The 55,208-nt window shown below is 63.3% G+C and carries 56 protein-coding genes (1 of these 56 only partly in view); 33 read left to right on the plus strand and 23 right to left on the minus strand.

The features are described from left to right. Positions 1-230: 230 nt before the first annotated feature. The gene (locus HX881_RS08740) at positions 231-1,373 is read left to right on the plus strand and encodes a DUF6515 family protein (protein ID WP_177083974.1); all 1,143 of its coding nucleotides are present in this window, start codon (positions 231-233) and stop codon (positions 1,371-1,373) included. On the opposite strand, the gene HX881_RS08745 is transcribed toward HX881_RS08740, so the two are convergent. Then, on the minus strand, positions 1,374-2,264 hold the full coding sequence (locus HX881_RS08745; protein WP_017123379.1) for a cation diffusion facilitator family transporter: 891 nt from the start codon (positions 2,262-2,264) through the stop codon (positions 1,374-1,376). 60 nt (positions 2,265-2,324) lie between these two features. Next, complete coding sequence (locus tag HX881_RS08750) at positions 2,325-2,744, minus strand: hypothetical protein (protein WP_017123380.1); 420 nt, start codon at positions 2,742-2,744, stop codon at positions 2,325-2,327. A 109-nt stretch (positions 2,745-2,853) separates the two neighbouring features. Here HX881_RS08750 and hrpB point away from each other — a divergent pair, with 109 nt between their 5' ends. Further along, the gene (gene hrpB, locus HX881_RS08755) at positions 2,854-5,385 is read left to right on the plus strand and encodes an ATP-dependent helicase HrpB (RefSeq protein WP_177083976.1); all 2,532 of its coding nucleotides are present in this window, start codon (positions 2,854-2,856) and stop codon (positions 5,383-5,385) included. 153 nt (positions 5,386-5,538) lie between these two features. On the opposite strand, the gene HX881_RS08760 is transcribed toward hrpB, so the two are convergent. Both HX881_RS08760 and HX881_RS08765 read right to left on the minus strand, forming a co-directional pair. Further along, entirely contained in the window at positions 5,539-6,621 is a 1,083-nt protein-coding gene (locus tag HX881_RS08760) for an endonuclease/exonuclease/phosphatase family protein (RefSeq protein WP_042934208.1), read from the minus strand. 87 nt (positions 6,622-6,708) lie between these two features. Beyond that, complete coding sequence (locus tag HX881_RS08765) at positions 6,709-7,371, minus strand: YciC family protein (RefSeq protein ID WP_177083978.1); 663 nt, start codon at positions 7,369-7,371, stop codon at positions 6,709-6,711. Between the two features lie 180 nt (positions 7,372-7,551). On the opposite strand from HX881_RS08765, the gene HX881_RS08770 reads away from it, so the two are divergent. The 3 genes from HX881_RS08770 to HX881_RS08780 all read left to right on the plus strand — a co-directional run bounded on the left by HX881_RS08770 (position 7,552) and on the right by HX881_RS08780 (position 9,680). Next, positions 7,552-8,307, plus strand: a complete 756-nt coding sequence (locus tag HX881_RS08770) for a DUF2076 domain-containing protein (protein WP_177083980.1) — start codon at positions 7,552-7,554, stop codon at positions 8,305-8,307. 153 nt (positions 8,308-8,460) lie between these two features. Further along, complete coding sequence (locus HX881_RS08775) at positions 8,461-8,940, plus strand: LabA-like NYN domain-containing protein (RefSeq protein ID WP_017123385.1); 480 nt, start codon at positions 8,461-8,463, stop codon at positions 8,938-8,940. Between the two features lie 128 nt (positions 8,941-9,068). Continuing rightward, positions 9,069-9,680, plus strand: coding sequence for a 3'-5' exonuclease (locus HX881_RS08780; RefSeq protein ID WP_177083982.1), 612 nt, complete (start codon positions 9,069-9,071; stop codon positions 9,678-9,680). A gap of 480 nt (positions 9,681-10,160) precedes the next feature. Here the strand turns inward: HX881_RS08780 and HX881_RS32740 are convergent, their stop codons facing one another. Continuing rightward, positions 10,161-10,385, minus strand: a complete 225-nt coding sequence (locus HX881_RS32740) for a hypothetical protein (protein WP_017123387.1) — start codon at positions 10,383-10,385, stop codon at positions 10,161-10,163. Between HX881_RS32740 and HX881_RS32745 the strand changes: the two genes are divergently transcribed. From HX881_RS32745 to HX881_RS08795, 3 genes are all read left to right on the plus strand, one after another. Continuing rightward, positions 10,290-10,652 carry a BRO-N domain-containing protein gene (locus HX881_RS32745; RefSeq protein WP_244861918.1) on the plus strand — a complete coding sequence of 121 codons (363 nt, stop codon included), beginning with the start codon at positions 10,290-10,292 and terminating at the stop codon, positions 10,650-10,652. The two genes, HX881_RS32740 and HX881_RS32745, sit on opposite strands and share 96 nt — an antisense overlap. 149 nt (positions 10,653-10,801) lie before the next feature. Further along, positions 10,802-11,089: a type II toxin-antitoxin system Phd/YefM family antitoxin gene (locus HX881_RS08790; protein WP_177084557.1), complete on the plus strand. Its 288-nt coding sequence runs from the start codon at positions 10,802-10,804 to the stop codon at positions 11,087-11,089. After that, on the plus strand, positions 11,079-11,369 hold the full coding sequence (locus HX881_RS08795; RefSeq protein ID WP_177083986.1) for a type II toxin-antitoxin system RelE family toxin: 291 nt from the start codon (positions 11,079-11,081) through the stop codon (positions 11,367-11,369). Before HX881_RS08790 ends, HX881_RS08795 begins: the two co-directional genes overlap by 11 nt. 183 nt (positions 11,370-11,552) lie before the next feature. Here HX881_RS08795 and HX881_RS08800 read toward each other — a convergent pair whose 3' ends face one another. Beyond that, entirely contained in the window at positions 11,553-12,026 is a 474-nt protein-coding gene (locus tag HX881_RS08800) for an Lrp/AsnC family transcriptional regulator (RefSeq protein WP_177083988.1), read from the minus strand. A 158-nt stretch (positions 12,027-12,184) separates the two neighbouring features. On the opposite strand from HX881_RS08800, the gene yedA reads away from it, so the two are divergent. Continuing rightward, positions 12,185-13,075 carry a drug/metabolite exporter YedA gene (gene yedA, locus HX881_RS08805; protein ID WP_177083990.1) on the plus strand — a complete coding sequence of 297 codons (891 nt, stop codon included), beginning with the start codon at positions 12,185-12,187 and terminating at the stop codon, positions 13,073-13,075. Between the two features lie 57 nt (positions 13,076-13,132). Further along, positions 13,133-14,473 (plus strand): RNA helicase RhlE1, encoded by a 1,341-nt coding sequence (gene rhlE1 / locus HX881_RS08810; protein WP_177083992.1) that lies wholly within the window; start codon positions 13,133-13,135, stop codon positions 14,471-14,473. 180 nt (positions 14,474-14,653) lie between these two features. On the opposite strand, the gene HX881_RS08815 is transcribed toward rhlE1, so the two are convergent. Beyond that, positions 14,654-15,892 carry a TIGR03862 family flavoprotein gene (locus HX881_RS08815; RefSeq protein WP_177083994.1) on the minus strand — a complete coding sequence of 413 codons (1,239 nt, stop codon included), beginning with the start codon at positions 15,890-15,892 and terminating at the stop codon, positions 14,654-14,656. A 307-nt stretch (positions 15,893-16,199) separates the two neighbouring features. After that, entirely contained in the window at positions 16,200-17,120 is a 921-nt protein-coding gene (locus tag HX881_RS08820; RefSeq protein ID WP_177083996.1) for a histone deacetylase family protein, read from the minus strand. A gap of 93 nt (positions 17,121-17,213) precedes the next feature. Between HX881_RS08820 and HX881_RS08825 the strand changes: the two genes are divergently transcribed. The 3 genes from HX881_RS08825 to HX881_RS08835 all read left to right on the plus strand — a co-directional run bounded on the left by HX881_RS08825 (position 17,214) and on the right by HX881_RS08835 (position 19,398). After that, positions 17,214-17,783: a GNAT family N-acetyltransferase gene (locus HX881_RS08825; protein ID WP_017123394.1), complete on the plus strand. Its 570-nt coding sequence runs from the start codon at positions 17,214-17,216 to the stop codon at positions 17,781-17,783. 155 nt (positions 17,784-17,938) lie between these two features. Further along, positions 17,939-18,808: an acyl-CoA thioesterase II gene (gene tesB / locus HX881_RS08830; RefSeq protein WP_177083998.1), complete on the plus strand. Its 870-nt coding sequence runs from the start codon at positions 17,939-17,941 to the stop codon at positions 18,806-18,808. Further along, on the plus strand, positions 18,805-19,398 hold the full coding sequence (locus tag HX881_RS08835; protein WP_017123396.1) for an HAD family hydrolase: 594 nt from the start codon (positions 18,805-18,807) through the stop codon (positions 19,396-19,398). Before tesB ends, HX881_RS08835 begins: the two co-directional genes overlap by 4 nt. 135 nt (positions 19,399-19,533) lie before the next feature. On the opposite strand, the gene HX881_RS08840 is transcribed toward HX881_RS08835, so the two are convergent. After that, a complete protein-coding gene (locus tag HX881_RS08840; RefSeq protein ID WP_017123397.1) occupies positions 19,534-20,523 on the minus strand; it encodes an alpha/beta hydrolase in 990 nt (329 codons plus the stop codon). Further along, positions 20,524-21,417 carry a KPN_02809 family neutral zinc metallopeptidase gene (gene ypfJ, locus HX881_RS08845; RefSeq protein ID WP_042934211.1) on the minus strand — a complete coding sequence of 298 codons (894 nt, stop codon included), beginning with the start codon at positions 21,415-21,417 and terminating at the stop codon, positions 20,524-20,526. Between the two features lie 192 nt (positions 21,418-21,609). On the opposite strand from ypfJ, the gene pcaQ reads away from it, so the two are divergent. The 3 genes from pcaQ (at position 21,610) to pcaG (ending at position 24,005) form a co-directional block, all read left to right on the plus strand. Beyond that, positions 21,610-22,539 (plus strand): pca operon transcription factor PcaQ, encoded by a 930-nt coding sequence (gene pcaQ, locus HX881_RS08850; RefSeq protein WP_017123399.1) that lies wholly within the window; start codon positions 21,610-21,612, stop codon positions 22,537-22,539. 129 nt (positions 22,540-22,668) lie between these two features. Then, the gene (gene pcaH, locus HX881_RS08855; protein ID WP_177084000.1) at positions 22,669-23,388 is read left to right on the plus strand and encodes a protocatechuate 3,4-dioxygenase subunit beta; all 720 of its coding nucleotides are present in this window, start codon (positions 22,669-22,671) and stop codon (positions 23,386-23,388) included. A gap of 11 nt (positions 23,389-23,399) precedes the next feature. Continuing rightward, the gene (gene pcaG / locus HX881_RS08860) at positions 23,400-24,005 is read left to right on the plus strand and encodes a protocatechuate 3,4-dioxygenase subunit alpha (protein ID WP_177084002.1); all 606 of its coding nucleotides are present in this window, start codon (positions 23,400-23,402) and stop codon (positions 24,003-24,005) included. A gap of 174 nt (positions 24,006-24,179) precedes the next feature. Here pcaG and HX881_RS08865 read toward each other — a convergent pair whose 3' ends face one another. After that, complete coding sequence (locus tag HX881_RS08865; RefSeq protein WP_246356488.1) at positions 24,180-25,436, minus strand: MFS transporter; 1,257 nt, start codon at positions 25,434-25,436, stop codon at positions 24,180-24,182. 443 nt (positions 25,437-25,879) lie between these two features. On the opposite strand from HX881_RS08865, the gene quiC reads away from it, so the two are divergent. Continuing rightward, positions 25,880-27,790 (plus strand): 3-dehydroshikimate dehydratase QuiC, encoded by a 1,911-nt coding sequence (gene quiC, locus HX881_RS08870; RefSeq protein ID WP_177084006.1) that lies wholly within the window; start codon positions 25,880-25,882, stop codon positions 27,788-27,790. Between the two features lie 105 nt (positions 27,791-27,895). Then, on the plus strand, positions 27,896-28,579 hold the full coding sequence (locus HX881_RS08875; protein ID WP_017123404.1) for a TetR/AcrR family transcriptional regulator: 684 nt from the start codon (positions 27,896-27,898) through the stop codon (positions 28,577-28,579). Between the two features lie 31 nt (positions 28,580-28,610). Here the strand turns inward: HX881_RS08875 and HX881_RS08880 are convergent, their stop codons facing one another. The 4 genes from HX881_RS08880 to aroQ form a co-directional block, all read right to left on the minus strand. Next, complete coding sequence (locus HX881_RS08880) at positions 28,611-29,816, minus strand: type II toxin-antitoxin system HipA family toxin (RefSeq protein WP_017123405.1); 1,206 nt, start codon at positions 29,814-29,816, stop codon at positions 28,611-28,613. Further along, positions 29,816-30,160, minus strand: coding sequence for a helix-turn-helix domain-containing protein (locus HX881_RS08885; protein ID WP_017123406.1), 345 nt, complete (start codon positions 30,158-30,160; stop codon positions 29,816-29,818). Before HX881_RS08885 ends, HX881_RS08880 begins: the two co-directional genes overlap by 1 nt. A 125-nt stretch (positions 30,161-30,285) precedes the next feature. Next, positions 30,286-31,140, minus strand: coding sequence for a shikimate dehydrogenase (locus HX881_RS08890; protein WP_177084008.1), 855 nt, complete (start codon positions 31,138-31,140; stop codon positions 30,286-30,288). A gap of 5 nt (positions 31,141-31,145) precedes the next feature. Then, entirely contained in the window at positions 31,146-31,586 is a 441-nt protein-coding gene (aroQ, locus tag HX881_RS08895; RefSeq protein ID WP_177084010.1) for a type II 3-dehydroquinate dehydratase, read from the minus strand. A 272-nt stretch (positions 31,587-31,858) separates the two neighbouring features. Between aroQ and HX881_RS08900 the strand changes: the two genes are divergently transcribed. The 3 genes from HX881_RS08900 (at position 31,859) to HX881_RS08910 (ending at position 34,878) form a co-directional block, all read left to right on the plus strand. Continuing rightward, entirely contained in the window at positions 31,859-32,590 is a 732-nt protein-coding gene (locus HX881_RS08900; RefSeq protein WP_017123409.1) for a GntR family transcriptional regulator, read from the plus strand. A gap of 41 nt (positions 32,591-32,631) precedes the next feature. After that, positions 32,632-33,915, plus strand: a complete 1,284-nt coding sequence (locus HX881_RS08905; protein WP_177084012.1) for an MFS transporter — start codon at positions 32,632-32,634, stop codon at positions 33,913-33,915. A 123-nt stretch (positions 33,916-34,038) separates the two neighbouring features. Next, positions 34,039-34,878, plus strand: a complete 840-nt coding sequence (locus tag HX881_RS08910; RefSeq protein ID WP_177084014.1) for an amidohydrolase family protein — start codon at positions 34,039-34,041, stop codon at positions 34,876-34,878. 107 nt (positions 34,879-34,985) lie between these two features. Here the strand turns inward: HX881_RS08910 and trmA are convergent, their stop codons facing one another. Continuing rightward, the gene (gene trmA / locus HX881_RS08915) at positions 34,986-36,065 is read right to left on the minus strand and encodes a tRNA (uridine(54)-C5)-methyltransferase TrmA (RefSeq protein ID WP_177084016.1); all 1,080 of its coding nucleotides are present in this window, start codon (positions 36,063-36,065) and stop codon (positions 34,986-34,988) included. Continuing rightward, on the minus strand, positions 36,062-37,357 hold the full coding sequence (locus HX881_RS08920) for an NCS2 family permease (RefSeq protein ID WP_017123413.1): 1,296 nt from the start codon (positions 37,355-37,357) through the stop codon (positions 36,062-36,064). Before HX881_RS08920 ends, trmA begins: the two co-directional genes overlap by 4 nt. 226 nt (positions 37,358-37,583) lie before the next feature. Between HX881_RS08920 and HX881_RS08925 the strand changes: the two genes are divergently transcribed. Continuing rightward, on the plus strand, positions 37,584-38,039 hold the full coding sequence (locus HX881_RS08925) for a DUF4879 domain-containing protein (RefSeq protein ID WP_244861785.1): 456 nt from the start codon (positions 37,584-37,586) through the stop codon (positions 38,037-38,039). Positions 38,040-38,046: 7 nt separating this feature from the next. Here the strand turns inward: HX881_RS08925 and HX881_RS08930 are convergent, their stop codons facing one another. Then, positions 38,047-39,294 (minus strand): MFS transporter, encoded by a 1,248-nt coding sequence (locus tag HX881_RS08930; RefSeq protein ID WP_017123415.1) that lies wholly within the window; start codon positions 39,292-39,294, stop codon positions 38,047-38,049. 352 nt (positions 39,295-39,646) lie between these two features. Between HX881_RS08930 and HX881_RS08935 the strand changes: the two genes are divergently transcribed. The 3 genes from HX881_RS08935 to HX881_RS08945 all read left to right on the plus strand — a co-directional run bounded on the left by HX881_RS08935 (position 39,647) and on the right by HX881_RS08945 (position 42,331). Beyond that, positions 39,647-41,086 (plus strand): cytochrome ubiquinol oxidase subunit I, encoded by a 1,440-nt coding sequence (locus HX881_RS08935; protein ID WP_017123416.1) that lies wholly within the window; start codon positions 39,647-39,649, stop codon positions 41,084-41,086. 3 nt (positions 41,087-41,089) lie between these two features. After that, complete coding sequence (cydB, locus tag HX881_RS08940) at positions 41,090-42,097, plus strand: cytochrome d ubiquinol oxidase subunit II (RefSeq protein ID WP_017123417.1); 1,008 nt, start codon at positions 41,090-41,092, stop codon at positions 42,095-42,097. A gap of 66 nt (positions 42,098-42,163) precedes the next feature. Further along, positions 42,164-42,331 (plus strand): DUF2474 domain-containing protein, encoded by a 168-nt coding sequence (locus HX881_RS08945; RefSeq protein ID WP_017123418.1) that lies wholly within the window; start codon positions 42,164-42,166, stop codon positions 42,329-42,331. A gap of 25 nt (positions 42,332-42,356) precedes the next feature. On the opposite strand, the gene HX881_RS08950 is transcribed toward HX881_RS08945, so the two are convergent. Next, positions 42,357-43,481: a methyltransferase gene (locus HX881_RS08950; RefSeq protein ID WP_177084018.1), complete on the minus strand. Its 1,125-nt coding sequence runs from the start codon at positions 43,479-43,481 to the stop codon at positions 42,357-42,359. A 167-nt stretch (positions 43,482-43,648) separates the two neighbouring features. Further along, positions 43,649-44,362, minus strand: a complete 714-nt coding sequence (locus HX881_RS08955; RefSeq protein WP_177084020.1) for an autoinducer binding domain-containing protein — start codon at positions 44,360-44,362, stop codon at positions 43,649-43,651. 393 nt (positions 44,363-44,755) lie between these two features. On the opposite strand from HX881_RS08955, the gene HX881_RS08960 reads away from it, so the two are divergent. Then, positions 44,756-45,532 carry a ferredoxin--NADP reductase gene (locus tag HX881_RS08960; RefSeq protein ID WP_177084022.1) on the plus strand — a complete coding sequence of 259 codons (777 nt, stop codon included), beginning with the start codon at positions 44,756-44,758 and terminating at the stop codon, positions 45,530-45,532. A 131-nt stretch (positions 45,533-45,663) separates the two neighbouring features. Here the strand turns inward: HX881_RS08960 and mscL are convergent, their stop codons facing one another. Beyond that, the gene (gene mscL / locus HX881_RS08965) at positions 45,664-46,077 is read right to left on the minus strand and encodes a large-conductance mechanosensitive channel protein MscL (RefSeq protein WP_017123422.1); all 414 of its coding nucleotides are present in this window, start codon (positions 46,075-46,077) and stop codon (positions 45,664-45,666) included. A 285-nt stretch (positions 46,078-46,362) separates the two neighbouring features. Between mscL and katB the strand changes: the two genes are divergently transcribed. The 4 genes from katB (at position 46,363) to HX881_RS08985 (ending at position 50,819) form a co-directional block, all read left to right on the plus strand. Then, positions 46,363-47,904, plus strand: coding sequence for a catalase KatB (gene katB, locus HX881_RS08970; protein ID WP_017123423.1), 1,542 nt, complete (start codon positions 46,363-46,365; stop codon positions 47,902-47,904). Between the two features lie 198 nt (positions 47,905-48,102). Then, positions 48,103-48,654, plus strand: a complete 552-nt coding sequence (locus HX881_RS08975; protein ID WP_177084024.1) for an ankyrin repeat domain-containing protein — start codon at positions 48,103-48,105, stop codon at positions 48,652-48,654. A 46-nt stretch (positions 48,655-48,700) separates the two neighbouring features. Beyond that, the gene (radA, locus tag HX881_RS08980; protein ID WP_017123424.1) at positions 48,701-50,068 is read left to right on the plus strand and encodes a DNA repair protein RadA; all 1,368 of its coding nucleotides are present in this window, start codon (positions 48,701-48,703) and stop codon (positions 50,066-50,068) included. A 22-nt stretch (positions 50,069-50,090) separates the two neighbouring features. Next, positions 50,091-50,819 carry a hypothetical protein gene (locus HX881_RS08985; protein WP_017123425.1) on the plus strand — a complete coding sequence of 243 codons (729 nt, stop codon included), beginning with the start codon at positions 50,091-50,093 and terminating at the stop codon, positions 50,817-50,819. A gap of 44 nt (positions 50,820-50,863) precedes the next feature. On the opposite strand, the gene HX881_RS08990 is transcribed toward HX881_RS08985, so the two are convergent. Beyond that, on the minus strand, positions 50,864-51,232 hold the full coding sequence (locus tag HX881_RS08990; RefSeq protein WP_177084026.1) for a PilZ domain-containing protein: 369 nt from the start codon (positions 51,230-51,232) through the stop codon (positions 50,864-50,866). A 219-nt stretch (positions 51,233-51,451) separates the two neighbouring features. Between HX881_RS08990 and HX881_RS08995 the strand changes: the two genes are divergently transcribed. From HX881_RS08995 to yjiA, 3 genes are all read left to right on the plus strand, one after another. Further along, complete coding sequence (locus tag HX881_RS08995; RefSeq protein ID WP_103032777.1) at positions 51,452-53,518, plus strand: carbon starvation CstA family protein; 2,067 nt, start codon at positions 51,452-51,454, stop codon at positions 53,516-53,518. A 15-nt stretch (positions 53,519-53,533) separates the two neighbouring features. Continuing rightward, the gene (locus HX881_RS09000; RefSeq protein WP_017123431.1) at positions 53,534-53,731 is read left to right on the plus strand and encodes a YbdD/YjiX family protein; all 198 of its coding nucleotides are present in this window, start codon (positions 53,534-53,536) and stop codon (positions 53,729-53,731) included. Positions 53,732-53,864: 133 nt separating this feature from the next. Next, positions 53,865-54,836, plus strand: coding sequence for a GTPase (gene yjiA, locus HX881_RS09005; RefSeq protein WP_177084028.1), 972 nt, complete (start codon positions 53,865-53,867; stop codon positions 54,834-54,836). A 97-nt stretch (positions 54,837-54,933) separates the two neighbouring features. Here the strand turns inward: yjiA and HX881_RS09010 are convergent, their stop codons facing one another. Beyond that, positions 54,934-55,208: the 3' portion of a GntR family transcriptional regulator gene (locus HX881_RS09010; RefSeq protein ID WP_177084030.1), read on the minus strand. It continues 388 nt past the right edge of the window; 275 of the gene's 663 nt are visible here — the last part of the coding sequence; its start codon lies off the right edge, out of view — the gene reads right to left on this strand; its stop codon occupies positions 54,934-54,936.

The raw sequence follows: 55,208 nt of genomic DNA on the forward strand, positions 1-55,208 counted from the left end.
CGACAATCCTACAGGGTTGCCCCGGCCCCCGGGCTGCACACGGTCCAGAAGACGGTGTGAGGTGAGCCGGCGTCAAAAGCGCCGAGCACGGACGAAATTCTCCAAAGGGAGGCCGACGGGCCTCCCTTTTTTATTGCGCGAAATAAGTTGCGCGACTGATAAAGTGTTGCAGAACCGGAATCCGCTTTCCCAGTCTTATGGGTATGCCCTGAACCGCAGTGAGGAACCGCATGAAATCGCGCATCTGGCGTTTGGCAGGTGTTGGCTTGCTCTGTATGAGTGTCGGTGCGCAAGCGCTGGCTGAAGACCGGGGTGACGATAATCAGCAACATCCACATCCCAACGGCGGCCAGCGGGGCCCCGAAGGACGACCTGGCGGTAACGAGGGACGTCCGGCGAACAATCAGCCACGGCCGGAAAACAATCAGCCACGTCCACAGGCTCCGCAACCACGGCCGCAAGCGCCGGAAGTTCGCCCGCAGCCACAGGTGCGACCGGAGGTGAATCAGGTTCGTCCGGAAAACAACCCGCGTTTCGAACGCCACGAACAAAACCCCGGCGGCCAGTGGCAGGCCCGCCCGCCACAGAACGACCCGAACCAGCAGGCGCGCCCGGCACCACCACCGCCGCAGAACAACCTGCCGATCCAGGGCCGGCCCGACACCGTGCGCCAGACCCAGGAACCGCTGCGCGGCAACTACTCGGACATTCCCCGGCGCAATGGCTATAACCCCAATCCGGGGTGGCAGCCGGGCAACAACAACGGCCGCCCCGGCGGTAGCTTCGATCATCCCAACGATCATCGCTGGGCCGGGCGTCCGTCCGGTCATGGCAATGGCTGGGGCCCGGGGCCGCAATATCGTCCGGGTTATGTGGTCGACCGCTTCCCCGACCGCAACTGGCGTGTGCCGTACCGTGGCCAGGACTACTTCTTCTCCGGCGGCTACTGGTACCGCCCGCAGGGGCCGCGCTATGTCGTGGTCGCGCCGCCGCGGGGGATCCGGGTCAGCTACCTGCCCGATTACGCGCGGGAAGTCTGGGTCGGCAGTTCGCTGTTTTTCCTCGCGGCGGGCGCCTACTACCTCTATCAGGAAGACACCCAGGACTACGTGGTCGTCGATCCACCCACCGCCGCGCCGCAGGTGGCTCCCGCGCCGTCGGGCAATGGTTATGACGTGGTGGCGTATCCGGCCAACGGCCAGAGCCCGCAGCAGGTGCAGCAGGACGGCGAGGACTGTTATCGCTGGGCCGTACAGCAAAGCGGTTTCGATCCGGCCAATGTCACCTATGCACCGGATCCGGCGGTGGTGCAGACCTACCGCCAGGCCCAGGGCAACTGCCTGAGCAGTCGCGGCTACCAGGTCAATTACTGATCAGTCGCGGCGTTTCACCACTTCCCTGGGGTCGGCGTGCACCAGCACCTCTGCCTTCGGGTAGGCGGCATGGATCGCGTCGGCCGCCTGGTCGCTGAGGCCGTGGGCCACCGACAAGGTCAACTCTCCCGGCAATTCCAGGTGCAACTGCACGAACCAGTGGTTGCCGGAAACCCGCGTGCGCAAGTCATGGGCACCGAGCACCCCCGGCACGCCCTTGGCGAGTTCGAGCATGTGCTGGCTGATCTGCGGTGACAGCTCTTCATCCATCAGCACGGCAAAGCTTTCGCGGCCGATCTGGATCGCGCTCCACAGGATATAGACCGAGATCCCCAGGCCGAACCAGGCGTCGACCTGGGCGAAGCCGAAGCTGGCCAGGACCAGGGCCAGCAGGATGCTGCCGTTGAGCATCATGTCCGAACGGTAGTGCAGCGAGTCGGCGCGCACGGCGGTGGAACCGGTTTCGCGAATGACCCGGTGCTGCAGCACCAGCAGGGCGGCGGTGAGCGCCAGTGACAGCACGATCACACCGATGCTGATCCACGGCGCGCCCACCGGTTCCGGATGCTTGATCCGCTCCACCGCCTGCACCGCGATCAACACCGCACTACCGGCAATGAACAGCGCCTGGGCCATGCCCGACAGCGACTCGGCCTTGCCGTGGCCGTAACGGTGGTCGTCGTCCGCCGGGCGCAGGGCATAGTGCACCGCCAGCAGGTTGAGGAATGACGTCACGCCATCGAGCAGCGAGTCGGTCAATCCGGCGAGCATGCTCACCGAGCCGCTCAACCACCAGGCGATGGCCTTGGTCACGATCAGGATACAGGCGACCGACACCGAGGCCCGGGTGGCCAGGCGTAACAGGCGTGCGTGTTCCGGGCTGCTGCTCATGGGTGAGGCGATCCTTCTTCTCGGGTATCGGGGCGGTCAGGCATCAGGGGGGGGCAGGGCTCAGGCGGACGGCCGCAGACCGTACATGGCCAGCTGTTGCAGGCTGCCCTTGTGCTGGATCAGGCGGGGGTCGTTGAGCGGCAGGGTCTGGCCCAGCTCGGCCTGGATGATGGCCTGCAGCTTGGTGTTGTCGACCTGGCCGTCGGCGCCGATGGCTTCGTGGAGTTTCTGCGGGGCGATCTGCGCGGTGGTGCCGCCAGGCAGGTAGATGGCGCCGGTGGCGAAGTCGATGCCGAAGGCGATCAGGCCGGGCAGTACATAGAACAGGATACCGATGGCGTCGAGCCCGGCCACCAGCGGGTCGATCTTGCCTTCGATCTGGCCGCGGCGATCCGGGAAGAAAATCGAGCCACAGGCGGTCAACTGGGTCAGCAAGGTGGCGACCAGCACACCACCGATAACGCGTGAAGGAATACGCATGCAAAGATCTCCTGGAGGAAAGCCGAAACTATACAAGGGTCAACGCTTGAGACCCTGATTAATGCCGTGCAGTTCGCCGTTATACTCGGCAGTCAGTTTTGGAGCCACCATGATTTCCTTGCCGATTGATGAAGTTTTGCCTGCATTGCGCCAGGCCCTGGGCGAACGCCACGAAACCGTGCTCGAAGCCCCGCCCGGCGCGGGCAAGACCACCCGGGTGCCGCTGGCCCTGTTGCACGAGCCATGGCTGGCCGGGCAGACCATCCTGATGCTCGAGCCACGTCGCCTGGCGGCCCGCGCGGCGGCCGAGCGGCTGGCCAGCGAGTTGGGGGAAAAGGTCGGTGAAACCGTCGGCTATCGCATCCGCCTGGACAGCAAGGTCGGTCCGAACACGCGGATCGAAGTGGTCACCGAAGGTATTCTCACCCGCCGGTTGCAGGACGATCCAGCGCTGGAGGGCGTCGGGCTGCTGATCTTCGATGAATTTCATGAGCGCAGCCTGGATGCCGACCTGGCGCTGGCCCTGAGCCTCAATGGTCGCGAAATGTTTCGCGATGAGCAGCCGCTGAAGATCCTGCTGATGTCCGCGACCCTGGAAGGCGAACGCCTGGCCAGCCTGCTGGACGAAGCGCCGGTGGTGCGCAGCGAGGGCCGCATGTTCCCGGTGACGACCCGCTGGGGGCGGGCCTTCCAGCCCGGCGAATTCATCGAGCCACGGGTGGTGCAGACGGTACTCGAAGCGATCGATGATGAGAGTGGCAGCCTGCTGGTGTTCCTCCCCGGGCAGGCGGAGATTCGTCGCGTCCACCAGCAACTGGAAGAATCCCTGGGCGGGCGCGCGGATATCCTCTTGTGCCCGTTGCATGGCGAGTTGGACCTGTCGGCCCAGCGTGCCGCCATCGAGCCGGCTCCGGTGGGCAAACGCAAGGTGGTGCTGGCGACCAATATCGCCGAGACCAGCCTGACCATCGATGGCGTGCGGGTGGTGATCGACGCGGGGCTGGCGCGGGTGCCGCGTTTCGATCCGGGCAGCGGCATGACCCGCCTCGACACCCAGCGGATTTCCCGCGCCAGTGCCACCCAGCGTGCCGGCCGGGCCGGGCGCCTCGAGCCCGGTGTGTGTTATCGGCTGTGGTCCGAGGCCCAGCACGAGCAACTGGCGGCCTACGGCAGTGCCGAGATCCTCCAGGCCGACCTCGCCGGACTGGCCTTGCAACTGGCGCGCTGGGGCGTGACCCCGACCCAACTGGTCTGGCTGGATATACCACCGGCCGCTGCGTACGCCCAGGCCCAGGACCTGCTCCAGCGCCTCGGGGCGTTGACGGCCAAGCCGGGCGAAGACTGGACCCTCACCCGCCACGGGCAGGCCATGGCCGAACTGCCGGCCCACCCGCGTATCGCCCACCTGCTGCTGCGCGGGCAGGCGCTGGGCCTGGCGCACATGGCCTGCGATGTCGCCGCGCTGCTGGGCGAACGGGATATCCAGCGCGGTGGCGGCGCCGACTTGCACACCCGTCTGGCCTTGCTGGCCGGCGAGGAGCGGGTGGCGCGTGGCGGCCAGGGCGGCGTGCAGCGCGCCCGGCAGCTGGCGCGACAATACCGTGGCTATCTGCGTGGCAAGGCCAGCGAGCCGGTGGCCGATCCCGAGCATCCACGCTGGTTGGGCGCGCTGCTGGCACTGGCCTATCCGGACCGGGTCGCCCAGCAACGCCGGGCGGGTGGCGCCGAGTATCGCCTGGCCAACGGCCGTGCGGCGCTGTTCAGCGAAACCGACAGCCTGATGAAACAGCCCTGGCTGGTGATCGCCGACCTGGGCAGTCGCCAGGGCCAGCGCGAAGAGCGGATCTACCTGGCCGCGGAATTCGATCCGGCCCTGTTCGACACGGTGCTGGCCGAACAGGTGAGCAACGTCGATCAACTGGATTGGGACGAGCGCGAGGGCGTATTGCGGGCCGAACGCCAGCGCAAGGTCGGCGAACTGGTCCTCAGTCGCGAACCCCTGACCGGCCTGGATGAGGCGGCGCGCAGCCAGGCGCTGGTCAACCTGGTGCGGCGCAAGGGCCTGGAACTGCTGCCCTGGACGCCGGAACTGCGCCAATGGCAGGCGCGGGTGGCGTTGTTGCGCCAGCTGGACCTGGCGGACAAGGGCCAGAGCGAATGGCCGGATGTCAGCGACAAGGCGTTGCTGGCGACCCTGGAACACTGGCTGCTGCCGTACCTGGGCCGGGTTTCGCGGCTCAGCCATTTCGCCAACCTGGAGCTGGCCAATATCGTCCACAACCTGTTGCCCTGGCCGTTGCCCCAGCGTCTCGACGAGCTGGCGCCGCATCATCTGAGCGTGCCGTCGGGGTCGTCGATCCGCCTGGACTACAGCGAACAGCCGCCGATCCTGGCGGTGCGCCTGCAAGAGTTGTTCGGGCTGGCCGAGACGCCGCGGGTGGCCGGCGGCCGCCAGGTGGTGAAGCTGCATCTGTTGTCACCGGCACGGCGCCCGGTGCAGGTGACCCAGGACCTGGCGAACTTCTGGCGCAGCACCTACGCCGAAGTGAAGAAGGACCTCAAGGGCCGTTACCCCAAGCACTACTGGCCGGACGACCCGCTGGTGGCGGAGGCGACGGCGCGGATCAAGCCGCGCAAGTAAGGGTCGTGTGGGAGCGGGCTTGCCCGCGAATGAGGCGGCGCGGTGTTTCAGGGGCTGCGCGTTATCGTTCTTCGCGGGCAAGCCCGCTCCCACAAGGCAGTCCGCACAAACTCCCGTCCACACAGGCCTGCACTCGCAGCGCCCCGGGGGTGTTTATCGCGCTGGCGGCAGCAGGAAGCGCGCAATCACCGGCAGGTGGTCGGAGATCTTCAGGGTGTCGTCCTGGCGGACCTGCGCCTCGACCCGCCTCATCTTGGCGCTGTAGAAGAAGTAGTCCAGGGTGCGGTCCGGGCCACTGACCCCGGGATCGTTGGGGTAATGGGTCAGCCATTGCTCGCGGTCGATGCCGCTGGCTTCGCTGTTGCTCGGGATCATCGGGTACTTGTCCCACAGGACATGCAGCTCGCTGTCCGCCGAGTAGCCGCCGCGCAGCCTTGGTGGCAGGCGCAGGTACTGGCCCAGGGGTAGCAGGTTGAAATCGCCACCGATCAGCCATGGCGTGCCCTGGCCTTCGAGTTTATCCAGCAGGCGGGTGGTCGCCTGCACCTGGCGCAACTGGGTGTCGTTTTGGGCAAAGGGCGCCAGCTGGGTGTTGATCACCGCCAGTTGCCCGCCATCGCTCAGCGGCAGGTAATTGAGCAGCAGTGCCTGGCGGTGCTGGAACTGGCGCTGGATCAGGTTGGCCGGGGCCAGGGGCAGTTGCAGGCGCTCGGCATGCTCGATCTGGTAGCGGCTCAGGGTCGCCAGCTTGCGCCCGACGCTGCCGAAGATATGCCAGTCGGGCACGAAGTCGGCCTTCCAGTCGAAGGCTTGCGAGCTGCACGGGTACAGGTCGGCGACACGCTCCTGGAGCAGCTTGAGCTGGTCCTGGTAGGCGCTGGCCTTGGCGTTCTCATCGACCTCCTGCAGCAGCACGATATCCGGTTGCTCGTCGCGGATGACCCGCGACACTTCGTCGAGGCTGAAGGCCATGTCTTCGCTGGTCGGGCGCTCGTCCTTGCCGCTGCCGTCGGCCATGTCGTACCAGAACACATAGCGCTTGCCCGCCAGGTACTGGATGTTCCAGGTCATCACCTTGAGGGCCTGGCCGGCGACCAGAACGGGCGCCTGGGCGGTACAACTGACCGGCAGCGTTTCCTTGCTGTCGGGATGCCAGCTCAGGGTGTAGATGAAAAGGCCCAGCAGGCCGGCGACCAGGGCCATGCTCAAGAGCGTGTAACGTAATAGACGGGTCATGGGCTCGGCTTATGACGTTGCAATATGGAGGGAGCATAACCGACCGCCTTGTCACCGCCTAACCCTCTATTGTGAGGGATTGTCCCGTTAGCCCCTGTCAGATTTTTCGCTGATCAGCATGTACAGCCGGAAGAGTACGACGCTGGTGAACAGTTGCAGGAAGCTGTGGGCGCTGTCGATGACCAGTGTCAGCAGCGGATTCTGTGGCTCGGGATAGGCACTGGCGCTCAGGCCCTTGAGCAGCCACAGCGGTCCCATGACACAGAGGATGCAGGTGAAGGTCCGCCAGAAATGCCCGCGGCTGAGGTTGAAACTCTCCTTCATCGCCCGTAGCGGTTCCCGGCCGCGCAATACCAGCTGGTATTCGGCAAAGGCCAGCACCACGGTCAGCCAGATGCCGGGAATGAAGTACAACGACAGCCCGAGCACGATGGCCACGGTATTCACCGCCGACAGCAGCGCCATGCGCGGCCACAGGCGCAGGGACATGGCCAGCAGGTCGCGATTGAGCGGGGTTTCGCCGCGGGTCCGGGCATCGAGAAACAGGATCAGCGCCGCGGTGTACAGCGGGTACACCAGCAGTCCGGCCAGCAGGTCGTAGGCGGGCGAGGCATCGGGGCCGATGGCGTTGTCCAGCAGTTGCTGGAGGACGGCCTCGAAGATCACCAGCGGCAGGCAGAGGCGGGCGATCTGGCCCAGGTTGCGCCGGAAGAAATACAGGGAGTCGCGCAATATGGTGAGCGGGTTCATGGGCTCGCTATCGAAGGTCAAAGCAAAGCGACACTTTAACCGATGAGGCGGGCCGACACTCAAATGTAAACGTTACGTAAGGATCATTGAAACTTCCTGTAACAGCCCCATAACTGATGTACGCCCGGGCCGTATCGGCCAGGGCGACCGATTTCTACCCGGCAATCTGATGAGGTCGCCATGAACAGCGAAGAGCAAACCCTGATCGATGGACTGTTTTCACGGTTGCAACAAGCCGAAAAGGATTCAGCCCCGCGTGACGCCCTGGCCGAGGCGCGGATCAAGGAGCATCTGGCGCGCCAACCGGCTGCGGCGTACTACATGACTCAGTCGATCCTGGTGCAAGAGCACGCGATCAAGAGTCTCGACGAGCAGAACAAGCAACTCCAGGCCCAATTGCAGCAGGCCCAGGCCGACCTGCAACAGGCTCGCGCCCAGAGCGCCGCGCCGGCGCCGAGCAGCGGTGGTTTCCTGTCGAGCATCTTTGGCGGTGGCAGTCGCGATCCGGCACCGGCTCCGGCTCCCGGCAACTCCGGTGGCGGCTGGCGTGAGCCGGCGCGCCCGGCATTCAATGCCCCGCCACAGCAGAACTACAACCCGCAGCCCGCCTACGCCCCGCAACAGGCGGCCCCGGCTGCCCCTATCGGCAGCGGTTTCCTCGGTGGCGCGCTGAAAACCGCGGCCGGCGTTGCCGGTGGCGTGATGCTGGCCGAAGGTATCAGCAGCCTGTTCCATCACAACCAGCAGCAGCCGCAGATCATCGAGGAAATCATCGAGCCGAGCCCGATGAGCAACAACAACGGCGGCGGTTGGGGCGATGACCAGCGCATGGCCAACAACGACTCCTGGGGCAACAACGACCAGGGCGGCTTCCTCGACAGCGACTACAGCGACGACAGTTCCTCTTCTTTCTCTGACGACGATTCCTACGTCTGATCTTCTCCAGTCCGGGGCGCCTTGGCGCTCCGGACTGCGTTTGCATGGCTGATTGTTCGCTGAATCTTGCCTCGGGCTGGCATACTGCGCGTCTACTCGCTTTCGAGTGTCCGTCACCCCCGCCAGTGCGCGTCTGCGCCATGAGGATTCACGGTGAAGAAAATCGCAGTGTTCGCCGACGTTCAGAACCTCTATTACACCGTGCGCCAGGCTTACGGTTGTCACTTCAACTACGCCGCCCTGTGGGCTGATATCAGCCAGCGCGGGCAGATCGTCGAAGCCTATGCCTATGCGATCGACCGTGGCGACAGCAAGCAGCAGCAGTTCCAGCAGATCCTGCGCAACCTGGGTTTCACGGTGAAACTCAAGCCGTACATCCAGCGCAGCGACGGTTCGGCCAAGGGTGACTGGGACGTGGGGATCACCATCGATATCATGGATGCCGCGCCGAACGTCGACGAGGTGGTGCTGGCGTCCGGTGATGGCGATTTCGACCTGCTGCTCGAGCGCATCATCGGCAAGCATGGGGTCGAGGCGGTGGCCTATGGTGTGCCGGGGTTGACTGCCAACTCGCTGATCCGCGCGGCGAGCCGCTACGTGCCCATCGAAGGTGCACTGTTGTTGAAAAACTGATGGACCTGATCGTTCCCACGCTCCGCGTGGTAACGCAGTCCTGGACGCTCCGCGTCCATTTCTGAAGCAACGCGTATTCCCTGTCGCGCCGGGGGAGCGATCAACGGACTATTTGAAAGGGTTGGATTTTGGAACGTATTGCCGTCATCGACTTTGAAACCACCGGGATCTCGCCGAGCAGTGCCTGCCGGGCGACGGAAATCGCCGTGGTCATCCTGGAAGAGGGGCGCATCGTCGACCGTTACCAGAGCCTGATGAATGCCGGAGTGCGGGTGCCGGCCTTTATCGAACAACTGACCGGCATCAGCAACGCCATGTTGCGCACGGCGCCCTCGGCGGAGCGGGTGATGAACGAGGTCAACGAATTCGTCGGCATCACGCCGCTGCTGGCCCACAACGCCGCGTTCGACCAGAAGTTCTGGGACTTCGAGATGGGTCGCATCAAGCGCACGCGCCTGCAGAATTTCGCCTGCTCGCTGTTGCTGGCGCGACGCCTGATGCCGGCGGCGCCGAACCACAAGCTGGGCACCCTGACCGCCTACGCGCGGCTGCCGCATACCGGCCAGGCGCACCGGGCCATGGCCGACGCCGAGATGGCCGCGAACCTGCTGGCGCACCTGGCCGGCGAGCTGCGCGAAAAGCACGGGCTGCGCGAGCTGTCTCACGACCTGCTGTGCAAATTGCAGAAAGCACCGGCGGCGAAGGTGGGGGAGCATTTGAGGCGGTATCGGGGGGCCTGAGGCAAGCCCGCCCGCCACAAGACTGTGCTCTGCTTCAGGCTCCCTGGCTGGCCGGAGCTACCTCTCAAGTAGCGCTTTTGTCCCGCATTTTTTAGGAAATGTCGTACTTCCTGTGGCGATCCGTGCTGTCTTTCCGGGATGAGCTGGCAACGCTAGCCTTTTCCGGTCATCGCCAAATCGGTGACAGGGCGTAGGAACCCTTGCAATTGACTCTTTCGATACTGAGCATCCACCATACTCGCTGGTTTTTTAGCCAGCGTGCCCCTTATGGTGGCCGTGCGCGGGCACGTTGATTCGTGGCCGAGTGTCCGAGAGAGCTCGGTTCCTACCCCGCGTACGGCTGCCACCCAAGTCCGTAGGAAGGCTTTATATGGCAGCTCCTTGAATCTCTCGGAGTATTCCAAAATGGGAAAAGTCATTCTCGAAAGTCTCGCTGAAACCATACAAAACCTTCTTGATAACGGTAGTGCTTATGACGTGTCAGAGCAGCTTGGTCTTGCCGTTAACGTTGCTTTCGAACCGCAAATATTTACTCGTCACCACCGCAAACTCCGCGCCTTGCTCCTGCATGACGAAGCCTGGTTCTGCGCCCGTGATATCGGGCACCTGATGGGCATCGAGTGGCATGAGCGCAAAGCGATCAAGCTTGATTCGGATCAGCGTCGACTGCTGAGCTTGCAGGGGAATGGCGGAGCAGAAGAACACCTGATGCTCAGCGAGTCGGGTGTCTACGCCATGCTGGTCTATCACTACCTGCCGGAGAACCGGCATCTGCGCCAGTGGCTGACGCACCAGGTATTACCCATGCTGCGCGACCAGCCACAACTGGCCCTGACCCAGGCCCCGAGCCTGGGCTTGCTGGAATGGAACGGTGGTGCGCTGAGCCTGCTGCATTGGCGCAAGGAGCCCTGGATCCGCCTGCGTGATATGCCGCAGGTGGTGCCCGTCAGCGGTTGTGGCAGTGTCTGGTAAGTGATTGGCTGATCGTTCCCATGCAGAGCGTGGGAGCGATCTTCGGTGACCTGTTCAGAATGTTTCTTCAGGCGACCGACGGCCAAGTTGTTGCGTTGCTTGGTAGCGAAAATAAGACCAAAATAAAGACCTATTCAGGAGTCTTTATTATGCAAAGTGTTTTGAGCAACAGGGTCGTGAGCGTCTCCGAGCTCAAGAAAAACCCCTCTGCCGTATTGAGTGAAGCAGGAGGCGAACCCGTGGCGGTACTGAACCATAATCGCGTAATGGGCTATATGGTGCCTGCTGACGTATTCGAGATGATGATGGAGCGTCTGGACGATCTGGAACTCGCGCAGTTGGCCAGAGAACGCATCGAAGCCAATGAACCCCCTGTACGTGTTTCTCTGGACGACTTGATTGCCGAAGCCCAGGCCGATATCGAACATGGGCGCTGAATACAGTATTGAATGGGACCCAAAGGCCCTGAAGGAACTGCGCAATCTCGATGCGGTTCTTCGAGTGCAATTGCTACGCAAGCTTGAAGAGCGTCGACATGCGCCGCGTGTTTCAGGTGATGCGCTTCACGGTCTCAAGGATTGCTACAAGATCAAGCTGCGCGGGTCAGGATATCGACTCGTCTATCGTGTCGAGGACGAGCGAATTGTTGTTGTCGTGCTGGCGATAGGCAAGCGAGAGCGTAGCGCCGTGTATGAACAGGCCAGGAAGCGTACCTGACTTTTACGATATTGCTTCATCTGCGCGTCTTGTGACGCAGAGCGTCACGGGCTGCATGCCCACGCAGAGCGTGGGAACGATCAACTTGTGCTTGTCCCCGGCCCGTGCACGACGCGGTCCTGTAGGAGCAAGCTTGCTCGCGAGGGGGTGCGAAGCGCCCCCAAAACCGGCAAACACGCACGTTCAGACGCAATGCAGGCTCTTCACCTTGCCATTCGTGTCCAGATGCCCCAACGGCACCCGTGGCTCGACGGCGCTCGACAGCACGATCGAGGTCTTGCTGAAACCGAACTGGGCAATCCGGTTGATCAATTCTTCCAGCTCTCCCATCGAGCCCACCGCCGCCTGCATGATCACGCAGGGATCGCCGGTCACCCGATGGCATTCGGTGATCTGCGGGATCTGCGCCAGGTCGTCATAGACCTGTTGCCTGCCGTGCTGGTTGAGCCGCAACTCGATCACGCACTGGATCGGCAGGCCGATCTTGGCCATGTCCACCTTGGCCTGGTAGCCGGTGATCACACCGCTGCTCTCCAGCTTGGCCACCCGCTCGGCCACCGCCGGGGCGGAAAGGTTGACCTTGCGCGCCAGTTCGGCGAAGGAGGCGCGGCCGTTTTCCAGCAGGGCACCGAGGATCAAACGGTCGTACTTGTCCATCTACAAGACCTCTGGATCGCGAGCTTTCGAAAGCACGGTTTATACCCGTGATATCCATGTTTTAGAAAGTGTACCGGCCTGATAACGCGGTTTTGTAACTTATTATTTGTCGATGGCCTTTCTAGAATAACGCTCCCTTGTCCTGCCCTGAGCCGTCCATGCCTGCCCCACGCCGTTTTCCGTTACCGCTGATCGGTGCCTTCTTCGCGTTGTATTTCATCTGGGGTTCGACCTACCTGGGCATTCGTATCGGCGTGGAGTCCTGGCCGCCGCTGATGATGGGCGGCATTCGCTTCGTGATCGCCGGCAGTCTGCTGTACGCCTATCAGCGCTGGCGCGGCGTGCCGGCGCCGACCTGGCGGCAATGGAAAGCCGCGGGTGCCATCGGCGTGCTGCTGCTCAGTTTTGGCAACGGCGCGGTGACCCTGGCCGAACACACAGGCGTGGCTTCCGGTGTCGCCGCGCTGACGGTGGCCACGGTGCCGCTGTTCACCCTGCTCTGCGGCTATTTCTGGGGCGCGCGCAATACCGGCCTGGAATGGGCGGGGATTGTGCTGGGCCTGATCGGCATCGCCCTGCTGAACATGGGCTCCAACCTGCAAAGCAGTCCGTTTGGCGCTGTCCTGTTGTTGCTGGCCGCGGCGACCTGGGCCTTCGGTTCGGTGTGGAGCAAGCATCTGCCGCTGCCCCCCGGCGGCATGGCCAGTGCGGCGGAAATGCTGGTGGGTGGCGTGGTCCTGCTGCTGGCCAGCTTGGTCAGGGGCGAGCGCATGACCCAGATGCCCTCGACCGAAGGCTGGCTCGCGCTGCTCTACCTGATCGTCTTCGGCTCCATCATCGCCTTCAACGCCTACATGTACCTGTTGAAGCATGTGCGCCCGGCGGCGGCCACCAGCTATGCCTACGTCAACCCGGCCGTGGCGGTGTTGCTGGGCATCCTGTTCGCCGACGAACACATCGGCTGGCACGAGTGCATCGCCATGGGCGTGATCATCAGCGCCGTGGTGCTGATCGGTTTGCCGCAGTGGCGCAAGCCGAAAGAGGCCTGACAGGGTAAACTGCCGCGCATTGCTTCACTGCGCTGACACTTTCCCTATGGTACCTGCATGACATTCGCTACTCTCGGCCTGATCGAACCCCTGACCCGGGCCCTGGACACCCTCGGCTACAAGACGCCGACGCCGGTCCAGGCCCAGGCCATTCCCGCCGTGCTGGCCGGCCGCGACCTGATGGCCGCGGCCCAGACCGGCACCGGCAAGACCGCCGGTTTCGCCCTGCCGCTGTTGCAGTTGCTGACCATGGAAGGACCGAAGGTCGCCGCCAACTCGGTCCGCTCGCTGATCCTGGTCCCGACCCGCGAACTGGCCGAGCAGGTGCATGAAAGCGTGCGCCAGTACGCCGAGCACCTGCCGCTGAGTACCTATGCGGTGTATGGCGGGGTCAGCATCAACCCGCAGATGATGAAGCTGCGCAAGGGCGTCGACCTGCTGGTGGCCACGCCGGGGCGCCTGCTCGACCTGTTCCGCCAGAACGCGCTCAAGTTCAACCAGTTGCAGACCCTGGTGCTCGACGAAGCCGACCGTATGCTCGACCTCGGTTTCCAGGAAGAGCTGGGCAATATCTACAAGGCCCTGCCGAAAAAACGCCAGACCCTGTTGTTCTCCGCGACGTTCTCCGATGCGATCCGCCTGCTGGCCGGGCAGATGCTCAACGATCCGCTGAGTATCGAAGTCAGCCCCCGCAACGTGGCGGCCAACACCGTCAAGCAGTGGGTGGTGACGGTCGACAAGAAGCGCAAGCCGGAACTCTTCGTGCACCTGTTGCGCAAGCACAAGTGGAAGCAGGTGCTGGTGTTCGCCAAGACCCGCAACGGTGTCGACCAGTTGGTGGAAAAACTCCAGGGCCTGAGTGTGAACGCCGACGGTATCCATGGCGACAAGCCCCAGGCAACCCGTCAACGGGCGCTGGACCGCTTCAAGGCCAGCGAGATCCAGATCCTCGTGGCCACCGATGTCGCGGCCCGTGGCCTGGATATCGAAGACCTGCCGCTGGTGGTCAACTTCGATCTGCCGATCGTCGCCGAGGACTACATTCACCGTATCGGTCGTACCGGCCGGGCCGGTGCCACCGGTGAGGCGATTTCCCTGGTGTGTGCCGATGAGGTGAACCTGCTGTCGGCCATCGAGACCCTGACGCGCCAGACGCTGAGCCGCCGTGAAGAACAGGATTTCGAGCCTGAGCACCGTGTGCCGGAAACCGATGCGTCCGGGCAGGTGGTCAAGAAGCCGAAGAAACCGAAAAAGCCCAAGGCTGCCGGTGGTGGTGGCAAGCGCAACCTGGGCAAGTGGGTGGACAGCGGCGAGAAACCGGAAGACGTGGCGCCACCGGTCAAGCCGGTGCGCAAGGTGCCGGTATTCAACACCGGGCCGCGTAAACGCAAGCCTTGAGGCGAGCCCCCTTGTGGGAGCCGGCTTGCCGGCGATTGTGATCTGAAGGTTGATCGTTCCCACGCTCCGCGTGGGAATGCCTCCCCGGACGCTCTGCGTCCGCTGCGAATCTGTGACGCGGAGCGTCACGAGCTGCATTCCCACGTGGAGCATGGGAACGATCGGTGAATGGCCGCTACTTCAGGCCTGCCGCCGCAACCACTCCAGCATCCCTTTCCCCGCCACCCGTCCGCTGGCAAAGCAGGCGGTCAGCAGGTAGCCGCCGGTCGGCGCTTCCCAATCCAGCATCTCGCCGGCACAGAACACGCCCGGCAACGCCTTGAGCATCAACTGTTCGTCCATGGCTTCGAAAGGAACGCCGCCGGCGCTGCTGATGGCTTCATCCAGCGGGCGGGTGGCGACCAGTTTCAGCGGCAGGGCCTTGATCGCAGCGGCCAGTCGAGCGGCGTCGGCGAAGCAGGCGGCATCCGTCAGCTCACGCAGCAACGCCGCCTTGACCCCGTCGATGCCGACCTGGCTGTGCAGGTGCTTGGCCATGGAGCGTGAACCCCGCGGTTTCGACAGGGCGGCCTGGATCTGTCCCTGGGTCTTGCCCGGCAGCAGGTCGATTTCGATGATCGCCGAGCCGCTCTGGTTGATCTGCTCGCGAATCGGCGCGGACAAGGCGTAGATCAGGCTGCCCTCGATGCCGCTGGCGGTGATCACGCATTCGCCCAGGCGTGGCACGCTATGTTGCAGGCCGATGGCGACGTTTTTCAGCGGGGCTCCGGCAAATTTGTCGCGCAGCAGCTCGCTCCAGGCCTCGACTTCAAATCCACAATTGCTCGGCTGCAGCGGGGCGACGGACACGCCTTGTTGTGCCAGCAACGGCAACCAGGCGCCATCGGAGCCCAGGCGCGCCCAACTGCCACCGCCCAGGGCCAGCAGGGTGGCGTCGGCCTGGACCATGGTTTCACCGTCCGGGCTGTGGATAACCAGCTTGCCATCCTGCCAGCCCGTCCAGCGATGGCGGGTGTGGATAACTACCCCGGCATCGCGCAGGCGCTTGAGCCAGGCGCGCAGCAGCGGGGCGGCCTTCATGTCGCTGGGAAAGACCCGGCCGGAACTGCCGACAAACGTAGTTATCCCCAGGCCGTGAATCCACTCGCACAGCTCGTCGGCGCCAAAGGCCCGCAGCATCGGGGCGATCTGCGGGGCGCGCTCGGCATACCGCGAGAGAAACGCCGGGTAGGGCTCGGAATGAGTGATGTTCATGCCGCCGACGCCGGCCAGCAGGAACTTGCGTCCCACCGACGGCATGCCGTCGTAGAGGTCGACCCGGACGCCCGCCTGGCTCAGGACTTCAGCGGCCATCAGGCCGGCGGGGCCGCCACCGATAATGGCGACGCGGGGAGAGGGGGAGGAGGCTGTACGGGTCATGGCGGGCTGCGAAGTGGCGTGATAGGCGGGCATTCTACGTTTTCTTGTGGGAGTGGGCTTGCCCACGAAGAGCGAAAGCGCGGTTGATCGCTACCATGCGTGGTAAGAATCAACACCGTGTCGTGTCATTCGCGGGCAAGCCCGCTCCCACAAAGCCCACTCCCACAGGGGAGCTGCCGGGCTCATCAGGAGGGCTGTACGAAAAACATACAGCCATCTGTAGCCCTTTCTTTATGCGGTCTGTAGCGCATTTCACTCAGGTTATCCACAGGCGGTTCCACAGGCATTGTGGGTAAGCGAGCAGGCTTCAGTGACAACCTGATGACGTCCAGACCCGCTGCGCACTGTGGTGCAGGATGCCGTGGCGCCGCGCCAGGGCCTGGCGGTCCTTGCTGTAGCCGCCGCCGATCACGCCGACCACCGGGATATCCCGGCCCAGGCAATGGCGCAGGACCCGTTCATCGCGGGCCGCCACCCCTTCGTCGGTCAGTTTCAGGTAGCCCAGGGCATCGTCCTTGTGCACATCCACTCCGGCGTCGTACAGCACCAGGTCCGGCTGGTAGAGCGGCAGCAGGTAATTCAGGGCGTCATCCACCACCTTGAGGTAGTCGGCATCGCCCATGCCCATGGGCAGGGGAATGTCCCAATCGCTGCGGGCCTTGCGCGCCGGGAAGTTTTTCTCGCAATGCAGGGAAACCGTGATGGCTTCGGGAGTGTCTTCAAGGATACGGGCAGTGCCGTCGCCCTGGTGCACGTCGCAATCGAAGATCAGCACCCTTTCGACACGCCCACTGGCCAGCAGGTAGTGGCTGATCACTGCCAGGTCGTTGAAGATGCAGAAGCCCGCCGGGTGATCGTAGTGGGCGTGGTGGGTGCCGCCGGCCAGGTGGCAGGCCAGGCCATGTTCCAGGGCCTGTTCGGCGGCCAGCAGCGAACCGCCGACCGCGCGCACGGTACGCCGGGCCAGGGCTTCGTTCCAGGGCAGGCCGAGGCGGCGCTGGTCCTCGCGGGACAGCTCGCCGGCCATGTAGCGCTCGATATAGCCGCGGTCATGGGCCAGGGCGAGGATATCCACGGGACAGATCTGCGGGCGCAGCAGCTCCGGGTCGCGGGTCAGGCCGCTGTCCACCAGGTGATCGCGCAGCAGGCGGAACTTGTCCATGGGGAAACGATGCTCCGGCGGAAACTCCGGGCTGTAGTCATCGTGGTAGATCAAAGGCAACGGCATGGCGAATTCATGTAGGAATGAGTGAAGGATCTTATCAGCGCGATACACTTGCGAGCAGGGAAACAGCTTTACAAGGAATCCTGAGGGGGATTGATGGAGCCGATACTGGAACTCGAGAGCGCACGCCTGTTGCTGCGTCAGTGGCGCGATGACGACCTGCCGGAATTTGCCCGGATGTGCGCCGATCCTCAAGTGATGCGCTATTTCCCGGTCGCGCTGAGTCGCCTGGAGAGTGCCGCGCTGATCGGTCGGATCCGCGGGCATTTCGCCGAACATGGTTTTGGCCTGTGGGCCCTGGAGCGCAAGGACAATGGCGCCTTTATCGGCCTGACCGGACTGGCCCATGTCAACTTCGACGCGGCCTTCACCCCGGCGGTGGAAATGGGCTGGCGCCTGGCGCGCGAGCACTGGGGGCTGGGCTATGCCAGCGAGGCCGCGTGGACTTCCCTGCGCTGCGGTTTCGATCGCCTGGCGCTGGAAGAAGTAGTGGCCTTCACCACCGAGACCAACACCCCTTCGCAGAAGGTCATGCAGGCCATCGGCATGCACCATGACCCCCTGGGTGACTTCGAACACCCCAGGCTGGCCGCCGATCATCCCTTGCGCAAGCACGTGCTGTACCGCATCAGCCGCGACCAGTGGCTGGAAACCCTGCACGGATAACCCCGGGGTTGGCCGATCCGCTGCACCGCCGCTGATGGCAAACGCGGTATCATTCAAGGCCTGTGGCGAGTTGTTCAAGGCTCGGCCATTACAAGCACGGATGGCTTGATATCGTCTTTAAGTGAACTGTATTGCCCTGTGTGAGGAGCGTTTGAATGAGCCAAGTGCTGGAAGACCTGGTCGACTTGCTGACCCTGGAACCCATCGAGGAAAACCTCTTTCGCGGGCGCAGCCAGGACCTGGGGTTTCGCCAGCTGTTTGGCGGCCAGGTGCTGGGCCAGTCGCTGTCGGCGGCGAGCCAGACCGTCGAGGAAGCGCGCCATGTGCATTCGCTGCACGGCTATTTCCTGCGTCCCGGGGATGCCGGCCTGCCGGTGGTGTATTCGGTTGACCGCGTACGCGATGGCGGCAGCTTCAGTACCCGGCGGGTGACGGCGATCCAGAAGGGCCACCCGATCTTTACCTGCAGTGCCTCGTTCCAGTACGACGAAGAGGGTTTCGAGCACCAGAGCAGCATGCCGCAGGTGGTGGGGCCGGAGAACCTGCCGTCGGAGCTGGAAATCACCCAGCAACGTGCCCACCTGATCCCCGAGCACATGCGTGACAAGCTGCTGTGCCCGAAGCCGATCGAAGTGCGCCCGGTGACCGAGAAGGACCCCTACAACCCGCAGCCGTCGGACCCGGTCAAGTACGTCTGGTTCCGCGCCGACGGTGCCCTGGCCGACTCGCCGGCGCTGCACAAGTACCTGCTCGCCTATGCGTCGGACTTCGGCCTGCTGACCACCTCGCTGCTGCCCCATGGCAAGTCGGTGTGGCAGAAGGATATGCAGGTCGCCAGTCTCGACCATGCCCTGTGGTTCCACGCCGACCTGCGCGCCGACGACTGGCTGCTGTATGCGATGGACAGTCCCTGGGCCGGCAATTCCCGTGGTTTCTCCCGCGGCAGTGTGTACAACCGCGCCGGTGTGCTGGTGGCGTCGGTGACCCAGGAAGGTCTGATCCGGCATCGCAAGGATTGGTCATGAGTCTGTCCGAGGTTCGTCACTGGGTGTTCGACATGGATGGCACCCTGACCGTTGCCGTGCATGATTTCGCCGCCATTCGCGTGGCCCTGTCGATTCCTCCGGAAGACGACATCCTGACCCACCTGGCAGCGCTGCCGGCCGATGAGGCGGCGGCCAAGCATGCCTGGTTGCTGGAGCATGAGCGGGATCTGGCCCTGGGCTCGCAAGCGGCGGTCGGTGCGGTGGAGCTGGTACGCGAGCTGGCCGGACGGGGCTATCGCCTGGGGATCCTGACGCGCAATGCCCGCGAACTGGCCCATGTGACGCTGCAGGCCATCGGTCTGGCCGACTGCTTTGCCGAAGCCGATGTGCTGGGCCGCGATGACGCACCGCCCAAGCCGCATCCGGGTGGTTTGCTGAAACTGGCCGAGGCCTGGGACGTCGCGCCGGCCGAGATGGTGATGGTCGGCGATTACCGCTTCGACCTGGACTGCGGACGGGCGGCGGGGGCACGGACGGTGTTGGTCAACCTGCCGGATAACCCGTGGCCGGAGCTCACGGACTGGCATGCCGAGGATTGTGTGGCGTTGCGGGAGATGCTGTCGGCTTGAGGGCCGCATCGCTGGCAAGCCAGCTCCCACATAGGATCGCATTGTGGCGCCTTGCGCGATCCACCGTGGGAGCTGGCTTGTCGGGGCGCCGCATCGCGGCGAAGGGGCCGGTCCAGGCAGCACATCCCCCGCCCTTTAACGCTGGAACAACGCCTTCTGCCCCTGTGGCGAAGTGAACATGCCGTCGCCGTTATGCCCGACCCCGGGCACCTCGACCAGAGTCTGCGCCAGCCCTTGCGGGTGACGTTGCTGCAGGTAGGCGAAATAGTTGTGTCCGCGAATCAGCCGATACGGGCCCTGGGCTTCCGCTCCGCAGCTCTTGTCCAGCGCCGGATGGTTCGGGTCGGTGTCCTGCTGGCCCAACAGGTAGGTGATAGAGCGTTGCACATAAGCCTGTTCCAGCTGCGCCGGCGATTGTCCCATGGCGTAGCTCGGCAGGTTCTGCAGGCCGTACTTCCAGTCGTTGAAGCCCGGGCAGGACGATGGATTGAATCCCGCCACCGGTCGCTGGGCACTGAACCAGGCATAGGACGACGGGTTGGCGATCACATACCGCAGCTTGATGCCGCTCCCGGCCAGTTGCGCGTCGCCGTGTCCCACCAGCGCATAACGCTGCACCACCTGGCCGCCGCCGGAGTGCCCGGCAATCACGACTTCACGCAGGGCCGGAAACTTTTTCCGATTGCCCAGGCGTTGCAGGACTTCATCCAGCGCGGCATAGGAACTCATTGGCGAAGGGCCGGTGGACGCCTCGCCGGCCATCCAGTCATTGCCCTGCCAGCGCAGCAGGTTGTCCGGCAGGTGATTGCGTCGTACATCGCTTTCGTTGAGGAACTGCGGCGCGATGATCAGCGTGTTGCTGTCCTGGCCGGCCTGGCTCGCGGCGGTCTCGGCGCTGTTGAGGTAGGTCATGGCATTGCGCAGCCGCCCGTGGACGATGATCAGCACCCGCTGCACATCGGGCATCGGCCCTTGCCAGTCGCGATTGAGGCCGACGCTCAACTCGCCGGCCGACAGCTTCAGATGATTGGGGCTGACTTCCTTGACCCCGTGTTCAGCGGCCTGGACCTGGCCACCGATGACGCACATACCCCACAACAATGATCCCAGCAGTGTTTTGTTCATTCACAGACTCTTGGCGGCGAAGGTATCGCATTGGTTGAGTTGCCCCTGGGCGAAGCCGGTCTTGAACCAGCGCACCCGTTGAGCAGAGGTGCCGTGAGTGAAGGAGTCCGGCACCACGCGTCCCTGACCCTGCTGCTGGAGGCGATCATCACCGATTGCGTTGGCGGCATTCAAGGCTTCTTCGATATCGCCGGGCTCGAGCCAGTTCAGGCGTTTCTGCGCATGCCAGGCCCAGACCCCAGCCAGGCAGTCGGCCTGCAATTCCTGGCGTACCAGCAGGCCGCCGTCACCTTCCATCTTGCGCCCCTGCTGGCGGGCGGCCTGCATCTTGGCGGAGACTCCGAGCAGGGTCTGCACGTGATGGCCGACTTCATGGGCGATCACGTAGGCCTGGGCAAAGTCCCCGGCGGCCTTGAAGCGCTGGGACATCTCGCGGAAGAAGTCCAGGTCGAGGTAGACCCGCTGGTCCGCCGGGCAATAGAACGGCCCGGTGGCCGAGGAGGCCAGGCCACAGGCGGAACTGACCTGGCCGCGGAACAGCACCAGGGTCGGCTCCTTGTATTGACGTCCGGCCTGCTGGAAGATCTGGCCCCAGGTGTCTTCGGTATCGCCGAGAATGGCCCGGACAAAATCCGCCTGCTCATCGTTGGCCGGCGGTGACTGCCGGGTTTGCGGGCTGACGGGCGCCGATTGCTGCTGGGTCAGTTGTCCGCTGAGTTGTCCGAGAATCTGCATCGGGTCCTGGCCCGTGAGCAAGCCGATGCCGACAATCAGCACCACGGCTGTCAGGCTCAAGCCCTTGCCGCCGCCGAAACGCAGTCCGCCACCTCCAGCATTGTTGTCATCACGAGCATCCACCACGTTGTCGCTGCGCCTTCCTTTTTTCCAAAGCATGTGGGAATCCTCTGTTTGTTGTGCAGATGAGTGTTGCTGCTGGGTGGGATAGCCGCCAGTCCGGTCGTCAGGCCATGCAGATAGAGGTCAGCCAGGGGATTTGGTTCAGAAGCCGCCGCTGACGGCTAATATCGGACACAATTGTGTCTGTCCTGACCTGCATGTCCCGACCGCAGCGGAGCCGCCCCCCTCGTGAATATCGACACCCGTATCAAATTCCGCCACCTCGTGTGTTTTCTCGAAATGGCCCGCCAGGGCAGCCTGGCGCGGGCGGCGGATGTCCTGGCGGTGAGCCAGCCGGCGATGTCGAAGACCCTCAAGGAACTCGAGACGCTGCTGGAGACCAGCCTGTTCGTGCGCAGCAAAAGCGGTATCAGCCTGACCGAGGCCGGGGTGGCCTTCCTGCGTTACGCCGGGCCTTCGGTGCAGACCCTGCGCGAAGGCGTGCAGGCCCTGCGCGAGGGCGAGTACGCCGCGGGCGTGGTGCGGCTCGGCGTGCTGTCGACGGTGGAAAGCCTGTTGATGCCGGAGGTGGTGCGGCGCCTGCACGAACGGCATCCGGCGCTGGTGGTCAGTGTGGTGACCGGGCCCAGCGCCTACCTGCTCTCGCAATTGCGGGTCGGCGATGTCGACCTGGTGGTCGGTCGCATGACTGACAGCCCGGAGATCCAGGGGTTGACCTTCGAGCACCTGTACAGTGAATCCATGACCCTGGTGGCGCGGCCCGATCATCCGCTGTCGAGCGGTGCGCCGGATCGCGCCAGCGTGGAAAACTTCCCGTTGGTCCTGCCGCTGGCGGGCACCACCATCCGCAAGTTTGCCGATAGCCTGTTCGTGCAGTGCGGCATCCGCCAGTCGCGGCAGCGCCTGGAAACCCTGTCGGTGGCCTTGAGCCGGCGTTACGTGCTGTCCAGCGAGGCGCTGTGGATCGCGCCGCTGGATGCCGTGCGCCTGGACCTGGCGCGTGGCGAGTTGTGCGAGATCGACCTCGGCCAGCGCGAGCCGGGTGGTTCCGTGGGCATTTCGAGCAATGCCAGCCTGCCGCTGTCGCTGGCGGCGCAATGGTCGGTGGAGATGCTGCGGGAAGTGGGGCAGGCGTATCGCGAAGGTCGTTACCCATAACCATTGGGTTATGGTTGAGCCCCGGCTTTTCAATATCCGCCGGTTCCCTGTTGGGGCACGCTGCAAGCGCGTGATTCATTCCTTGTAGCTTGCCGCTGCGTTTCCCCATAAAAACAACAGGAGATCGACATGTCTGAAGCAGACAGCAGTCGTTTTGTCATCCGTGACCGTAATTGGCACCCCAAAGCTCTGACCCCCGATTACAAGACGTCCATTGCCCGTTCCCCGCGCCAGGCGCTGGTGAGCATTCCTCAATCGCTCAGTGAAAGCACCGGTCCGGATTTTTCCCATCTGAAATTCGGTCGTTTCGATAACGACCTGCTGCTCAATTTCAACAATGGCGGCTTGCCCGTGGGCGAGCGCATCATCCTGGCCGGTCGGGTTTGCGATCAATACGGCCAGCCGGTTCCCCACACCCTGGTGGAAATCTGGCAGGCCAATGCCGGCGGGCGTTATCGGCACAAGAACGACCGCTACCTGGCGCCCCTGGACCCGAATTTCGGCGGCGTCGGCCGGGCGCTGACCGACCGTGACGGCTACTACAGCTTCCGCACCGTCAAGCCCGGGCCCTATCCATGGCGCAATGGCCCGAACGACTGGCGTCCGGCGCATATCCATGTATCCATCAGCGGCCCGTCGATTGCCACGCGATTGATCACCCAGCTGTATTTCGAAGGCGATCCGTTGATCCCGATGTGCCCCATCGTCAAGTCGATTGTCAATGCCGACGCGGTGCAGAGCCTGATCGCCCGGCTCGACATGGGCAACGCCAATCCGATGGACTGCCTGGCGTATCGCTTTGACATCGTGCTGCGCGGCCAGCGCAAGACCCACTTCGAAAACTGCTGAGGAGACCGACCATGCCTGTTCAATTGCTCGCCGAAACCCCGTCACAGACCGCCGGTCCCTATGTGCATATCGGCCTGGCGCTGGCGGCTGCCGGCAATCCGCCGCGTCCGGAGGAAATCTGGAATGAAATGGCCAAGCCGGGAGCGCCCGGCGAACATATCCTGTTGCTCGGCAATGTCTATGACGGCAATGGCCACCTGGTGCGCGATTCCTTCCTGGAGTTCTGGCAGGCCGATCACGAGGGTGTCTACGACACGGCCTTCGATTCCGAGAAAACCTTCAACAGCTTCGGCCGCACGGCGACCACCTTCGATGCGGGGGAGTGGACGCTGGCGACCATCAAGCCGGGCGTGGTGAACAATGCTGCCGGCGTGCCGATGGCACCGCATATCAACGTCTCGCTGTTTGCCCGGGGGATCAATATCCACCTGCAGACCCGCCTGTACTTTTCCGACGAGGCCGAGGCCAACGCGAAATGCCCGGTGATCAACCTGATCGAGCAACCGCAGCGTCGGGAGACCCTGATTGCCCAGCGCTGCGAAGTGAACGGCAAGACGGCCTACCGTTTCGATATTCGTATCCAGGGTGAAGGCGAGACGGTGTTTTTCGATTTCTAACGTCGATGGTCGTTCCCACGCTCTGCGTGGGAATGCAGCCCGTGACGCTCTGCGTCACAACAGCGGACGCGGAGCGTCCAGAGAGGCATTCCCACGCGGAGCGTGGGAACGATCAGGGACGGGCTTGCCGGCGAACAGGCCAGCAAGCCTTGCCCAACCTTCGCCACGGCGAGATCAATCGACCAGCTTCGGAATCTTGCGCGGCGCCATGAAGTACATCCAGGTCAACGCCAGGAAATACATCGCCGGGATCAGCGTGAACAGTACCGCGTAGTTGTTGTTCGTGGTGGTCAGGATATAGCCGACCAACTGGGTCATGAACATGCCGCCGATGGCCGCGCACATCCCGCCGAAACCGAACACCGTGCTCATCATGTGCTTGGGGGTGTAGTCCATCACCAGGCTCCAGATGTTCGCGGTCCAGGCCTGGTGCGCGCCGATGGCCAGGGAGATCGCCCCCACGGCGACCCACAGGTGGCTGGAACCGGCGGCCAGTATCACGCCGACGATGCAGCAGGCGAACAGCAGCATCGACAGCAGGCGGGCGCGGATCGGGTTGATCCCGCGACCGATCAGGAACGACGAGAGGATGCCGCCGCCGACGCTGCCGAAGTCGGCGGTCAGGTAGATGATGATCAACGGAATGCCCATCTGCGTCACGCTGATGCCCAGGTTGTACTGCTGGTTGAGGAAGGGTGGCAGCCAGTACAGGTAGAACCAGAACACCGGCGCGGTCAGCGAGTAGGCCAGGGCAAAGGCCCAGGTGCCGCGCATGCGCAGGATCCGCGAGAAGGGCACGGCGGGCTGTTCCGGTTCGACTTCCTTCTGGATATACGCCAGCTCAGCCGGTTTCACCGATGGATGATCTTCCGGGTTGAAATACTTCAGGCCCCAGAACAGCAGCCAGATGCCGCCCAGCGTCGCCATGCACAGGAACGCCGCCTGCCAGCCCCAGACCTGCAGGACCAGGGGCAACAGCATCGGCGTGAACATCGCGCCGACGTTGGTCCCGGCATTGAAGATGCCGGTGGCTACCGCCCGCTCGCCGGCGGGAAACCACAGCCGGGTGGTCTTCACGCAGGCCGGGTAGTTGGCGGCTTCGGTCAGGCCGAGGATGAACCGGCAGATCATGAAACCCACCGCCGAGGTCGCCAGGCCGTGGGCGCCGGTCGCCAGGCTCCACAGCAGCACGGCGAAGAAGAACACGCGCTTCACGCCGATCTTGTCGATCAACCGCCCCTGCAGGACGAAACCGACGGCGTAACCGACCTGGAACCAGAAGTTGATGTTGGCGTAGTCCATCGCCGTCCAGCTCATTTCCTTGGCGAGGATGGGCTGCATGACGCCGAGGGCGGCGCGGTCGATGTAGTTCAGGGTGGTGGCGAAGAACACCAGGGCCAGCATGCCCCAGCGGGTCGTGCCGACGGCCATGGCGCCGCGGATCTTGTCGGCGATACCGCCGCGAGTGCCGCCCTGGGTGGCAGGGGAGCTTTGTGAAGTCGAGAGCATGAGCGATTACCCGTTTCTTGGAATTGTCTGGGTGGGTTTCTGCAGTTTGAAGCAATGCCTTGGCCTGGTTGATGGTGCGCAGTGAGCAAAAAACCGTCAATTCGCCGCGGGCCATTGTGGTCGATAATCGCACACAAAACTAACCAGTTCGTACACTTTGATTGATGTCCGGCTTGCCCTGCCTCAATAATCAATCCGGTTGCCGGAGGGCGATGGGATTCCTCTGTGGGGGCGGGCTTGCCCGCGCAGCTTCCAGCGATCCCAGGGGGCCCTTCGCGGGCAAGCCCGCTCCCACAACTGCCCCGGCGTCTTTTGTCGGGGCTGGAGCGGTATCCAACAAAAACACCACCGCCAGGAGTCTACTTATGCAGCGTTCCATTGCCACCGTTTCCCTGAGCGGCACCTTGCCGGAAAAACTCGAGGCCATTGCCGCCGCCGGGTTCGATGGCGTGGAAATCTTTGAAAACGATCTGCTGTACTACGACGGCAGCCCCCGGGAAATCCGCCAGATGTGCGCGGACCTGGGGATCGCCATCACCCTGTTCCAGCCCTTTCGCGACTTCGAAGGCTGCCGCCGCGACCGCCTGGCGCGCAACCTGGAGCGCGCCGAGCGCAAGTTCGACCTGATGCAGGAACTGGGCACCGACCTGGTGCTGGTGTGCAGCAATGCGTCGGCCGACAGCCTGGGCGAGCGGCAGATCCTGGTCGACGACCTGCGCCTGCTGGCCGAACGCGCCGGCGCCCGTGGGTTGCGTATCGGCTACGAGGCGCTGGCCTGGGGCCGGCACGTCAACACCTACCAGCAGGTCTGGGATATCGTCCGCCAGGCCGACCACCCGAGCCTCGGCGTGCTGCTCGACAGCTTCCATACCCTGGCGCTCAAGGGCGATCCGGACGCCATCGCGCAGATTCCCGGCGACAAGATCTTCTTCGTGCAGATGGCCGACGCGCCGATCCTGGCGATGGATGTCCTGGAATGGAGCCGGCATTTTCGCTGCTTTCCGGGGCAAGGCGAATTCGACCTGCCGGGCTTTCTCGCGCCGATCATCAAGAGTGGTTACACCGGGCCGCTGTCCCTGGAGATCTTCAACGACGGTTTCCGTGCCGTGCCGCCCCGGGCGAATGCCGCCGATGGCCTGCGTTCGCTGTTGTACCTGGAAGAGAAAACCCGCGAGCGCCTGCTCGGGGAGGCTGGACCGAGCGCCACTCTCGACCCTCTGTTCGCGCCGCCGCCGGTCAGCGAAAACGAGGGTATCGAGTTCCTCGAGTTCGCCGTGGACGAAACCCTCGGTGCCCGGCTGACCCAGTGGCTGGAGCGCCTGGGCTTTGTCCACGCCGGTCAGCATCGCTCGAAAAACGTCAGCTTGTTGCGCCAGGGCGATATCAACCTGATCCTCAATGGCGAACCCTATTCCTTCGCCCACAACTTCTTCGAGGCCCATGGCCCGTCCCTGTGCGCCACGGCGATCCGGGTCAACGACAGCGCCAGTGCGCTGTCCCGGGCGATAGCCTACAAGGGCCAGCCTTATCGCGGCCTGGTCGGTCCCAACGAGCTGGAGCTGGCGGCGGTGCGGGCGCCGGATGGCAGCCTGATCTATCTGGTGGACAAGGAGGCTGCCGGGCAGAAACTCTATGCCACCGATTTCAACCTGTTGCCCGTCGCACCGATGCGGGCCGGTCTCAAGCGGATCGATCACATGGCCATGGCGCTGCCCGCGGACAGCCTCGACAGCTGGGTGCTGTTCTACAAGAGCCTGCTGGATTTCGAAGCCGACGACGAGGTGGTGCTGCCGGATCCCTATGGCCTGGTGAAGAGTCGGGCACTGCGCAGTCGCTGCAGTTCGATCCGCCTGCCGCTGAATATTTCCGAGAACCGCAACACGGCGATTTCCCATGCGCTGTCGAGCTATCGTGGTTCCGGCGTGCACCATATCGCCTTTGACTGCGACGATATTTTCGCCGAGGTCAGCCGGGCGAAAGAGGCGGGCGTGGCGTTGCTGGATATCCCCCTCAACTATTACGACGACCTGGCGGCGCGCTTCGATTTCGACGACGAATTCCTCAGCGAACTGGCCTACTACAACGTGCTGTACGACCGCGATGCCCAGGGTGGCGAGCTGTTCCACGTCTATACCGAGCCGTTCGAAGGGCGGTTCTTCTTCGAGATCCTGCAACGCAAGGGCGGTTACGCCGGCTATGGCGCGGCGAATGTCGCGGTGCGCCTGGCGGCGATGGCCAAATCCCGTAGCGGTGCCGTGCGCCAGGCCCGGCTTTAGCGCTCTGGGGCGAGGGAGAGGGGAATTGACCTGTCTCCCCGCTTCCTTCGCTGGGGGACGCAGCCCATAATCGCCAGCATCTGCCGAGAAGGCCGTGAGCCCAGAATGACCATGACTTCAGAACTTCCCGCCGCGCCTGACGTGTCCCTGCCCGCCGCCGTGCCGCGCAAGAGTCGCAAGAACAATCCCGAGAAGACCCGCGAGAACATCCTCCAGGAAGCGATTGTCGAGTTCGTCCAGCAGGGCCTTTCCGGTGCGCGGGTCGATGCGATCGCCGAGCGGACCCACACCTCGAAGCGGATGATCTATTACTACTTCGGCAGCAAGGAACAGCTCTACGTCGAGGTTCTGGAGAAGCTCTACGGCGAGATCCGCAGCACCGAGAGCCGCCTGCACCTGACGGAACTGGAACCGCGTGAAGCGATTCGGCGGATGGTCGAGTTCACCTTCGACCACCATGACCGCAACGTCGATTTCGTACGGATCGTCAGCATCGAGAACATCCACAAGGGGGAGTACGTCAAGCAGTCCCGGGCGATCCGCTCGATGAACGTCACCATCCTCGGCGCGCTGGGCGAGATCCTGCAACGGGGCGCGCAGCAGGGACTGTTCCGCAGCGGCCTGGACCCGCTGGACGTACACCTGCTGGTGAGTTCGTTCTGTTTCTACCGGGTCTCGAACCGCCACACCATCGGCGAGATCTTCCAGATCGACCTGCCGGACGAGCAGATCAAGGCGCGGCATCGGGAGATGATCTGCGAATCGGTGTTGAGGTACCTGCAGGCTTGATCGATTGTCCGGACGGGCGCTGTTCCTGCGGCTACCGCATGCGTGCGGCGCTCGTCGCCTCCTGCGCCATCTGCAACTCTGCCCCTTGCAGCCACCTGCCGTAGTATTCCTTAAGTTCCTGCTCCCAGCCGATCACTTCATCCAGCACCTGCTCGGCCTGTTCTCGGGCAAGCGCGAAGTGCTCATGATGGCTGAGCAGGTTGCGGCGGCTGATCTGGGTTCCTTCACGACCGACAGCCATGGCCAGCGTCTGGGCGGGGCCTTCATCGAGAATGGGCAGCACGTCGTACATCGGCGAGAGACGCCATTGGCCTGCGGTCCAGATAATGGCGTGGTTGCGCGGGTGGTCGTCGCTGTTGCCGACCAGTGCGTTGTAGCACATGCGCTTGAACAGCTCCTGCAGATCTTTGTCGGGAACGCCACGGCGGCGCATCTCATCGGCGACACCCGCATAGCGCCAGTCATGCTGGGTCATCCACTCGGCGTCGAGCAAGGTGAGCGCGCTGAGCATAGGGAGGCGACTGCCGCCCTCGGCCAGCGGTGTCCGATCGAAGCGTTCCACCAAGAGCGTGGACGGGGTTTCGGCGTGCAGGGCCGTGCGGGCGACATTCAGGCCCTTGGAGGCGGCAAAGGTCATGCACGCGTATTCGACAGCCGGCAGGTCGTACTGATCAAAGCGGTCGCGGGGTTTGGCCAGGATCAGCATGCCATGATCCTGCAGGGTACGCTTCGGGCGGGCGCCGCCCAGTGAAGAACGCTGTTGGCGCAGGTTCAGTATCGAGACCGACTCCTGATCCAGTTGGCTGTCATAGACCGCTTCGCATGCCTCGACGAATTTTGCCAGGCCTCTTAATGTCGGCGCGGGCTCAGAGCCGAGACCTGGCGCTGGAGAGGCGGATCGCCCGACCATCAGGTTGCCAATACGGTCGTTGTTCGGTGACTTGAGCAGGAAGTCGAGGGTGGTCAGTTCCTGGCCATAGGCACGGTGAAGCAGACGCTCGCCCCAGCCGTCCGGCATGGCATCGTTGATAAAACCCGGGATGCCGCGATTCTTGGTGATGCCGGTATAGGCTTCGGCGCGCAGCGGATAGTTGATGGGGTCGGGGACCCAGCCATTGCTGGCCACGTAGTCGGGGGCATATAGAAATTCGCCGACCTTGCCCTGGAGCGTCAGTCGACCCAGGGTGACGACTTCACCTGTCTGCGGGTGTTCCATATAGATATAGGCGCGGGACATCAGAAATCCTCCGCCTTGGGTTTGGACAGGCGAACACGTCTCGAGGCCAGGCTCGCATGATTGTCCTCGTCCGTGACGTATCGTGTGATTTGCGAGGTGCCTTCGATCCCCTCCAGTGAACCGAAAATCATCTCGTTGATGCCCAGGCGCCAGAGCACCAGCATAAAGGACCTGAGGTCCACCAACTCCGAGCCATTCTCGATCTTGCGCAGCGTATGCTCGGAGATTCCGAGGCTGGATCTGAAGTCTGACTGGCGCAGGCCCAGATCCAGGCGTCTGGCTTTCACCAGTAGCCCGATTTTACTGAGGGTATCGCTACAGCCGACCGGAAAGAATGCCTTCATAACACTTACCAGAATGAGCCTTACCGTTGATAAGACTCACTGTAGCACGTCTTATGAGAAAGACATTTTATTATAAGGCTCAATTTTGTGAGTCTTATTTAGGATAAAGCTCATCAGAGTGAGTCTTATAGACGCTGAAAGTGCTCCACCATCCGCTGTGCATCCGGTGTCACGCCACTGAACAGTTCGAACGCCTTCACCGCCTGGAACACGGCCATGGTGCCGCCATCGAGCGTGCGGCAACCCAGTGCGCGGGCGTTGCGCAGCAGTTCGGTTTCCAGGGGGAAGTAGACGATCTCCGCGACCCACAGTGCCGCCCGCAGCAGTTCCAGCGGGACTGGCATGCCGGGCAGCTTGACCATGCCCATGGGGGTGGTATTCACCAGGCCGTCGGCACGGGCCATGGCGGCGGCCAGGTCGCTTCCGGCCCTGGCCCGGCTGCCATCGAAATGCTGGTTGAGGTTGTCCGCCAAGCTTCGCGCACGGTCGCTGTCGACATCGAATATCGTCAGTTGCCGTACACCTTCGGCGAGCAGCGCATGAGCCACCGCGGCCCCCGCGCCGCCGGCGCCCATCTGCACCACGTGTTCCACCGCGACGCCCTTGAGCCCGCGCCGAAAGCCTTCGGCGAAGCCCAGGCAGTCGGTGTTGTGGCCCACCCGCTTGCCGTCCTTGAGCACCACGGTATTCACCGCGCCAATCCCTCGTGCCTCGGGGGACAATTCGTCGAGCAACGGAATGATCGCCTGCTTGCAGGGAAAGGTGATGTTCAGGCCGGTGAATGCCATGCGCTCGGCGGCCAGCAGCAGGTCGGGCAGGGCATCGATGCCCAGTTGCAGCTGATCCAGGTCGATCAGCCGATACAGGTAACGCAAGCCCTGGGCATCGCCTTCGTGCTCATGCAGGGCGGGCGTGCGCGAACCCTGGATACCGGCGCCGATCAGTCCGGCCAGGATGCTTGTGCTGTTGTTCGGGTACATCGCGCTCACCCCTTCAATGTCTGGCTGAAATAGTCCAGCGCCAGGCGATAACCGTGGCTGCCGAAGCCGCACATCACCGCCTTGGCGATGGATGAGACGAACGAGTGATGGCGGAACGGTTCGCGGGCATGGACGTTGGACAGGTGCACTTCGATCACCGGCAACTCGCTGGCCACCAGTGCATCGCGGATCGCCACCGAGGTGTGGGTCCAGGCGGCCGGGTTGATGATGATCCCGGCGCAACGCCCGCGCGCCGCGTGGATCCAGTCCAGCAGTTCGCCTTCATTGTTGGTCTGGCGAAATTCCACGGTCAGGCCCAACTCGGTGGCGGTACGACCGCACAAGGCGGAAATGTCCGCCAGGGTTTCATGGCCGTAGGTGGCCGGCTCGCGGGTTCCGAGCAGGTTCAGGTTGGGGCCGTTGAGCACCAGCACGATAGGCGGCATCAGGGGGAGTCTCCGTTGTTGTTCTTGGCGTCGACCGCAAGGCATTCGGGTCTGTCTGGATAAAATGTACTAACTGGTTAATCCAAGTCAAATGCCAGCAATCAACCCGGCGCAAACCGCGTGCTTTAGTGTTCGATCAGCGAACAGTGTCGGGTTGGGGAGGGCAAAGGCGTGGGGCGATGACGACCAGTAATCGGTCTGTGACTTGACGCTGTCTCGTTCAAGGAGAATACTCGGGGAAAATTCATATAGATGACTGGATAACTACAAAAATGAACACACTTTCCAGCGACGAACGTCTTCCGCTCTATCAACGCCTGCGCGACGAACTGGCCCGGCAGATTGCCAACAACCGCTGGCGTCCGGGCGAAGCGATTCCTACCGAAGCCGTACTGGCCGGCGAGTACCAGCTGTCCATCGGCACCGTGCGCAAGGCCATCGACAAGCTGGTGGAGGAAGGCATCCTCGAACGCCAGCAGGGCCGCGGCACCTTTATCCGCCGCCCGCAGTTCCAGTCTTCGCTGTTCCGCTTTTTCCGCTTCCAGAGCCTGGCCGGTGAACGGCAGATGCCGGAAAGCCGGATCCTCACCGTCGATTCCCTGCCCGCACCTTCCGCCGTCAGCCAGGCACTGGGGCTGCCGCCCGAGACCGAAGTGATCCGTCTGGTCCGCCTGCGGTTGCTGGAAGGCACACCGCTGCTGGCCGAGGAAATCTGGCTGCCGCAAGCGCCGTTCCAGGCCCTGCTGACGGTCGACCTGGATCGCCAGGGGCCGCTGCTTTATCCGATCTACGAAGCGCTGTGCGGCCAGGTGGTCGCCTGTGCCGAAGAGACCCTCACCGCTGAAGCCGTGGGCGAGGTGCATGCGCGACTGTTGCAGATCGAGCCCGACAGCCCGGTGGTGGTGATCGAGCGACTGGCCCGTGACTACGCCGGCCGACCGCTGGAGTGGCGGCGTTCCCGTGGCCATGCCAGCCACTTCCGCTACAGCGTCGAGATCCGCTGAGCCCCGACCGGCTTCCTGTTCACCTATAAGGATAAGAAATCATGTTCAGTTGGTATCGCGACATCACTTCGCGGGAGCGCAAGACGTTCTGGGCCTGCTTCGGCGGCTGGTCCCTGGATGCCCTGGAAGTGCAGATGTTCGGCCTGGCAATCCCGGCGTTGATCGCCGCCTTCGCCCTGAGCAAGGGCGACGCGGGGCTGGTCAGCGGCGTGACCCTGATCACCTCGGCCATCGGCGGCTGGCTCGGCGGCACGCTGTCCGACCGCTACGGCCGGGTACGCACCCTGCAATGGATGATCCTCTGGTTCTCGCTGTTTACCTTTCTCTCGGCCTTTGTCACCGGGTTCAACCAGTTGCTGGTGGTCAAGGCATTGCAGGGCTTCGGTATCGGTGGCGAGTGGGCGGCGGGCGCGGTGCTGATGGCGGAAACCATCCAGGCCCGCTATCGCGGCAAGGTCATGGGCGCGGTGCAGAGTGCCTGGGCGATCGGCTGGGGCGCGGCGGTCGGGGTCTTCACCCTGATCTACAGCTTCGTACCCGAGGCCATGGCCTGGCGCGTGATGTTCCTGGTGGGGCTGCTGCCGGCGTTGCTGGTGATCTATGTGCGCCGCAGCGTGGTCGAGCCGGACGGCACGCAACGCCAGGCCAAGGCCGAAGGGCGCGGCCTGCTGGCGTCGATGGCGGGGATCTTCCGTCCCGAGCTGCTGCGGGTCACGCTGCTGGGCGGCATCCTCGGCCTGGGCGCCCACGGCGGTTACCACGCGGTGATGACCTGGTTGCCGACCTTCCTCAAGACCGAACGCAACCTCTCGGTACTCAGCTCCGGCGGCTACCTGGCGGTGATCATCGTCGCGTTCTGGTTCGGCTGTATCGTCAGTGGACTGTTGCTGGACCGTATCGGCCGGCGCAAGAACATCATCCTCTTTGCCTTCTGCTGCGTGGTCACGGTGCAGTGCTACCTGTTCCTGCCGCTGAGCAATACCCAGATGCTGTTCCTCGGCTTCCCCCTGGGCTTCTTCGCCGCCGGGATTCCGGCCAGCCTCGGCTCCTTCTTCAATGAGCTGTACCCGGCCGATGTGCGCGGCGCGGGCGTGGGCTTCTGCTACAACTTCGGCCGGGTGCTGTCCGCGGTGTTCCCGTTCATGGTCGGGCATATGAGCGAGTCGATGTCCCTGGGTTCGGCCATCGGCATCGACGCCGGGATCGCCTATGGCGTCGCGGTGCTCGCGGCGCTGGCCTTGCCGGAAACCAAAGGCCGCAACTTGCAGGGGGCCGCGCCGCAAGTGCAGTCCGTCAAGGGCAGCCATGCCAGCCAGTTGTCCTGAGCTCACTGTGGGAGCCGGCTTGCCGGCGATGGCGCCCTCCGGGCGCGGCAAGGCGCAAGGGCCTCATCGCCAGCAAGCCGGCTCCCACGGAGTCTGTATTCACCCTTGTTATAGATGAGTTCCATGTCCGAGATTTGCCCATTGCCGATTAGCGGCATCGATGCCCATGCCCATGTTTTCGAGCGCGGCCTGGGGTTGGCGGCCGCGCGCCGTTATGCGCCGGACTACGACGCCACCCTGGCCGACTACCTGGCACGCTTGCGGGAAAACGGCCTGAGCCACGGTGTGCTGGTGCAGCCGAGTTTCCTCGGGACCGACAACCGCTATCTGCTGGCGGCGCTGCAGCAGGCGCCCGAGCGGTTGCGGGGGGTAGTGGTGGTCGAGCGCGACATTGCCTTCGAGGAACTGCGGCGCATGGCCGGGCTCGGTGTCGCGGGCGTGCGCCTGAACCTGATGGGGCAACCGCTGCCGGACTTTGCCGAGGCGTCGTGGCAGGTGTTCTTCCAGCACTTGCGCCGCCTGGACTGGCATGTCGAAGTGCATCGCCAACTGGAAGACCTGCCGGCGTTGATCCAGCCGTTGCTGGCGCACGGTTGCCGGGTGGTGGTCGATCATTTCGGCCGTCCCGATTCGCGGCTCGGGGTCGAGCAGCCGGCCTTTGCCCGCCTGCTGGCGCTGGGGGAAAGCGGGCGGTTGTGGATCAAGGTCTCGGCGATCTATCGGCTGGGTGGCACACCGATGGAAAACCTGCATTTCGCCGAGAAGGCCTTGTCGCAGATGTTGCAGAGCGTAGGGCCGGACCGGTTGCTGTGGGGCAGCGACTGGCCCCATACCCAGCATGAGCAGGACGTGAATTTCGCCTCCGAATTCGACCGCCTGCGCCGCCTGGCCTGCGCCGCGCCGCTGCGCCAGCATCTGCTGTGCGACACGGCGGCGCAGCTGTTCGGGTTTGTCACGGACTGAGTGGCGGTTGGCGCCCGGGAAGGACGCCACGCGGTGTATCAGGTCTTGCGCGCCGGCGTTCTTCGCGGGCAAGCCCGCTCCCACACAGGCTTGTCTGTTGCGCGGTTTCAGCGGCGGGTCAGCAGGACCCCGGATTCCATATGGTGGGTCCAGGGGAACTGATCGAACAGCGCACAGCGTTCGATACGGTGGGTGTCGTGCAGTTGCGCGATATTCGCCGCCAGGGTCTCGGGGTTGCAGGAGATGTACAGGATATTGTCGAAGCGCCGGGTCAGCTCGCAGGTGTCCGGGTCCATGCCGGCGCGCGGCGGGTCGACGAACACGCTGCCGAACTCGTAGCTCTTCAGGTCGATACCGTGCAGGCGGCGGAATGGCCGTACTTCATTCAAGGCCTCGGTCAGTTCCTCGGCGGACAGGCGCACCAGGGTGACGGTGTCCACGGCGTTCTCGTCGAGGTTGCTCAGGGCGGCATTGACCGAGGTCTTGCTGATCTCGGTCGCCAGCACCTTGCGCACCCGTGTCGCCAGCGGCAGGGTGAAGTTGCCGTTGCCGCAGTACAGCTCCAGCAGGTCGTCGGTGCGCTCGCCCAGGGCCTCATAGGCCCAGTTGAGCATCTTCTGGTTCACCGTGCCGTTGGGCTGGGTAAAGGCACCTTCCGGTTGCCGGTAGCTGAAGGTGCGACCGGCAATCTCGAATTTCTCCACCACGTAGTCATTACCGATCACCACGCGCTTGCCCTTGGAGCGCCCGATGATGCTCACGCCCAGATCGGCGGCCAGTTGCTCGGCGGCGGTCTGCCAGTGCGCATCCAGCGGACGGTGATAGCACAGGGTGATCATCGCGTCGCCGGCCAGGGTGGTCAGGAACTCCACCTGGAACAGCTTGTGGCTCAGCGGCGCGCTGGCTTGCCAGGCGGCCTTGAGCCGGGGCATCAGTTCATTGATGCGCAGGCTGGCGATGGGGAAGTCTTCGATCAGGATCGGTGTGCGCTTGTCATCCTGGGAAAACATCGCGTAGTGGCGCTCGCCCGCTTCGCGCCACAGGCGGAACTCGGCCCGCAGGCGGAAGTGCTGCAGCGGCGAGTCGAACACTTGCGGCTCGGGTGCAGCGAACGGCGCCAGCAGGTCGCGCAGGCGCGCGACCTTGTCGTGGAGCTGGACGGCGTAGGTCGAGGAATCAAAAGTCATGCGTTGAACCAACCCAACTTGATCACAAACAGAATCGACAGAATCACCAGCGCCGGGTTCAGCTCGCGTGCGCGGCCGGACAGCAGCTTGATCGCGGTCCAGGCAATGAAGCCGAACGCGATGCCGTTGGCGATGGAATAGGTGAACGGCATGGCCAGGGCGGTGATCACCACCGGTGCCGCCTCGGTGACGTCATCCCAGTTGATTTCCGCCAGGCCCGAAGCCATCAGCACGGCCACGAACAGCAGCGCCGGTGCGGTGGCGAAGGCCGGGACACTGCCGGCCAGTGGGGCGAAGAACAGCGCCAGGAGGAACAGCACGGCAACCACCACGGCGGTCAGGCCGGTGCGGCCGCCGGCGCTGACGCCCGCCGCCGACTCGATGTAGCTGGTGGTGGTCGAGGTCCCCAGCAGCGAGCCGGCCATGGCGGCGGTGCTGTCGGCGATCAGGGCACGGCCCATTTTCGGCATGTGGCCGTCCTTGCCCATCAGCCCGGCGCGCTTGGCGACGCCGATCAGGGTGCCGGAGTTATCGAACAGGTCGACGAACAGGAAGGCGAAGATCACGCTGACCAGGCCGATATCCAGTGCGCCCCTGATGTCCAGTTGCATGAAGGTCGGCGCCAGCGACGGCGGTGCCGAGATGATGCCGCCGAACGGGCTGAACCCCATGAGGATCGAGACGATGGTCACGCCGAGGATGCCGATCAGCACCGCGCCACGGACTTTCAGGGCGTCCAGGGCGACGATGACGGCAAAGCCCAGGGTGGCGAGGATCGGCGCTGGCTGCTTGAGGTCGCCGAGGCCGACCATGGTCGCCGGGTTGCTGACCACGATACCGGCGTTGTGCAGGGCGATCAGCGCCAGGAACAGGCCGATACCGGCGGCAATCGCCGAGCGCAGCGGCAGCGGGATGCTGTTGATGATCCATTCGCGGATACGGAAGATCGACAGCAGGAAGAAGCACACCGCCGAGATGAACACCGCCCCCAGCGCCACTTGCCAGGTGTGGCCCATGTGCAGGACCACGGTGTAGGTGAAGAAGGCGTTCAGGCCCATGCCCGGGGCGAGGGCGATCGGGTAGTTGGCGATCAGGCCCATCACGGTCGAGCCGATGGCGGCGGCCAGGCAGGTCGCGACGAAGACCGCGCCCTTGTCCATGCCGGTTTCGCCGAGGATGCTCGGGTTGACGAACAGGATGTAGGCCATGGCCAGGAAGGTCGTGACGCCCGCGAGAATCTCGGTGCGCACGTTGGTATTGTGTGCCTTGAGTTGAAACAGCCTTTCCAGCATCTCTGCTCCCCAATGGCGCGTTCGGCGCCCTGAATGAATCGGTCCCAACAGCAAAGCACAGACTCTGGTGGCCTGATGAAATTCGTCTGCGGGAAAAAGCCGCGCATCATACCAGCCGATGGCGGGAATGGGGCGGGGTGGTGATTCCATCGCGCGACCGCCTTGCCCGAACTACTGCGAAATCCGTGCCTGAGGCATACTCTGCGGCAGACGAGGGGGCGGCTTTATGAAACCAGTGATGAAACACGTGAGCAATCGCCTGGCGCTGTGCGCCGGCGCACTGCTGTTGTTGGCCGGCGGCCAGGCTTCAGCGGCACCGGCGGCACCGCTGAAGGGCGTGGCAATCTATACGGTGGCGTCGGCGGGGGTGGTCGAGGATGTTTCCGACGGCCGCCGGCGCACGCAAATCGCCCATCGCGGGCCGAACATCACGGTAACGGTGGTCGAACTGGGCTATGGGCGCGCACCGGGTGCGACGTTCAACGGTACTCCGATCAACTACAGCCAGCGCAATTCCCTGTGCGAGTTCAGCAAGCCGTTCGTGCCCTGCAATGGCGGCGCGGTGGTCGGCTACAGCTATATCTACGATCTGCAGGACCAGCAGCAGGGCACCTTCAGCTTCAGTAACCGCTCGCTGACGATGCCGGTACAGACGATGACGGCGACCATCGATATCAACTAGGTCGGCATCAACCGGCCGCCGGCGCGGTCTCGCGCTTTTCGGCGTGCATGCGGTCGCGGTTGGCCAGGGTCGGGAACAGCTTCATCCAGGTCCCGGTGATCACCAGGGTGCCGACCCCGCCGAGGACCACGGCCGGCACGGTGCCGAACCAATGGGCGGTCAGCCCGGATTCGAACTCGCCCAACTGGTTGGAAGCGCCGATGAACAGGCCGTTCACCGCGCTGACCCGGCCGCGCATCTCATCCGGGGTTTCCAGTTGCACGAACGATGAGCGGATCACCATGCTGATCATGTCCGCCGCGCCGAGTACCACCAGCACCGCCAGGGAAAACCAGAACGAGGTCGACAGGCCGAAGGCGATGGTCGCCACGCCGAATACCCCGACGGCGGTGAACATGACCCGGCCGACCCTGCGTTCCATCGGAAAGCGCGCCAGCCACAGTGACATCAGCAGCGCTCCGACCGCCGGTGCCGAACGCAGCAGGCCCAGGCCCCAGGCTCCGGTCAGCAGGATGTCCTTGGCGAACACCGGCAGCAGGGCGGTCGCGCCACCCAGCAGCACCGCGAACAGGTCCAGGGAGATGGCCCCGAGAATGTCCGGGCGGCTGCGAATGAAACGGATCCCCGCCAATAGCGAGTCGAGGGTCGCCTTGCCCTTGTTCAGGGGTGTCTGGCGTGCCGGCAGGTTGAGCATCAGCAGGCAGGCGATGACATACAGGGCGACGGTCGGACCGTAGACCCAGACACTGCCAAAGGCGTACAGCAGGCCACCGAGGGCCGGGGCGACGATGGTCGCCAGTTGCTGCGCCGACTGTGCCGCCGCCACCGCACGGGGGAACAGCGCCGCCGGCACGATGGACGGCAACAGCGCCTGGGTGGTGGGCATCTCGAAAGAGCGCGCGGCGCCGAGCAGGAACGCCAGGATAAAGATCATCTCCCGGGTCACCTGGTTCGTCGCGCCGCCGATGGCCAGGCTCAGGGCGATCAGGGCCTGCAGGGTCTGGCACAGCGCCGCGACCTTGCGCCGGTCATAACGATCCGCGACATGCCCGGTGTGCAGCATGAACAGTACGCGTGGGGCGAACTCCACCAGCCCTACCAGGCCCAGGTCGAGCACGTTGCCGGTCAATTGATAGAGGTTCCAGCCAATGGCCACGGTGAGCATCTGGAAGCTGCTGGCGGTAAAGATCCGGGCCAGCCAGAAAGCGAGGAAAGGGCGGTGATGGCGCAGCAACAACGGCGTCTCGGTGGGCATCGGGGACTCGCCTGGGCAGGGGGTAGGGCAGATTATCATCCCCATGTAACAAAAAGTTGCTGAGCTGTCGGTGTTTTTCCCTTCGCCCGTTTTTTGCGGATCAGATGAAATCTGCACCTGAGGCAACCTGTCACGCGGCAAAAGACCACATAACCCGGTCGTCGGAATGGGACTACTCTTTTATCGTTGATTGATCCAGGTCACTTCCCTTTGCGGCGTCGATCTGGATCCGACTCCCTGCGTCGCGATGGTTTAAAAGAACGAATTCGAATTCGCCACACTCCATATCCGTGGGGGCAGTGGGTGCAGGCCTCCAGGTCGGCAGCCGGTATTACCTGACAGAGGAAGACTTATGTTCGGTTTGGAGGCACTTGATCTCGCCCGAATCCAGTTCGCGTTCACCATTTCATTCCATATCCTGTTCCCGGCCATCACCATTGGCCTGGCGAGCTACCTGGCGGTGCTCGAAGGGTTGTGGCTGAAGACGCGCAACGATACGTACCGCGATCTGTATCATTTCTGGTCGAAGATCTTTGCCGTCAACTTCGGCATGGGGGTGGTTTCCGGCCTGGTGATGGCGTACCAGTTCGGCACCAACTGGAGTCGTTTCTCGGACTTCGCCGGTGCGGTCACCGGACCGCTGCTGACCTACGAGGTGCTGACGGCATTCTTCCTCGAGGCCGGTTTCCTTGGCGTCATGCTGTTTGGCTGGAACAAGGTCGGCCGCGGACTGCACTTCTTCTCCACGGTGATGGTGGCGATCGGCACCCTGATCTCGACCTTCTGGATTCTGTCGTCCAACAGCTGGATGCAGACGCCCCAGGGCTATGAAATCATCGATGGCCGGGTGATCCCGGTGGATTGGCTGGCGGTGGTGTTCAACCCGTCCTTCCCCTACCGCCTGATGCACATGGCCACCGCCGCGTTTGTCGCGACGGCGTTCTTCGTCGGTTCCTCGGCGGCCTGGCACCTGCTGCGCGGCCGGGACAACCCGGCGATCCGCACCATGCTGTCAATGGCCATGTGGATGGCGCTGATCGTGGCGCCGATCCAGGCGGTGATCGGTGACTTCCACGGCCTCAACACCCTCAAGCACCAGCCGGCGAAAATCGCCGCCATCGAAGGTCACTGGGAAAACGTCGGCAACGAACCGACCCCGTTGATTCTGTTCGGCTGGCCGGACATGAAGGCCGAGAAAACCCGGTTCGCGGTGGAAATTCCCTACCTGGGCAGCCTGATCCTGACCCACTCGCTGGACAAGCAGGTGCCGGCGCTCAAGGAATTCCCGCCGGAGGACCGGCCGAATTCGACCATTGTGTTCTGGTCGTTCCGGGTCATGGTCGGCCTCGGCTTCCTGATGATCTTCACCGGCCTGTGGAGCCTGTGGCTGCGCAAGCGCGACCGTCTCTACGAGAACCGCCTGTTCCTGCACCTGGCCTTGTGGATGGGCCCATCCGGCCTGATCGCGATCCTGGCGGGCTGGTTCACCACGGAAATCGGCCGCCAACCCTGGGTGGTCTACGGGCTGATGCGCACGGCGGATGCGTCCTCCGGGCATAGCCTGGTGCAGATGAGTATCACGCTCGCCCTGTTTGTCGTGGTCTATTTCTCGCTGTTCGGCGTGGGCCTGGGCTACATGATGCGCCTGGTCCGCAAAGGGCCGAAGATCAACGAAGGTGCCGAACCGAGCCACGGTGGTCCCGGTCAGCAACGCACACCGGCCCGTCCGCTTTCCGCCGCCGATGAAGGCAGTGAAAACGGCCATGGCGACAGCCTGAACAAGGGGAACTGAATCATGGGTATTGATCTTCCGCTGATCTGGGCCGTGATCATCATCTTCGGCATCATGATGTACGTGGTCATGGATGGTTTCGACCTGGGGATCGGCATTCTCTTTCCCTTTATCAAGGGCGATCGCGACCGTGACGTGATGATGAATACCGTGGCACCGGTCTGGGACGGCAACGAGACCTGGCTGGTGCTCGGCGGCGCGGCGCTGTTCGGCGCCTTCCCGCTGGCGTATTCGGTGGTGCTGTCGGCGTTGTACCTGCCGCTGATCTTCATGCTTGTCGGCCTGATCTTTCGCGGCGTGGCCTTCGAGTTCCGTTTCAAGGCCAAGGACGACAAGCGGCATATCTGGGACAAGGCCTTCATTGGCGGTTCACTGGCGGCGACCTTCTTCCAGGGCGTGGCCCTGGGCGCCTTCATCGACGGGATCCCGGTGGTCAACCGGCAGTTCGCCGGCGGTTCGCTGGACTGGTTGACGCCGTTCACGCTGTTCTGCGGCGTGGCCCTGGTGGTGGCCTATGCCTTGCTCGGCTGCACTTGGCTGATCATGAAGACCGAAGGCAAGTTGCAGGAGCAGATGCATGACCTGGCGCGGCCGCTGGCGTTTGTCCTGCTGGCGGTGATCGGCATCGTCAGCATCTGGACGCCCCTGGCCCATGCCGAGATCGCCGCACGCTGGTTCACCCTGCCGAACCTGTTCTGGTTCCTGCCGGTGCCGATCCTGGTGCTCGTGACCTTGTACGGCCTGATCCGCGCGGTGGCGCGCAACGCCCACTACACGCCGTTCCTGCTGACCCTGGTGTTGATCTTCCTCGGCTACAGCGGCCTCGGTATCAGCCTGTGGCCGAATATCGTGCCGCCGTCGATCTCGATCTGGGATGCCGCCGCACCGCCGCAGAGCCAGGGCTTCATGCTGGTGGGCACGCTGTTCATCATCCCGTTCATCCTCGGCTACACCTTCTGGAGTTACTACGTGTTCCGCGGCAAGGTGACCCACGAGGATGGCTATCACTAGGTGATGGCCGATGGCTCGCGACGGCGTCCTTCAGGGCGCCGTCCTTATGACGACGAGGACCCCGAGATGACAGGTAAACATTCGTTGCACGAGATCGAACAGGCCGAGAAGAAACCGCTCTGGCAGCGCCTGGGCTGGCTGGCGATGATCTGGACAGGCAGTGTGCTGGCGTTGTTCGTGGTCGCCAGCCTGATGCGCCTGTTCATGAACGCAGCAGGGCTGACGACTCACTGATCACCCGGCAGGCACCTTATCGCGCCTACTTGCGGGCCTTGAGGATGACGAACTTGGGTGTCGCCGCCACTTGCTCGACGCCCCGGAACAGGCGGGCCAGCTTGCTGTGATAGCCCAGGTGACGGTTGCCGACGATGTACAGCGCGCCACCGACCACCAGTGCTTCCCGGGCCTGCTGGAACATCCGCCAGGCGAGGAAGTCGCCGACGACCTGCTGCTGGTGGAAGGGCGGGTTGCACAGCACCACATCCAGTGATTGTGCCGCCTGGCCGGCGAGGCCGTCATCGGCGCGCACGGTCACTTCCCGGTCACCGAGTATCGCCTGCCAGTTTTCCCGCGCCGATTGCACGGCCATGAACGACTCGTCCACCAGCGTGTAGTGGGCCTGCGGGTTTTGCAGCGCGCTGGCGATGGCCAGCACGCCGTTGCCGCAGCCGAGGTCGGCGACCCGGGCATTGCCCAGGTTGCCGGGCAGGTGGGGAAGGAAGGCCCGGGTACCGATATCCAGGCCTTCGCGACAGAAGACGTTGGCATGGTTGAGCAGCTCGATCGCCGGTTGATCGAGGGTGTAGCGCGTCGGGTAGGGTGAGCCGATAGCGGCTCTGGCTTCGGGTGTCGCGATCAGCAGGCGGGCTTTCTTCACCGCCAATGAGGCCTGTACCGGGCCGACGTAACGCTCCAGCAGATCTCCCGCGGCCCTGGGCAAATGCTTGACCATGGCCGCGGCGACCACCTGCGCGCCCGGCGCCAGTTGACCCTGCAGGCGGATCAGTTGTTCTTCCAGCAGCGCCAGAGTCTTGGGCACGCGGATCAGTACCCGGTCGAACGGACCGTCCAGGGCCTCGCTGGCCGGCACATGGCGCACGGCATCGAAGGCCTTGCCATTGCGCACCAGGTTTTTTTCCAGCCCCAGGGCCGCCAGGAACGAATCGCCACTGCTGGTGAGCTGCACATGGCCTTCCAGGCTGGCGGCCAGTGCGCCGAAACTGTCGTTGAGCACCAGTACCCGGGTGTCGCGCGGGACCGCCTGTGCGGCCAGGTGGTCGAGCAGGTATTGATCGGCGGCGTCGAACGCCTGCAGCGGTTCGTTCTGCTGTTCAGGCTGGCGGATCAGATCGAGTTGGGCGAACGGGCTTTCTAGCAGGGGCATGGGGTACAGGCTCTGGAGGACGGTTTGCGGCTGTCTTGAGTCGGCGCTTGGAGCAAGCGTGGTCTGCAACGGTAGGCAAGAGCGGGGATTTTACGTGGGTTTCGAAGATATTGCCTGTGGCACGTGTGGATGGCAGATCCTTCTGCCGGGTAGATGGGGATGCCGGGTCAGTACAGCAATCCGGACTTGGCGGCGCGCAGTACTGCCGAGGCCTTGTTGCTGACCCCCAGTTTTCTCATGATCGTGCTCATGTGAAAGCCTACGGTGCGTGCCGTCAGGTTGAGGATGTTGGCGATTTCCGCAGCGGTCTTGCCTTCAGCCGTCCACTTCAGGATCTCGGTTTCCCGAGGCGAGAGCGGATGGTAGTTTTGCGGCTGACAGGAGTTGACCAGCTTTTCCGCCATGTACGAATGCAGCCAATTGCATAGCCACAGGATATGGCCCGTCTTCGAGTAGAACTCGCTGGACGTGATGGGCTCGTAGGTCCTGGCCAGGCTCAGGGTGCTGACGATACCGCGAATGTCGTGCACCGACTGCGACCACCCGTGGTTGAGGCCATGGGCCTGCATGTCGCGCCAGAGTGTCGGTGTCGCTCTGAAGGTTTCCGGTACCCAGAGTATGGGAAACACTGAACTGTGACAGTGAGCGATCAGCGGATCAATCGTGATGTAATTGTTGCGTTGGTAACACGAGTTCCAATCGGATGGATAGTTGTTGAAAGATGTGCTGTTTGGTTGGACGCCTCCTAACAAGGTGCTGACTCTGAACGATACATAGGTAAAGCGTATTTGCCCTGCCAGATTGAAAACTGCGTTGAAGACTGCCTGTTCTTCTTTTTCACTCATGAGCTGGTGCAGTTGAGTATCCTGCCAGTTCTCCATTGAGGTTCCCTTCCTTGAAGCTTGGTGCGGTTCTTTTGGACCGAATGTGCCTGAAGTAGTGTAGGAAAATTCCTGGTTTCGGTGGGGTTTTTTTATATGCTGATGATATTTTTATTGTCTTTAAAGGAAGGGTGTTATCGCGTCAAGTATTGTTCGGGGGGGTAAATGATAGATGTCATTTTGATATGTTTTGCTTTTTCGGGGGTGTAATTTTTTTGTGAAAAAAATGTGAAATGCGGAATTTCATTTATAAGCTTTTGTTTTTTCATGGTGCTGTACTTTATCTATATATTTGTACATGTTTCGGGGTGAAACTTATACCACTACAAACCACCGGTGTTTCTCGGGTCGGCTTTGCGAGACACTGACCCTCCAGTCCCGATGGAGCGCATCATGACCGCCAGCGCAGAAAAATTTACCCGGCAGACCCTGCTCGATGTCCGTCCCCTGACCTCCAGTCTGTTTACCCTGCGTACCACGCGGGATGTCGGGTTTCGTTTTCGTGCCGGGCAATTTGCCCGCCTGGGCGTGACCAAGGCGGATGGCAGCGTGGTGTGGCGGGCCTACTCGATGGTTTCGTCGCCCCATGACGAGTTTCTCGAGTTCTTTTCCATCGTCGTGCCGGGTGGCGAGTTCACCAGTGAGTTGAGTCGCCTGGAAGTGGGCGATTCGCTATTGATCGAACGCCAGGCCGTGGGCTACCTGACCCTCGACCGCTTCGTCGACGGGCGCGATCTCTGGCTGCTGGCCACGGGTACCGGGGTGGCGCCGTTCCTGTCGATCCTGCAGGACTTCGAGGTGTGGGAGCGATTCGAGCGGATTCTGCTGGTCTACAGTGCTCGCCATGAGCGCGAGCTGGCGTACCGGGAACTGATCGCCGGCCTGGGCGAACGCGACTACCTGGCCGAGCATGCCCACAAGCTGCGCTTCGTTCCCACTATCACCCGCGAGGCGGTGCCGGGGGTGTTGCAGGGACGGATTCCCCAACTGATCGTCAGTGGCGAGCTGGAGCGCGCGGCCGGCGTGGCCCTGAGCGCCGAGCACTCGCGAGTGATGATCTGCGGCAACCCGCAGATGATCGACGATACCCGCCAGGTGCTGAAGCAGCGTGATATGCAACTGAGCCTGAGTCGTCGCCCCGGTCAGGTCGCGGTGGAAAACTACTGGTAGGGGCGGGCGTGCGCAAACGGCCGGGAAGTTTGAAATGCCGTTTCTGGATAGCGCAAACCTGTAGGAGCCCGGCTTGCCGGTGATGGCGTGCGTTAGATCGCTATCGCCGGCAAGGGGGCGTGTCGTGGCTGTCAGGGCCGGTTGTTCTGGGCCTTGAGCAGGTCGCGGATTTCTCCCAGCAATTCTTCCTCCTTGGTCGGCACCGGTGGCAGGCTCGGGGCCACGGCCTCTTCGCGCTTCAGGCGGTTGATCGCCTTGACACCCATGAAGATGGCGAAGGCCACGATAAGGAAGTCGATGCAGGTCTGGATGAACTTGCCATAGGCCAGGACCACCGCAGGCACATTGCCGTCGGCGGCCTTCAAGGTGACCGCCAGGGCACTGAAATCCACCCCACCAATAAGCAAGCCGATCGGTGGCATCACCACGTCGCCGACGAACGACGACACGATCTTGCCGAAGGCCGCGCCGATAATGATACCGACGGCCATGTCGACCACATTGCCTTTGACCGCGAAGGCCTTGAACTCACTTAGCACGCCCATAGGTTATTCCTTGTTACAGATGAGTTGAGTGAGCGCAGTGTAATTCAGCCGTGGGCATCTTGCTCGATGCCCGGGTTGCCTGCGCCCGCCTTAATCGACCTATTGTCCGGCGATAAGTTTGCAAAGTGCCACCAATCGCGCGAAATACTCGCCCCTGGCGGTCCTGACTTGTGGATTTTCTCAATCGGCCTCTTCGGGCATTTCTATTTAGAGAATGGTGCGGCGATCACTAGCCTCTGGTGAGCGCATCGGGATGCGCACTAAAAAAATCCAGAGGAATCCTCCATGAACATCACTCCTGTGCCGGGGAGTTTGCCCACGCGACGCGTGCTGGGCATCTTGACCGCCAGCCTGTTGTCCCTGTCCGTCCAAGCCGCCACCCTGACCCGCGACAACGGCGCGGCCGTGGGCGATAACCAGAACTCGCAGACCGCCGGCAGCAACGGGCCGGTATTGCTTCAGGACGTGCAACTGATCCAGAAGCTGCAGCGTTTCGACCGCGAACGCATTCCGGAACGCGTGGTACACGCCCGTGGTACCGGTGCCCATGGCACGTTCACAGTCACCAACGACCTGAGCGACCTGAGCAAGGCCAAGGTTTTCGCTGCCGGTGAGAGCACCCCGGTATTCGTGCGTTTCTCGGCAGTGGTGCATGGCAACCACTCTCCGGAAACACTGCGCGATCCGCGGGGGTTCGCCACCAAGTTCTATACCGCCGAAGGCAACTGGGATCTGGTGGGTAACAACTTCCCGACCTTCTTCATTCGCGATGCCATCAAGTTTCCGGACATGGTGCACGCGTTCAAGCCCGACCCGCGCACCAACCTGGATGACGATTCGCGTCGCTTCGACTTCTTCTCCCATGTTCCCGAGTCCACGCGGACCCTGACCGAGTTGTACTCGGACTCCGGTACCCCGGCGAGTTATCGGGAGATGGACGGTAACGGTGTACATGCCTACAAGTTGATCAACGCCAAGGGTGAAGTGCACTACGTCAAGTTCCACTGGAAGAGTCTGCAGGGGATTCGCAACCTGGATCCAAAAGGCGTCGTCGAAGTGCAGGGCCGCGACTACAGCCATATGACCAATGATCTGGTGCGTCATATCAACAAGGGCGACTTTCCCAAGTGGGACCTGTATGTCCAGGTACTTGCCCCGCAGGACTTGAGCAAGTTCGATTTCGACCCGCTGGATGCCACCAAGATCTGGCCCGGCGTTCCCGAGCGCAAGGTCGGGCAGATGGTCCTTGACCGTAATCCGGCCAACGTCTTCCAGGAAACCGAGCAGGTGGCCATGGCCCCGGCGAACCTGGTGCCGGGGATCGAACCGTCGGAAGACCGCCTGTTGCAGGGACGGGTGTTCTCCTACGCCGACACGCAGATGTACCGCCTGGGTCCCAATGCGCTGCAATTGCCGATCAACGCGCCGCGGGTCGCCGTCAACAACGGCAACCAGGATGGCGCGATGAACAGCGGGCACAGCAGCACCGGCGTGAATTACCAGCCGAGTCGCCTGCTGCCCCGTGACGAGCCACCCGCTGCCCGCTACAGCCAGTCGGCCCTGTCGGGCACGACCCAGCAGGCGAAGATCCAGCGCGAGCAGAACTTCAAGCAGGCGGGGGATCTGTATCGCTCCTACAGCAAGAAGGAAAAGCAGGACCTGATCGAGAACTTCGGTGGCTCGCTGGCGACGACCGATGACGAGAGCAAGCACATCATCCTGTCGTTCCTCTACAAGGCCGATCCGGAGTACGGCGCGGGGGTGACCCAGGTGGCCAAGGGCGACCTGGCGCGGGTCAAGGCGCTGGCGGCGAAGCTGTCGGATTGATCCGAACCTGAAAACACCATGCAACCTGTAGGAGCCTGGCTTGCCAGCGATGGGGTCGAGTGCGTCGCGGCAAGGCTCTAGGGCCTCTTCGCCGGCAAGCCGGGCTCCTGCAGGCCCCTGAACCACCGTACCGTGATGTGTTGCCAGGGGCGTCGTCGCCACCCTTGCGGTGACGTGAATTCTGTAGGAGTACCCGCCATGCGTATTTATGCTTTCCTGCTTCCGCTGGCCTGTGCCTTCGCCGTTTCGGCCCAGGAGCCGCCTGTTCCGGCGGATCCGGCCGCGCTCCAGGCGCAGCTCAAGGATTACTACTTCGATGCCGCTCGCCGTGGCGACGTCGAGATGCTCGACACCTTTATCGACGCCGGCTACAGCCTCGATACCCGGGACGAGCAGGGTTACACCGCGCTGATCCTGGCGGCCTACCACGGCCAGGGGCCGGCGGTGGAGCGGCTGCTGGCCGCCGGTGCCAATGCCTGTGCCCAGGACAAGCGCGGCAACACCGCGCTGATGGGAGCGATCTTCAAGGGCGAAGTGAAGATCGCCCAGCGCCTGCTGAATGCCGACTGCAACCCCGACCAGCGTAACGCCGCCGGGCAGACCGCCGCCATGTATGCCGGCCTGTTCAAACGCACCGGCCTGCTGGATGCCCTGGCGGCCAAAGGTGCCAACCTGGATGCCGAGGATCCCCTGGGCAACAGCGCGGCCCGTCTGGCGGATGGCGAAATCCGTACACCGGCGACGCGCTGATCGCTTCCGGCTGAGCTATCATCGCGGTTTTGCCATGGGGGTTGAGATGGCCAAGGCCAAGCGCATGTACGGCTGCACCGAGTGCGGCGCGACCTTTCCCAAATGGGCCGGCCAGTGCGGCGAATGTGGTGCCTGGAATACCCTGACCGAGACCCTGGTGGAAAGCGGCGGCGCGGCGGCGCCCAGCGGCCGTACCGGTTGGGCCGGACAGCAGGCGCAGATCAAGACCCTGGCGGAAGTCAGCGTCGAGGAAATTCCCCGTTTCTCCACCGCCTCCGGTGAGCTGGACCGCGTGCTCGGCGGCGGCCTGGTGGATGGCTCGGTGGTGTTGATCGGCGGCGACCCCGGCATCGGCAAGTCGACCATTCTCCTGCAGACCCTGTGCAACCTCGCCACGCGCATGCCGGCGCTGTACGTCACCGGCGAAGAATCGCAACAACAGGTGGCGATGCGCGCGCGTCGGCTGGGGCTGCCCCAGGACCAGTTGCGGGTGATGACCGAAACCTGCATCGAGACCATCATCGCCACCGCCCGGGTGGAAAAGCCCAAGGTCATGGTGATCGACTCGATCCAGACGATTTTCACCGAACAACTGCAATCGGCGCCGGGAGGCGTTTCCCAGGTGCGCGAAAGTGCGGCCTTGCTGGTGCGTTACGCCAAGCAGAGCGGCACGGCGATCTTCCTGGTCGGCCATGTGACCAAGGAGGGCGCGCTGGCCGGTCCGCGGGTCCTCGAACATATGGTCGACACGGTGCTGTACTTCGAGGGTGAGTCCGACGGTCGCCTGCGCCTGTTGCGGGCGGTGAAAAACCGTTTCGGCGCGGTGAACGAGCTGGGGGTGTTCGGCATGACCGACCGGGGGCTGAAGGAAGTCTCCAACCCGTCGGCGATTTTTCTCACCCGGGCCCAGGAAGAAGTACCGGGCAGTGTGGTCATGGCCACCTGGGAGGGGACCCGGCCGATGCTGGTGGAAGTCCAGGCCCTGGTCGACGACAGCCATATGGCCAATCCACGGCGGGTGACCCTCGGGCTGGATCAGAACCGCCTGGCGATGCTGTTGGCGGTCCTGCACCGTCACGGCGGTATTCCGACCCATGACCAGGATGTCTTCCTCAACGTCGTGGGTGGCGTCAAGGTACTGGAGACCGCCTCCGACCTGGCGCTGATGGCGGCGGTCATGTCCAGCCTGCGCAATCGGCCGCTGCCCCATGACCTGCTGGTGTTCGGCGAGGTCGGTCTGTCCGGCGAGGTGCGTCCGGTGCCCAGTGGCCAGGAGCGCCTGAAGGAAGCGGCCAAGCACGGTTTCAAGCGCGCCATCGTGCCCAAGGGCAACGCGCCGAAAGAGGCGCCGCCGGGGTTGAAAATCATTGCCGTCACGCGCCTGGAGCAGGCGTTGGACGCGTTGTTCGAATAACGGGATGGAAGGAGTCGGCGGGATGCGTTTTATCGGTGCGGCGATGTGTTTGGCGGGATGGATGGTCTGGGCCGGTGCTGCCGGCGCGGCAACGGCCGCGGTGCCGGAAGGGTATCGGTTGGCCCAGGAGATGCCGACGGGAGATGGCGGTGCGCTGGAGTTGCTGGAAGATGCGCGGATCACCTCCGACTTGCATCAATCCCTGTGGGGCAACGGCAGCACCTTCGATGAGGATGCCTTTGATGACGACGCGCTGGCGAAGGATGTCGCGCGCACGCCCATCGTCGAGGCGCGGGTCCGGCTGATCTCGGCGGCCGGCGAGGAAGTGGAGAGTGTCGGCCTGGCCTACCCGCTGGCAACCCTGGAAAAAGCGCCGATGGACGGCATGCCGGCACCGACGTTTTTCCTGACGGTCGACCAGACCGCCCCCATGGGCAGCACCAGCGGCCCCGCGACCCAGGTGCTGATGCCGGCCCAGCGCAAACTGCAGCCGATGCAGTACCAGACGGCGGACGGCAAGCTCAAGCCGCTGTTCCTCGCCCAGACCGGCAAGGCGGCCTGGCAGGCCGGGGATTCGGCTCCGGAGATCCTGCAGGTGTCTTCGAGCGCGGCGGATGAGGAGGGCGAGGAGTTCGTCACCACCTACCAGACCTATCGTCTGAAAGACGGCGTCTGGCAGCTGACGGCACGGGACGAGGCCGGCTACTGGGATTCGGAAAGCGATTTCCCCCAGCGTTCGGCCTTTCCCTGACCGGGTGAGAGTGGGCGCTGCCGTGGTGGGCGGCGCCGTGCCGTTCAATCGTCGAAGAGGGCGTCCAGTTCCCGCTCCAGCTCCGCTTCGTCGCCCAGGTTCAATTCGATCAGGCGACGCAGGTGCTGGATCGACTCCAGGCCGATATGCAGGCATTTGAAGCCCAGCTGGCCGTGATCGTCATGGACCAGTCGGGCGTCCATTTCCACGTGGGCGTCTTTGCCCAGGCGAATGTCGATCAGGAAGGTGCCGTGCGCCCCCTCATGCCAGTTGCCCGGTCGCTGGACCAGCAACCCCTTGAGCGAAAGGTCCACCAGTTGTGCCGACCAGACCGTGGCCCCCTGACTGAGGGTGGTGACGGCATCGAAGGCGATGCGCTTGAAACGGCGGCGATTGATCGGGTGGCGTCTCATGTTCAGGTCTCTGTGCAGATTCGCTGACTATAGACCGCATGCCGGGCCAGGCAAGCGTCCGGGCGGGCCGTCGCGTGGTTCTGCCATGGCGGCGATGACAGGTTGATGTCCGCGGCGACAATAAAAGACCGCTCTATACCAATGTCGGTATAGCCATTGGTCGCTTTGGCGCTAAACTCAAGGTGGCTGTCTTTCTGTCCATCTGGCTGGAATATAAAAATGAAAAATAATAATAGCCCGCTGCGCCATCTACCCTGGCTGGTGCTGGCAATCGTGGGAGCGTGCGCCCTGGGCGTAGTGGCCTTGCGCCGCGGCGAGGCGATCAACGCCTTGTGGATCGTGGTCGCCGCCGTGGCGATCTATCTGGTTGCCTATCGTTACTACAGTCTGTTCATCGCCAACAACGTCATGCAGCTCGATGGCAATCGGGCGACACCGGCGGTGTTGAACAACGATGGTCTGGACTATGTGCCGACCAACAAACACATTCTTTTCGGTCACCATTTCGCGGCGATTGCCGGTGCAGGCCCGCTGGTCGGCCCTGTGCTGGCGGCGCAGATGGGCTACCTGCCCGGTACGCTCTGGCTGATTGCCGGGGTGGTGCTGGCCGGCGCGGTCCAGGACTTCATGGTGCTGTTCCTGTCCACCCGCCGCAACGGTCGCTCCCTGGGCGACATGGTGCGCGAGGAAATGGGCCGCATTCCCGGGACCATCGCCCTGTTCGGCTGCTTCCTGATCATGATCATCATCCTCGCGGTGCTGGCGCTGATCGTGGTCAAGGCCCTGGCCGAGAGCCCATGGGGCATCTTCACGGTGATGGCGACCATCCCGATCGCGATGTTCATGGGCATCTACATGCGCTACATCCGTCCGGGCCGCATCGGTGAAATCTCGCTTGTCGGCGTGCTCCTGCTGCTCGGCTCGATCTGGCTGGGAGGCCAGATCGCGGCGGATCCGGTCTGGGCCAAGGCCTTCACCTTCACCGGCGTACAGATCACCTGGATGCTCATCGGCTACGGTTTCGTCGCCGCGGTGCTGCCGGTGTGGCTGATCCTGGCGCCACGGGACTACCTGTCGACCTTCCTCAAGATCGGTACCATCATCGCCCTGGCGATCGGCATCCTGATCACCATGCCCGAGCTGAAAATGCCCGCGCTGACCCAGTTCACCGACGGCACCGGCCCGGTCTGGAAAGGCGGCCTGTTCCCGTTCCTGTTCATCACCATCGCCTGTGGCGCGGTGTCCGGCTTCCATGCGCTGATCTCTTCCGGGACCACACCGAAGCTGCTGGACAACGAAACCAACGCCCGCTACATCGGCTACGGCGGCATGCTGATGGAGTCCTTCGTGGCGATCATGGCGATGGTCGCTGCTTCGGTGATCGAGCCGGGCGTGTACTTCGCCATGAACAGCCCGGCGGCGATCGTCGGCGGTGATGTGGTGGCCGTGGCGCAGACCGTCAGCAGCTGGGGCTTTGCCATTACCCCGGATGCACTCCAGGCGGTGGCCAAGGACATCGGTGAAACCACCATCCTTGCCCGTGCCGGCGGCGCGCCTACCCTGGCAGTCGGTATCGCGCAGATCCTCCACCATGTCCTGCCGGGTGAAAACACCATGGCGTTCTGGTACCACTTCGCGATCCTGTTCGAAGCCCTGTTCATCCTGACGGCCGTCGATGCGGGCACCCGTGCCGGTCGCTTCATGCTGCAGGACCTGCTGGGTTCCTTCGTGCCATCGCTCAAGCGCACCGAATCCTGGACCGCCAACCTGATCGCCACCGCCGGTTGTGTGGCGCTCTGGGGCTACCTGCTGTACCAGGGCGTGATCGATCCGCTGGGCGGCATCAACACCCTGTGGCCGCTGTTCGGTATCTCCAACCAGATGCTGGCCGGTATCGCCCTGATGCTCGGTACCGTCGTGCTGATCAAGATGAAGCGCCAGCGCTACATCTGGGTGACCTTGCTGCCGGCGGTATGGCTGCTGGTCTGCACCACCACCGCGGGCTTCATCAAGCTGTTCGATGCCAACCCGGCCATTGGTTTCCTTGCCCTGGCGAAGAAATACAGCGCCGCGCTGGACGCCGGGCAAGTACTTGCCCCGGCCAAGGACATCGCGCAGATGCAGCACGTGATCTTCAACGCCTACACCAACGCGACGCTGACGGCGTTGTTCCTGTTCGTGGTCTTCAGCATCCTGTTCTACGCCCTCAAGGTCGGTGTCGCGGCCTGGGGCAACAAGGAGCGCACGGACAAGGAAACACCGTTCCAGGCCGTGCCTGAAGCCTGACAGGGGAATACTGCAATGTTCAATGACCTGAGTCGCCTCGGCAAATACCTCGGTCAGGCCGCGCGCCTGATGGTCGGCATGCCCGACTACGACACCTACGTGGAACATATGCAGAACAAGCACCCGGACAAGCCGGTGATGACGTACGAGGCGTTCTTCCGGGAACGCCAGGAAGCCCGTTATGGCGGCAAGGGCGGGCCGAAGTGCTGTTGATCCGAGGACGCCCTGTCTTACAAGGCTGAACACCGTCACTGTGGGAGCCCGGCTTGCCGGCGATGGCGATCTTGCGGATGCCATCGTCGGCAAGCCGGGCTCCTGCAGTTTTTTACGTAGGGGAGATTCTGGTTTGTCAGTTCCTATTCCTGTTACCGTCCTGAGTGGTTTTCTCGGTGCCGGCAAGACCACCTTGCTGCGCCATCTGCTCAAGGCCGAGCACGGCCTGAAAATCGCCGTGATCGAGAACGAATTCAGCGACGCCGGTATCGACACCCAATTGCTGGGGACCGAGCCGGTGCAAGTGATGACGCTGTCCAACGGTTGCGTCTGTTGCACCATCCACACCGATTTGACCAAGGCCCTGTACCTGTTGCTCGAACGCCTGGACAGCGGCGAAATCGCCTTCGACCGGCTGGTGATCGAGTGCACCGGGCTGGCTGATCCGGCGCCCGTGGCCCAGACCTTTTTCATCGACGAGGAATTGCGCGAGCGCTATATCCTCGACGGCATCATCACCCTGGTGGACGCCGCCCATGCCGAGCACCACCTGACCCAGACCATCGCCCAGGCGCAGATCGGCTTTGCCGACCGGCTGCTGGTAAGCAAGCGCGACCTGGTGGACGAGGCGACCTTCAATGCCTTGAGCGAGCGCCTGACGCGGATCAACCGACGGGCACCGATCCGTATCGTCGAGCATGGCCGGATTGATCTGGCCGAATTGCTGGATGTGCGCGGTTTCAACCTGAATGCCGACCTGGGCGGCGGCTTGAGTCTGCGCCCGGTGAGCAAGGCGCCCTCCATCGATCGCATTTCCAGCCTGGTATTGCGCAGCGACCAGCCGCTGGATCTCGACCGGCTCAGCGAGTTCATGAACGAGCTGCTGGAGGATCATGGCAAACAGCTGTTGCGCTACAAGGGCGTGCTGAATATCGCCGGAGAACCGCGCCGCATGGTGTTCCAGGGCGTGCTCAAGCTCTATGGTTTCGACTGGGACACCGAGTGGGAGGACGGCGAGGCCCGGGAAAGCGTGATTGTGTTCATCGCCGATGACCTGCCGGAAGAGAAGATCCGCGCAGGTTTTGCCCGGATGACTGGCGACTGAGGGGATCAGTTGCAGGAGAGGGCTTGCCGGCGCTGGTGCCTGCAAGAGCGATGCAAGACTTGCCGGACTTATCGCCGGCAAGCCGGCTTCCACGGGATCAGGACAATCCGGACAGCTGATCCAGATGATCCACCAGCCGCTCGATGGCCGCCCTCGGATTCCCGTTCTCCAGCTCATGGAGAATGGCTTCACGGGCCGGCCAATCCTCGCGGTGTGTCGATTGCTGTGCCTGCGCCAGTCCGGTCAGAGGCACCAGCCCGCCGAGAAAATGTGCCAGGGGCGCGTTGCCGGCCATCCTGGCCAGCTCCAGATGAAACTCGCCACCCAGCCTGATTGCCGCGCTTTGTCGGTGGTCTTCAACGCTTCGGCGTT

Origin of the sequence: Pseudomonas gingeri, assembly GCF_013386115.1 — a bacterium.
Lineage (GTDB): Bacteria > Pseudomonadota > Gammaproteobacteria > Pseudomonadales > Pseudomonadaceae > Aquipseudomonas > Aquipseudomonas gingeri.

Excerpts from the sequence above, each read along its gene's own strand:
- HX881_RS08765 (WP_177083978.1), bottom strand. The coding sequence starts at position 7,371 with ATGAACCCGCTCACCATATTGCGCGACTCCCTGTATTTCTTCCGGCGC.
- HX881_RS08960 (WP_177084022.1), top strand. The coding sequence starts at position 44,756 with ATGACCGCCAGCGCAGAAAAATTTACCCGGCAGACCCTGCTCGATGTC.
- HX881_RS08770 (WP_177083980.1), top strand. The coding sequence starts at position 7,552 with ATGAACAGCGAAGAGCAAACCCTGATCGATGGACTGTTTTCACGGTTG.
- mscL (WP_017123422.1), bottom strand. The coding sequence starts at position 46,077 with ATGGGCGTGCTAAGTGAGTTCAAGGCCTTCGCGGTCAAAGGCAATGTG.
- pcaH (WP_177084000.1), top strand. The coding sequence starts at position 22,669 with ATGTCTGAAGCAGACAGCAGTCGTTTTGTCATCCGTGACCGTAATTGG.
- HX881_RS08865 (WP_246356488.1), bottom strand. The coding sequence starts at position 25,436 with ATGGCCGTCGGCACGACCCGCTGGGGCATGCTGGCCCTGGTGTTCTTC.
- HX881_RS32745 (WP_244861918.1), top strand. The coding sequence starts at position 10,290 with ATGGGCATCGAGTGGCATGAGCGCAAAGCGATCAAGCTTGATTCGGAT.
- HX881_RS08955 (WP_177084020.1), bottom strand. The coding sequence starts at position 44,362 with ATGGAGAACTGGCAGGATACTCAACTGCACCAGCTCATGAGTGAAAAA.
- HX881_RS08840 (WP_017123397.1), bottom strand. The coding sequence starts at position 20,523 with ATGAACAAAACACTGCTGGGATCATTGTTGTGGGGTATGTGCGTCATC.
- ypfJ (WP_042934211.1), bottom strand. The coding sequence starts at position 21,417 with ATGCTTTGGAAAAAAGGAAGGCGCAGCGACAACGTGGTGGATGCTCGT.
- tesB (WP_177083998.1), top strand. The coding sequence starts at position 17,939 with ATGAGCCAAGTGCTGGAAGACCTGGTCGACTTGCTGACCCTGGAACCC.
- HX881_RS08900 (WP_017123409.1), top strand. The coding sequence starts at position 31,859 with ATGAACACACTTTCCAGCGACGAACGTCTTCCGCTCTATCAACGCCTG.
- hrpB (WP_177083976.1), top strand. The coding sequence starts at position 2,854 with ATGATTTCCTTGCCGATTGATGAAGTTTTGCCTGCATTGCGCCAGGCC.
- HX881_RS08795 (WP_177083986.1), top strand. The coding sequence starts at position 11,079 with ATGGGCGCTGAATACAGTATTGAATGGGACCCAAAGGCCCTGAAGGAA.
- quiC (WP_177084006.1), top strand. The coding sequence starts at position 25,880 with ATGCAGCGTTCCATTGCCACCGTTTCCCTGAGCGGCACCTTGCCGGAA.
- HX881_RS08835 (WP_017123396.1), top strand. The coding sequence starts at position 18,805 with ATGAGTCTGTCCGAGGTTCGTCACTGGGTGTTCGACATGGATGGCACC.
- HX881_RS08890 (WP_177084008.1), bottom strand. The coding sequence starts at position 31,140 with ATGTACCCGAACAACAGCACAAGCATCCTGGCCGGACTGATCGGCGCC.
- aroQ (WP_177084010.1), bottom strand. The coding sequence starts at position 31,586 with ATGCCGCCTATCGTGCTGGTGCTCAACGGCCCCAACCTGAACCTGCTC.
- HX881_RS08950 (WP_177084018.1), bottom strand. The coding sequence starts at position 43,481 with ATGCCCCTGCTAGAAAGCCCGTTCGCCCAACTCGATCTGATCCGCCAG.
- HX881_RS08825 (WP_017123394.1), top strand. The coding sequence starts at position 17,214 with ATGGAGCCGATACTGGAACTCGAGAGCGCACGCCTGTTGCTGCGTCAG.
- HX881_RS08880 (WP_017123405.1), bottom strand. The coding sequence starts at position 29,816 with ATGTCCCGCGCCTATATCTATATGGAACACCCGCAGACAGGTGAAGTC.
- HX881_RS08800 (WP_177083988.1), bottom strand. The coding sequence starts at position 12,026 with ATGGACAAGTACGACCGTTTGATCCTCGGTGCCCTGCTGGAAAACGGC.
- rhlE1 (WP_177083992.1), top strand. The coding sequence starts at position 13,133 with ATGACATTCGCTACTCTCGGCCTGATCGAACCCCTGACCCGGGCCCTG.
- HX881_RS08910 (WP_177084014.1), top strand. The coding sequence starts at position 34,039 with ATGTCCGAGATTTGCCCATTGCCGATTAGCGGCATCGATGCCCATGCC.
- HX881_RS08885 (WP_017123406.1), bottom strand. The coding sequence starts at position 30,160 with ATGAAGGCATTCTTTCCGGTCGGCTGTAGCGATACCCTCAGTAAAATC.
- cydB (WP_017123417.1), top strand. The coding sequence starts at position 41,090 with ATGGGTATTGATCTTCCGCTGATCTGGGCCGTGATCATCATCTTCGGC.
- HX881_RS08945 (WP_017123418.1), top strand. The coding sequence starts at position 42,164 with ATGACAGGTAAACATTCGTTGCACGAGATCGAACAGGCCGAGAAGAAA.
- radA (WP_017123424.1), top strand. The coding sequence starts at position 48,701 with ATGGCCAAGGCCAAGCGCATGTACGGCTGCACCGAGTGCGGCGCGACC.
- trmA (WP_177084016.1), bottom strand. The coding sequence starts at position 36,065 with ATGACTTTTGATTCCTCGACCTACGCCGTCCAGCTCCACGACAAGGTC.
- pcaG (WP_177084002.1), top strand. The coding sequence starts at position 23,400 with ATGCCTGTTCAATTGCTCGCCGAAACCCCGTCACAGACCGCCGGTCCC.
- HX881_RS08750 (WP_017123380.1), bottom strand. The coding sequence starts at position 2,744 with ATGCGTATTCCTTCACGCGTTATCGGTGGTGTGCTGGTCGCCACCTTG.
- HX881_RS08985 (WP_017123425.1), top strand. The coding sequence starts at position 50,091 with ATGCGTTTTATCGGTGCGGCGATGTGTTTGGCGGGATGGATGGTCTGG.
- HX881_RS08995 (WP_103032777.1), top strand. The coding sequence starts at position 51,452 with ATGAAAAATAATAATAGCCCGCTGCGCCATCTACCCTGGCTGGTGCTG.
- HX881_RS08905 (WP_177084012.1), top strand. The coding sequence starts at position 32,632 with ATGTTCAGTTGGTATCGCGACATCACTTCGCGGGAGCGCAAGACGTTC.
- HX881_RS08815 (WP_177083994.1), bottom strand. The coding sequence starts at position 15,892 with ATGACCCGTACAGCCTCCTCCCCCTCTCCCCGCGTCGCCATTATCGGT.
- HX881_RS08820 (WP_177083996.1), bottom strand. The coding sequence starts at position 17,120 with ATGCCGTTGCCTTTGATCTACCACGATGACTACAGCCCGGAGTTTCCG.
- katB (WP_017123423.1), top strand. The coding sequence starts at position 46,363 with ATGAACATCACTCCTGTGCCGGGGAGTTTGCCCACGCGACGCGTGCTG.
- HX881_RS09000 (WP_017123431.1), top strand. The coding sequence starts at position 53,534 with ATGTTCAATGACCTGAGTCGCCTCGGCAAATACCTCGGTCAGGCCGCG.
- HX881_RS08790 (WP_177084557.1), top strand. The coding sequence starts at position 10,802 with ATGCAAAGTGTTTTGAGCAACAGGGTCGTGAGCGTCTCCGAGCTCAAG.
- HX881_RS08935 (WP_017123416.1), top strand. The coding sequence starts at position 39,647 with ATGTTCGGTTTGGAGGCACTTGATCTCGCCCGAATCCAGTTCGCGTTC.
- HX881_RS08990 (WP_177084026.1), bottom strand. The coding sequence starts at position 51,232 with ATGAGACGCCACCCGATCAATCGCCGCCGTTTCAAGCGCATCGCCTTC.
- HX881_RS08930 (WP_017123415.1), bottom strand. The coding sequence starts at position 39,294 with ATGCCCACCGAGACGCCGTTGTTGCTGCGCCATCACCGCCCTTTCCTC.
- HX881_RS08740 (WP_177083974.1), top strand. The coding sequence starts at position 231 with ATGAAATCGCGCATCTGGCGTTTGGCAGGTGTTGGCTTGCTCTGTATG.
- yedA (WP_177083990.1), top strand. The coding sequence starts at position 12,185 with ATGCCTGCCCCACGCCGTTTTCCGTTACCGCTGATCGGTGCCTTCTTC.
- HX881_RS08875 (WP_017123404.1), top strand. The coding sequence starts at position 27,896 with ATGACCATGACTTCAGAACTTCCCGCCGCGCCTGACGTGTCCCTGCCC.
- HX881_RS08925 (WP_244861785.1), top strand. The coding sequence starts at position 37,584 with ATGAAACCAGTGATGAAACACGTGAGCAATCGCCTGGCGCTGTGCGCC.
- HX881_RS08760 (WP_042934208.1), bottom strand. The coding sequence starts at position 6,621 with ATGACCCGTCTATTACGTTACACGCTCTTGAGCATGGCCCTGGTCGCC.
- HX881_RS08745 (WP_017123379.1), bottom strand. The coding sequence starts at position 2,264 with ATGAGCAGCAGCCCGGAACACGCACGCCTGTTACGCCTGGCCACCCGG.
- HX881_RS08975 (WP_177084024.1), top strand. The coding sequence starts at position 48,103 with ATGCGTATTTATGCTTTCCTGCTTCCGCTGGCCTGTGCCTTCGCCGTT.
- HX881_RS08920 (WP_017123413.1), bottom strand. The coding sequence starts at position 37,357 with ATGCTGGAAAGGCTGTTTCAACTCAAGGCACACAATACCAACGTGCGC.